General features: G+C 69.3%; 55 protein-coding genes (1 of these 55 only partly in view). 10 read left to right on the top strand and 45 right to left on the bottom strand.

Going from position 1 to position 56,705, the window contains the following annotated elements:
- From LOZ83_RS03025 to LOZ83_RS03060, 8 genes are all read right to left on the bottom strand, one after another.
- Nucleotides 1–685, bottom strand: partial view of a hypothetical protein gene (locus LOZ83_RS03025; RefSeq protein ID WP_236788545.1) — the 5' portion only. 308 nt of this gene lie to the left of the window's left edge; the window shows 685 of its 993 coding nt (coding positions 1–685); its start codon is at nt 683–685; its stop codon lies off the left edge, out of view.
- Nucleotides 682–1,287, bottom strand: a complete 606-nt coding sequence (locus LOZ83_RS03030) for a cupin domain-containing protein (protein WP_236788547.1) — start codon at nt 1,285–1,287, stop codon at nt 682–684. The genes LOZ83_RS03025 and LOZ83_RS03030 overlap by 4 nt, the downstream gene beginning before the upstream one ends.
- Nucleotides 1,288–1,385: 98 nt before the next feature.
- Entirely contained in the window at nt 1,386–2,459 is a 1,074-nt protein-coding gene (locus LOZ83_RS03035) for a DNA polymerase ligase N-terminal domain-containing protein (protein ID WP_236788549.1), read from the bottom strand.
- A 54-nt stretch (nt 2,460–2,513) separates the two neighbouring features.
- Complete coding sequence (locus tag LOZ83_RS03040; protein WP_236788551.1) at nt 2,514–3,011, bottom strand: hypothetical protein; 498 nt, start codon at nt 3,009–3,011, stop codon at nt 2,514–2,516.
- Nucleotides 3,012–3,187: 176 nt separating this feature from the next.
- Nucleotides 3,188–3,577 carry a cold-shock protein gene (locus LOZ83_RS03045; RefSeq protein ID WP_255823236.1) on the bottom strand — a complete coding sequence of 130 codons (390 nt, stop codon included), beginning with the start codon at nt 3,575–3,577 and terminating at the stop codon, nt 3,188–3,190.
- 83 nt (nt 3,578–3,660) lie between these two features.
- Nucleotides 3,661–4,863: a CdaR family transcriptional regulator gene (locus LOZ83_RS03050; protein ID WP_236788553.1), complete on the bottom strand. Its 1,203-nt coding sequence runs from the start codon at nt 4,861–4,863 to the stop codon at nt 3,661–3,663.
- 312 nt (nt 4,864–5,175) lie between these two features.
- Nucleotides 5,176–5,649: a (2Fe-2S)-binding protein gene (locus LOZ83_RS03055; protein ID WP_236788555.1), complete on the bottom strand. Its 474-nt coding sequence runs from the start codon at nt 5,647–5,649 to the stop codon at nt 5,176–5,178.
- Nucleotides 5,650–5,658: 9 nt separating this feature from the next.
- Complete coding sequence (locus LOZ83_RS03060) at nt 5,659–7,959, bottom strand: molybdopterin cofactor-binding domain-containing protein (RefSeq protein ID WP_236788557.1); 2,301 nt, start codon at nt 7,957–7,959, stop codon at nt 5,659–5,661.
- 255 nt (nt 7,960–8,214) lie between these two features.
- Between LOZ83_RS03060 and LOZ83_RS03065 the strand changes: the two genes are divergently transcribed.
- Nucleotides 8,215–9,426, top strand: coding sequence for a hypothetical protein (locus tag LOZ83_RS03065; RefSeq protein WP_236788558.1), 1,212 nt, complete (start codon nt 8,215–8,217; stop codon nt 9,424–9,426).
- 51 nt (nt 9,427–9,477) lie between these two features.
- On the opposite strand, the gene LOZ83_RS03070 is transcribed toward LOZ83_RS03065, so the two are convergent.
- The 13 genes from LOZ83_RS03070 to mftA are packed head-to-tail and all read right to left on the bottom strand — an operon-like array spanning nt 9,478 to nt 22,078.
- Nucleotides 9,478–10,587, bottom strand: a complete 1,110-nt coding sequence (locus LOZ83_RS03070) for an NDMA-dependent alcohol dehydrogenase (RefSeq protein WP_236788559.1) — start codon at nt 10,585–10,587, stop codon at nt 9,478–9,480.
- A gap of 37 nt (nt 10,588–10,624) precedes the next feature.
- Entirely contained in the window at nt 10,625–11,293 is a 669-nt protein-coding gene (gene mftE / locus LOZ83_RS03075; RefSeq protein ID WP_236788560.1) for a mycofactocin biosynthesis peptidyl-dipeptidase MftE, read from the bottom strand.
- Nucleotides 11,290–12,552, bottom strand: coding sequence for a mycofactocin biosynthesis glycosyltransferase MftF (gene mftF / locus LOZ83_RS03080; RefSeq protein WP_236788562.1), 1,263 nt, complete (start codon nt 12,550–12,552; stop codon nt 11,290–11,292). Before mftF ends, mftE begins: the two co-directional genes overlap by 4 nt.
- Entirely contained in the window at nt 12,549–13,331 is a 783-nt protein-coding gene (locus LOZ83_RS03085) for a mycofactocin-coupled SDR family oxidoreductase (RefSeq protein WP_236788565.1), read from the bottom strand. The genes mftF and LOZ83_RS03085 overlap by 4 nt, the downstream gene beginning before the upstream one ends.
- Complete coding sequence (locus LOZ83_RS03090; protein ID WP_236788566.1) at nt 13,328–14,155, bottom strand: mycofactocin-associated electron transfer flavoprotein beta subunit; 828 nt, start codon at nt 14,153–14,155, stop codon at nt 13,328–13,330. Before LOZ83_RS03090 ends, LOZ83_RS03085 begins: the two co-directional genes overlap by 4 nt.
- 3 nt (nt 14,156–14,158) lie before the next feature.
- On the bottom strand, nt 14,159–14,458 hold the full coding sequence (locus tag LOZ83_RS03095; RefSeq protein WP_236788567.1) for a ferredoxin family protein: 300 nt from the start codon (nt 14,456–14,458) through the stop codon (nt 14,159–14,161).
- A complete protein-coding gene (locus LOZ83_RS03100; RefSeq protein ID WP_236788568.1) occupies nt 14,455–15,807 on the bottom strand; it encodes an FAD-dependent oxidoreductase in 1,353 nt (450 codons plus the stop codon). The genes LOZ83_RS03095 and LOZ83_RS03100 overlap by 4 nt, the downstream gene beginning before the upstream one ends.
- Complete coding sequence (locus tag LOZ83_RS03105) at nt 15,804–16,694, bottom strand: mycofactocin-associated electron transfer flavoprotein alpha subunit (RefSeq protein ID WP_236788569.1); 891 nt, start codon at nt 16,692–16,694, stop codon at nt 15,804–15,806. Before LOZ83_RS03105 ends, LOZ83_RS03100 begins: the two co-directional genes overlap by 4 nt.
- A complete protein-coding gene (locus tag LOZ83_RS03110) occupies nt 16,691–18,649 on the bottom strand; it encodes a mycofactocin system FadH/OYE family oxidoreductase 2 (protein ID WP_236788570.1) in 1,959 nt (652 codons plus the stop codon). Before LOZ83_RS03110 ends, LOZ83_RS03105 begins: the two co-directional genes overlap by 4 nt.
- Nucleotides 18,646–20,520, bottom strand: a complete 1,875-nt coding sequence (locus LOZ83_RS03115) for a mycofactocin system FadH/OYE family oxidoreductase 1 (protein ID WP_236788571.1) — start codon at nt 20,518–20,520, stop codon at nt 18,646–18,648. The genes LOZ83_RS03110 and LOZ83_RS03115 overlap by 4 nt, the downstream gene beginning before the upstream one ends.
- Complete coding sequence (gene mftC, locus LOZ83_RS03120) at nt 20,517–21,689, bottom strand: mycofactocin radical SAM maturase (RefSeq protein ID WP_236788572.1); 1,173 nt, start codon at nt 21,687–21,689, stop codon at nt 20,517–20,519. The genes LOZ83_RS03115 and mftC overlap by 4 nt, the downstream gene beginning before the upstream one ends.
- Nucleotides 21,690–21,707: 18 nt before the next feature.
- On the bottom strand, nt 21,708–21,974 hold the full coding sequence (gene mftB, locus LOZ83_RS03125; protein ID WP_236788574.1) for a mycofactocin biosynthesis chaperone MftB: 267 nt from the start codon (nt 21,972–21,974) through the stop codon (nt 21,708–21,710).
- A 5-nt stretch (nt 21,975–21,979) separates the two neighbouring features.
- Entirely contained in the window at nt 21,980–22,078 is a 99-nt protein-coding gene (gene mftA / locus LOZ83_RS03130) for a mycofactocin precursor MftA (RefSeq protein ID WP_236788578.1), read from the bottom strand.
- Nucleotides 22,079–22,160: 82 nt separating this feature from the next.
- Here mftA and mftR point away from each other — a divergent pair, with 82 nt between their 5' ends.
- Complete coding sequence (gene mftR / locus LOZ83_RS03135) at nt 22,161–22,751, top strand: mycofactocin system transcriptional regulator (protein WP_236788584.1); 591 nt, start codon at nt 22,161–22,163, stop codon at nt 22,749–22,751.
- 31 nt (nt 22,752–22,782) lie between these two features.
- Nucleotides 22,783–23,595 (top strand): class I SAM-dependent methyltransferase, encoded by an 813-nt coding sequence (locus LOZ83_RS03140; protein ID WP_236788585.1) that lies wholly within the window; start codon nt 22,783–22,785, stop codon nt 23,593–23,595.
- A gap of 477 nt (nt 23,596–24,072) precedes the next feature.
- Here the strand turns inward: LOZ83_RS03140 and LOZ83_RS03145 are convergent, their stop codons facing one another.
- The 7 genes from LOZ83_RS03145 to LOZ83_RS03175 form a co-directional block, all read right to left on the bottom strand.
- Nucleotides 24,073–24,954 carry an NYN domain-containing protein gene (locus LOZ83_RS03145; RefSeq protein WP_236788586.1) on the bottom strand — a complete coding sequence of 294 codons (882 nt, stop codon included), beginning with the start codon at nt 24,952–24,954 and terminating at the stop codon, nt 24,073–24,075.
- Between the two features lie 11 nt (nt 24,955–24,965).
- Nucleotides 24,966–25,901 (bottom strand): ROK family protein, encoded by a 936-nt coding sequence (locus tag LOZ83_RS03150; protein WP_236789418.1) that lies wholly within the window; start codon nt 25,899–25,901, stop codon nt 24,966–24,968.
- 15 nt (nt 25,902–25,916) lie between these two features.
- A complete protein-coding gene (locus tag LOZ83_RS03155; RefSeq protein WP_236788587.1) occupies nt 25,917–26,300 on the bottom strand; it encodes a hypothetical protein in 384 nt (127 codons plus the stop codon).
- On the bottom strand, nt 26,300–27,442 hold the full coding sequence (locus tag LOZ83_RS03160) for an ArsA family ATPase (RefSeq protein ID WP_236788589.1): 1,143 nt from the start codon (nt 27,440–27,442) through the stop codon (nt 26,300–26,302). The genes LOZ83_RS03155 and LOZ83_RS03160 overlap by 1 nt, the downstream gene beginning before the upstream one ends.
- 1 nt (nt 27,443) lies before the next feature.
- The gene (locus LOZ83_RS03165; protein WP_236788590.1) at nt 27,444–27,899 is read right to left on the bottom strand and encodes an SRPBCC family protein; all 456 of its coding nucleotides are present in this window, start codon (nt 27,897–27,899) and stop codon (nt 27,444–27,446) included.
- A gap of 213 nt (nt 27,900–28,112) precedes the next feature.
- Complete coding sequence (locus LOZ83_RS03170; protein ID WP_236788591.1) at nt 28,113–28,904, bottom strand: metallophosphoesterase; 792 nt, start codon at nt 28,902–28,904, stop codon at nt 28,113–28,115.
- A 65-nt stretch (nt 28,905–28,969) separates the two neighbouring features.
- On the bottom strand, nt 28,970–29,359 hold the full coding sequence (locus tag LOZ83_RS03175) for a polyketide cyclase / dehydrase and lipid transport (RefSeq protein ID WP_236789419.1): 390 nt from the start codon (nt 29,357–29,359) through the stop codon (nt 28,970–28,972).
- Nucleotides 29,360–29,463: 104 nt separating this feature from the next.
- Here LOZ83_RS03175 and LOZ83_RS03180 point away from each other — a divergent pair, with 104 nt between their 5' ends.
- Nucleotides 29,464–31,272 carry a long-chain fatty acid--CoA ligase gene (locus LOZ83_RS03180; protein WP_236788592.1) on the top strand — a complete coding sequence of 603 codons (1,809 nt, stop codon included), beginning with the start codon at nt 29,464–29,466 and terminating at the stop codon, nt 31,270–31,272.
- Nucleotides 31,273–31,275: 3 nt separating this feature from the next.
- Here the strand turns inward: LOZ83_RS03180 and LOZ83_RS03185 are convergent, their stop codons facing one another.
- From LOZ83_RS03185 to LOZ83_RS03255, 15 genes are all read right to left on the bottom strand, one after another.
- On the bottom strand, nt 31,276–31,539 hold the full coding sequence (locus LOZ83_RS03185) for a hypothetical protein (RefSeq protein WP_236788597.1): 264 nt from the start codon (nt 31,537–31,539) through the stop codon (nt 31,276–31,278).
- A gap of 18 nt (nt 31,540–31,557) precedes the next feature.
- On the bottom strand, nt 31,558–32,079 hold the full coding sequence (locus LOZ83_RS03190; protein ID WP_236788599.1) for a hypothetical protein: 522 nt from the start codon (nt 32,077–32,079) through the stop codon (nt 31,558–31,560).
- A 59-nt stretch (nt 32,080–32,138) separates the two neighbouring features.
- Nucleotides 32,139–32,633, bottom strand: a complete 495-nt coding sequence (locus tag LOZ83_RS03195) for a hypothetical protein (protein WP_236788606.1) — start codon at nt 32,631–32,633, stop codon at nt 32,139–32,141.
- Nucleotides 32,633–33,874, bottom strand: a complete 1,242-nt coding sequence (locus LOZ83_RS03200) for an MCE family protein (protein ID WP_236788608.1) — start codon at nt 33,872–33,874, stop codon at nt 32,633–32,635. Before LOZ83_RS03200 ends, LOZ83_RS03195 begins: the two co-directional genes overlap by 1 nt.
- The gene (locus LOZ83_RS03205) at nt 33,874–35,028 is read right to left on the bottom strand and encodes an MCE family protein (protein WP_236788610.1); all 1,155 of its coding nucleotides are present in this window, start codon (nt 35,026–35,028) and stop codon (nt 33,874–33,876) included. Before LOZ83_RS03205 ends, LOZ83_RS03200 begins: the two co-directional genes overlap by 1 nt.
- Nucleotides 35,025–36,212: an MCE family protein gene (locus LOZ83_RS03210; protein ID WP_236788611.1), complete on the bottom strand. Its 1,188-nt coding sequence runs from the start codon at nt 36,210–36,212 to the stop codon at nt 35,025–35,027. The genes LOZ83_RS03205 and LOZ83_RS03210 overlap by 4 nt, the downstream gene beginning before the upstream one ends.
- On the bottom strand, nt 36,209–37,252 hold the full coding sequence (locus tag LOZ83_RS03215; RefSeq protein WP_236788612.1) for an MCE family protein: 1,044 nt from the start codon (nt 37,250–37,252) through the stop codon (nt 36,209–36,211). Before LOZ83_RS03215 ends, LOZ83_RS03210 begins: the two co-directional genes overlap by 4 nt.
- Nucleotides 37,249–38,292 carry an MCE family protein gene (locus LOZ83_RS03220; protein WP_236788613.1) on the bottom strand — a complete coding sequence of 348 codons (1,044 nt, stop codon included), beginning with the start codon at nt 38,290–38,292 and terminating at the stop codon, nt 37,249–37,251. Before LOZ83_RS03220 ends, LOZ83_RS03215 begins: the two co-directional genes overlap by 4 nt.
- Entirely contained in the window at nt 38,289–39,623 is a 1,335-nt protein-coding gene (locus LOZ83_RS03225; protein ID WP_236788614.1) for an MCE family protein, read from the bottom strand. Before LOZ83_RS03225 ends, LOZ83_RS03220 begins: the two co-directional genes overlap by 4 nt.
- Nucleotides 39,620–40,477, bottom strand: a complete 858-nt coding sequence (locus tag LOZ83_RS03230; RefSeq protein ID WP_236788617.1) for an ABC transporter permease — start codon at nt 40,475–40,477, stop codon at nt 39,620–39,622. Before LOZ83_RS03230 ends, LOZ83_RS03225 begins: the two co-directional genes overlap by 4 nt.
- The gene (locus tag LOZ83_RS03235) at nt 40,477–41,271 is read right to left on the bottom strand and encodes an ABC transporter permease (protein WP_236788618.1); all 795 of its coding nucleotides are present in this window, start codon (nt 41,269–41,271) and stop codon (nt 40,477–40,479) included. The genes LOZ83_RS03230 and LOZ83_RS03235 overlap by 1 nt, the downstream gene beginning before the upstream one ends.
- 114 nt (nt 41,272–41,385) lie before the next feature.
- Complete coding sequence (locus tag LOZ83_RS03240) at nt 41,386–42,141, bottom strand: glucose 1-dehydrogenase (protein ID WP_236788620.1); 756 nt, start codon at nt 42,139–42,141, stop codon at nt 41,386–41,388.
- Nucleotides 42,142–43,656 carry an aldehyde dehydrogenase gene (locus tag LOZ83_RS03245; RefSeq protein WP_236788621.1) on the bottom strand — a complete coding sequence of 505 codons (1,515 nt, stop codon included), beginning with the start codon at nt 43,654–43,656 and terminating at the stop codon, nt 42,142–42,144.
- A complete protein-coding gene (locus LOZ83_RS03250; protein WP_236788623.1) occupies nt 43,653–44,480 on the bottom strand; it encodes an SDR family NAD(P)-dependent oxidoreductase in 828 nt (275 codons plus the stop codon). Before LOZ83_RS03250 ends, LOZ83_RS03245 begins: the two co-directional genes overlap by 4 nt.
- Before the next feature lie 43 nt (nt 44,481–44,523).
- On the bottom strand, nt 44,524–44,715 hold the full coding sequence (locus LOZ83_RS03255) for a ferredoxin (protein WP_236788624.1): 192 nt from the start codon (nt 44,713–44,715) through the stop codon (nt 44,524–44,526).
- Between the two features lie 103 nt (nt 44,716–44,818).
- Here LOZ83_RS03255 and LOZ83_RS03260 point away from each other — a divergent pair, with 103 nt between their 5' ends.
- From LOZ83_RS03260 to LOZ83_RS03270, 3 genes are read left to right on the top strand one after another with little or no spacing between them, the layout of a single operon-like run.
- The gene (locus tag LOZ83_RS03260; RefSeq protein WP_236788630.1) at nt 44,819–45,991 is read left to right on the top strand and encodes an acyl-CoA dehydrogenase family protein; all 1,173 of its coding nucleotides are present in this window, start codon (nt 44,819–44,821) and stop codon (nt 45,989–45,991) included.
- Nucleotides 45,992–46,000: 9 nt separating this feature from the next.
- Nucleotides 46,001–47,008: an acyl-CoA dehydrogenase family protein gene (locus LOZ83_RS03265; protein WP_236788633.1), complete on the top strand. Its 1,008-nt coding sequence runs from the start codon at nt 46,001–46,003 to the stop codon at nt 47,006–47,008.
- Nucleotides 47,005–48,495 (top strand): long-chain-fatty-acid--CoA ligase, encoded by a 1,491-nt coding sequence (locus LOZ83_RS03270; protein ID WP_236788634.1) that lies wholly within the window; start codon nt 47,005–47,007, stop codon nt 48,493–48,495. Before LOZ83_RS03265 ends, LOZ83_RS03270 begins: the two co-directional genes overlap by 4 nt.
- On the opposite strand, the gene LOZ83_RS03275 is transcribed toward LOZ83_RS03270, so the two are convergent.
- On the bottom strand, nt 48,479–51,187 hold the full coding sequence (locus LOZ83_RS03275) for a bifunctional GNAT family N-acetyltransferase/acetate--CoA ligase family protein (RefSeq protein WP_236788637.1): 2,709 nt from the start codon (nt 51,185–51,187) through the stop codon (nt 48,479–48,481). The two genes, LOZ83_RS03270 and LOZ83_RS03275, sit on opposite strands and share 17 nt — an antisense overlap.
- Nucleotides 51,188–51,192: 5 nt before the next feature.
- The gene (locus LOZ83_RS03280) at nt 51,193–52,365 is read right to left on the bottom strand and encodes an acetoin utilization protein AcuC (protein ID WP_236788639.1); all 1,173 of its coding nucleotides are present in this window, start codon (nt 52,363–52,365) and stop codon (nt 51,193–51,195) included.
- A gap of 104 nt (nt 52,366–52,469) precedes the next feature.
- Between LOZ83_RS03280 and LOZ83_RS03285 the strand changes: the two genes are divergently transcribed.
- From LOZ83_RS03285 to galE, 3 genes are all read left to right on the top strand, one after another.
- Entirely contained in the window at nt 52,470–53,165 is a 696-nt protein-coding gene (locus LOZ83_RS03285; protein ID WP_236788642.1) for a metal-dependent transcriptional regulator, read from the top strand.
- A 781-nt stretch (nt 53,166–53,946) separates the two neighbouring features.
- Nucleotides 53,947–55,143, top strand: a complete 1,197-nt coding sequence (gene galK, locus LOZ83_RS03290; RefSeq protein ID WP_236788643.1) for a galactokinase — start codon at nt 53,947–53,949, stop codon at nt 55,141–55,143.
- A gap of 106 nt (nt 55,144–55,249) precedes the next feature.
- Nucleotides 55,250–56,218 carry a UDP-glucose 4-epimerase GalE gene (gene galE / locus LOZ83_RS03295; protein ID WP_236788645.1) on the top strand — a complete coding sequence of 323 codons (969 nt, stop codon included), beginning with the start codon at nt 55,250–55,252 and terminating at the stop codon, nt 56,216–56,218.
- The last annotated feature ends 487 nt before the right edge of the window (nt 56,219–56,705 follow it).

A 56,705-nucleotide genomic window follows, 5' to 3' on the forward strand; every position in this document is an offset into this window, starting at 1 on the left:
ACCGGATGCCCGTGGGGTTCGCGTCGTGCACGATCACGACCGGGATGTCCGGCGGCAGCGCTTCGACCGAACCCGCGGTGATCATGTTCCGCGCTTCCAGCACCCCGTTGGCGGCGAGACAGGCCACCACGCTCTCGTCCGCGCACAGCAACGCCAGCTCGGCGCGCTGGGGCCGGGGTATCGCGACCCGTTGCTCGTGGACCAGCAGTCCCGGCGGCAGCCCGGCGTACACCCGCTGCCATTTCCGGCCGACCTCCTCGCGGAACGTCTCCTTGGACATCGGGATGACCGTCTCACCGCGATGCAGCAGCTGCCGCGCGATCACGTAGATCCCGAGCGCGACGAGGACGGCGAGCACGCCGTAGAGAATCCGCGGGTCGATATGTGCCACGACGGTCAGGATCACCGACGCCACGCCCGCGACCACGAGCAGGCAGCCGCACCCGCTGACACTGCTTTCCGGTGACTCCAGTGCCTTCCGGGACGCGGAGTACCAGAGCTGGGTGGTGGTGTAGCGCGCCTTGCCGCCGTCGCTGAGCTTGCCGGCGAGCTTGCGCAGGCGGATGTCGTGCAGGCGCAGCTTGTTCGTCTTCGGGTCGAAGACGAACTGCTTCCGGCAGTACTTGCAGTAGGACCCTCCGCGCTCGCGGCCGAGCAGGTTCTTGCCGCAGTGCGGGCAGATCATCGCGTCTCCAACCGCATGGCCATCCGACGCAGCAGCGTCGCCGTCCGTTCCCGCCAGGTGGTGCCACCCGGCGCGGCGCCGAGCCGGCCCAGCCCTTCGGCGAGCGCCTCGTCACCGCGAGCCCGCGCGTCCTCGGCGGTGATCGCGTAGTCGTCGTGGTCGATGCCGAACCCGGTGTTCGCGGTGAGGATCTGCAGCGGCCGGCCGGCCCGGTTGGCGAAGGAATGGGGCATCAGCTCGGGAATCCGGAGCATCTCGCCCGGGCCCAGCCGGAGCGTGACGGCCCTGTTGACCGAGGCGTCGTACAGCGCGCATTCAGCGTGGCCCAGGCTGAGCACGAAATGCTCGCCGCCGTGCGCGTGCGGGGTGAACGCGCTGTGCGGGGCGACGATCCCCAGTTTGTAGGTGGCGTTGCTGGGCCGTTCCGGTGACGTCTTCGCGTCGCCGATGAAGTACCGAGCGAACTGGCCGTCGTCGATGAACCGCAGGAACTCCGCGTCCGGCCCCAGTTTTCGCGCGCCCGCCCGGTCGGTCAGCGTGACCTCGCCGTCCGGGGCGAACGAGTACAGCTCGACGCCGGCCGGCATGAGCCCGGACCGCATGCCTTCTCCCCTCGACACCCGCGAATCGTAGATCAGGTTCGGGTTCTCGCGGGGCGCTTCCGGGCAACGGTTTCGCGCAGCTCACGTTGGTTTTTCCCTCACCCCGTGATGATCAGCCACGCCTCGCCGCGCGCGCCCGGCTCGTAGACCGAGTCGAGCCGTTTCGCCAGGATGCCGGTGAGTCCGTTGTCCAGCGCCGCTTCGAGCACGTCAGCGCCGCCGCCGGTGTAATGCTGCGGGACGCGCCAGCTGTCACCTTCGAGGCCGAGCTTGCGCAGCCGCTGCCGCCGGCGCGTGTACGGCTGGTCGAGCTGGGACTTGCCGTCCAGGTGCAGGAGGTCGAACGGCAGGTACAGCACGGGAACCGAGGCCAGCAGCCGCTTGGCCTGGCGGTGATCCGCCCCGGCCCGGCGGGCCAGCGCGGCGGCGCTCGGTTTGCCGCCCTCGAGCGCGATCAGGTTGCCGTCGAGCAGGACCTCGGTGGTGCCGAGCTGCTCGCCGAGTTCCTTCAGCTCGGGATACTTCGCGGTGATCTCGTCGCCTTCCGCGTCCCGGATCTCGACCCGGCCGCCTTCCACGCGCACCTGCGCGCGGGCGCCGTCCCAGAGGAACTCGTACGCCCAGCCGGCATCGTCCTCGGGGAGTTTTCCCTTGCGTGGCAGCATCGGCTGGACGAACTTGGGGAGTTCGGCGAACCCGCGCCGCTGCGGCGGGTCCAGTCGCCGCACGATCCAGTCGCGCTCGTCACGGCCGGAATGCCGGTTCACGAACAGGTATTTGCCGCGCACGCGGGAGCCGTGCAGGACGACCTCGACCTTGTGGTCACCCCAGTGCAGCGTCTCGTAGTGGCCGCGGTCCCAGATCTTCATGACGCCGCCGCCGTACTCGCCCGCCGGGATCTCGCCTTCGAACGTCGCGTACTCCAGCGGATGGTCCTCGGTGTGCACGGCGAGCCGGTTGGTCTCCGGCAACGGCGGCAGGCCCTTGGGCACGGCCCACGACACGAGCACGCCGTCGCGCTCGAACCGCACGTCCCAGTGCAACTGGCGGGCGTGGTGCTCCTGGATGACGAACGTGTCGTCGTTCCCGCGCGGCAACGAGTCGTCGGCAGGCACCGGCTCCGGGGTCCGTTCCGGATCCCGTTTCCGCCGGTACTCGCCGAGATCGGGCACGGACGCAGGGTACAGGCCGGGGCCGGCGCTACGTCGTAACCGAGTCGGTGGCGCTCAGTGTCCGGCGCGCTCCCGCACGACGAGTCCCTCGTCGGAACCGGAGTCGACGACACAGAGCGGCACCCCGGCGCGGGTCCGGAGGTAGAGCCGGTCGTTGAGGAACGCTTTCTTCTCCGACACCGCGATGTCCGTCCACCGGTGTGCGCGGGTGCCGTCGGGACCGGTGAACACGAGGCCGCCCTCGTACGCGTGCAGCCGCCGCAGCAGGTGCTCGCGGCTGTTGGCGCGCCGGAACATCACGGCGGGCAGGACCACCGCCGCCACGACGAGGATCCCGCCGAGGACCTGGACGACCGGACTGCCACCGGCAATGGCCAGCCCGATGCCGGGCAGCACCAGGACGAGCCCGACGAGGGTGGCCAGGCAACCGGTGCGGTCGCTGGTGAACGTCCCGAAGGCGAGGAACCCGCCGAACCGGTACTGGGCTGCTACCCGGTCGGCTTCCACCCGGGCAGCCTGTTCGGCGTCCCGCCAACGCGCCCTCTCGGCCACCGGCCCTCCCGTTCGTCCGGGCCAGTATCACGGAGCGAACGGAATCGATCAACGAGCGATTCGGCGCCGAGCCACGTTCGGCACCCGCCTCGGAACGCGACTTCGCGTCAGCCCGGCGGCTCCACTATTCCGGAGATCGCGCTCAGCGGCGGATTCTCCTTGCGCTGCCGCGAAAGCTACTCGTCGAGCCAGCCGTGCTGGTTGACCAAGTCGAGGACGGTCTTGCGTACGCGCACAACCTGTTCGGCGGTCAGGGTCGGCACGCCGGTCAGCAGGGACTCGGTGAGCTCCTCGCGGAAGTCCAGCCCCATCGGCAGGTAATCGTCGTCGCCACCGGATCGGCCGGCGTTGCGCACGATCCGCACATTGGACGCCTTGGGTCCGCGCTCACCATCCTCCATAGTGAACTCGACGATCGCGCCGGGCGCGACCAGTCTCTTGTCCACGTCGAGGTCATTGACATGGACGAAGACATCTTCGCCACCATCGTCGGGAGCTACGAAACCGTACCCGCGCATTTCGTCGAAACGAACGACTTTACCCGTGACCACCAGTGAACCCCGCATTACATGAAGAGCCGAGAGCCGGCCCACGCGATATCGCGTCAAGGTACCGCCTCCCCCGCTCCGGGCACAACGGCGGGTCCTGGCTACCGCACGGGTGGCAGGTACGCGGCGTCGGGGAACATCGTCAGCGCCCGCAACGCGGTGCCCAGCTCCGCGATGTCGGCCGGGTCGGTCAGCGAACGGCCCAGCTCGTCGGTGATGCGTTTCAGCCGGTGCCGCACCGTGTTCGGATGGCAGTACACCCGTTCCGCGATCGCCTTGGTCGAACCGCGGCAGTCGAACCACGCGCGCAACGTCATCAGCAGCACCGCGCGTTCCTCCGCGGGCAGGTCCAGCACGGGCCGCAACACCTGGTGCGCCAGCTGAACCGAAGCCGCGGGATCGCTCGCGACGAGCCCCGCCAGCGGTGACTCGGTGAACTGCACGATGCCCGACGTGCCGGCCATCAGGCTCGACAGCGCGACCCGCGCCAGGTGCAGGGCGCGCGGGGTGTTGCCGAGGCCCGTGAACACCGGGCTCACCCCGACCCGTCCGGTCGCGTTCTCCTTGAGCAGCCCCAGAATCGGGTCCGCGGCAGGCGACTCGCGCAGGGACACCACACCGACCCGCAGGTCGGGCGTGAGCCGCCACGCCGACGCGTGCCGGCGCTCGCGGAGGAGATTTTCCATACGGGGCAACGGTTCCTGGCCCAGGCCTGGGGTCTCCGCCGCCACCACGAGGTAGGTGCCGTCGAGGGACAGGTCGAGCATCCGGGCGATGTCCCACAACGTGCTCTCGGTGAACGTGCCGCCGGTGAACAGCGCTTCCACCAGCGCGAGCCGCTTCTCGTGCCGGGTGCGGGTGATCTCGGCGAGGGTCTCCCGGTATGCCTCGGTGAGGGTCTCGGTGTAGTCGTCGATCAGTGTCCACAGTGCACGGGTCGCCGCGATCAGATCGGCCGGATCGGACCTGGTCAGCTCGACGAACCGCTGCCACACCTCGCTGAACCCGATCCGGAACGCGCGCAGCAGCTCCGGCAGCGGTGCGCCCTGCCTGGCCCGTTCCACCCCGGTCGCGGCCGCCTGCGAGAGATCCGGCGTGCCGGGTTCCTCGAGCGCCCGCAAAAGGAAACGCAGATTCGTGTCGCAGGAGGAGCGCAGCTTTTCGTGCGACACGAACCGGCCTTCGCGGTAGATCGGCATTTCCGCGACGATCTGGGTGAAGGTGTCCTCGACCAATTCCGGCAGCCGGGCCCGCGCGGCCACCGCGAGCCGCGCCACCGCCGGCTCCGCGCCCGTGTACCGCATGCGTCATCACCGTCGCTTCCGGGGCTCTTCGTCGTGCCCCTCGGAGACGGAATCTAACCCGAAAGACCCCATGTTGGCGCGGTGACAACACGGGGCGCCGCAATCGCGGAGTGCGGGCGGTCCCTTCCGCCGCAGATGATGAACAACGGGTCAACAACCGGGCGGCGCGGCGGGCCCAACGGAGCACCCACCGGGCGCCTGGCAGCTCTCTCAGAGCGGTCTCGATCACGTCACGAGCGTAGCCGGATTCGCGCGCCTGTTCGAGTCGAAAAGTGCACGACTGGGCCAGTCGTGCACTTTTCGTCGGCTCGGCTACATCTTGGCCTCTGCGCTCTTGATCGCCTCGCGGATCCGGAAATACGTGCCGCACCGGCAGATGTTGCGGATGTCGTCGAAGTCCGCGTCGGTCAGCTCGCGCCCTTCGGCCTTGGCCGCCTTGACCTTCGCGACCGCAGCCATGATCTGGCCCGGCTGGCAGTAGCCGCACTGCGCGACGTCGTGTTCGAGCCACGCCTCCTGCATCGGGTGCAGCTGCCCGGAGTCGTCGGCCAGCCCTTCGATCGTCGTGATCTCGTCACCGGCCTTGATGTCCGAGACCGGCACCGAGCACGGGTTGAACGCCTTGCCGTTGATATGGCTCGTGCACGCCTTGCAGACGTTGAGCCCGCAGCCGTACTTCGGGCCGGTCACGCCGAGCAGGTCGCGCAGCACCCACAGCAGCCGCACGTTGTCCTCGGTGTCGACGCTGACCTGCTTGCCGTTCAAGGTGAAAGTGTGGTGAGGCACTGGACTTCCTTAGGAAACGTAAGACAGGCCGTCGACGGGCGAGTCCGGAATGGACGGAACGCGCGGCAGGGGCTCGAAGCTCAGCGTGCCGTGGTTGATCGGGAAACTGGTCGGCATCTTCCCCGTCGCGCGGCCGTAGGCACACGCGACCGCGGCCAGCGAGCTGGACACGCCCAGCTCGCCCGCGCCGCCCGGCTCACCGGTGGCCGGCATGACGATGATCCGGGTGTCGGGCGGGGTGTTCCACTGTCGCGTGTAGAAGAAGTTGTCCCAGCTGCCTTCCAGCGGCAGGCCCTTGTCGATGTGCAGGCTCTCGGTGAGCGCCAGCCCGATGCCGTCGTTGATACAGCCGATCATCTGCGCCTCGAGCCCGCGCGGGTTGATCGGCAGCCCGGCGTCCACCGCCATCACGGCCTTGGTGATCCGCGGCCCGGTGACGCCGTCGCGCACCTTGCGGTTGACCGTCTGCGGCCGGCAGTCGATCTCCACCAGCACCGCGCTGCAGCTCTTGTACTCCGAGTGGAACCCGATGCCCTGCGCCATCCCGGCCGGCATCTTGCGGCCCCACTGGCCGACCTCGGCGACCTTGTCCAGCACCGCGCGGAACCGGTCGTCCTTGAAGAAGGACCGGCGGAACGCCAGCGGATCCTGGCCCATCGTCCCGGCCAGCTGGTCGATCACCAGCTCCCGCGCGCACACCACGTTCGGCGAGTACACGTTGCGCATGCTGCCGGTGTGGAACTTCAGCGGCACCTCGTTGAGCAGCTGGGTGGTGACGCCGAAGTTGTAGGGCATCGCCTGGGACAGCTCGAACACCGTCTGCGAGAACCCGATGTCGCCGACCGGGAGCTTCGCCGCGACCGCGGTCAGGATCTCGCCGAGGCCGTGCCCGAAGTCGGTGGTGACGCTGGTGTGCCGCTGCTCGTAGCTGATCACGTTGCCCAGCGCGTAGTTCACCCGCACCCGCGACAGCGACATCGGGTGCGCGCGACCGTGGCGGAAGTCGTCCGTGCGGTGCCACATCAGCTTGACCGGCTTGCCGATCTTCTTCGAGAACTCGGCGGCTTCGAGCGCGGCGTCGGCGAACAGCTTGCGGCCGAACGAGCCGCCGCCCTGCATCACGTGCACCTTCACCGCGGTCACGGGCAGCCCGAGCAGGGCCGCGATCTGCTCCTGCGCGGTGATCGGCGACTTGAGCCCGGCCCAGATCTCCGCGCTGCCGGGCCGCACGTCGGCGACCGCGCAGTTGGTCTCCAGCGCGCTGTTCGAGGCGAACGCGAAGCTGAACTCGGCGTCGATCGAAGCGGTCAGCACCGGCGGCACGGCCATCGGCAGTGTCGCGGCCTTCAGCTTCTTCAGCACGGTCGCGTCCGACTCGGCGTCGACACTGCCGCCGCCCCAGGTGACTTTCAGCGCGCGCACCGCGTCCATGCAGTGCGTGATCGTCCTGCCCCGCACGGCCACCCCGCTGGAGATCACCGCGACGTCGGTGATCCCCGGCATCGCCTTGACCTGCGCCAGGTTCTGCACGGACTTGACGGTGCCGTTGATCGTCGGCGGGCGGCACACCATGGCCGGCAACGCGTTCGGGACCTGCAGGTCCATCGTGAACTGCTTCTTGCCGGTGACGGCGTCGTGCGCGTCGACCCGGTTCTGCGGGGTGCCGACGATCGTGAAAGCGCTTTCCGCCTTGGGCTGGGCGGTGGCCTGCTCGGTGCGGCTGCTCGCGGCGGCCTCGGCGAGCGAGCCGTAGGACGCGCTGTGCCCGGACTTCGAGCTGATGACTCCATTGTGGACGGTCAAACCGGACGCGGGTACACCCCACTGGCCGGCCGCCGTCGCCAGCAGCCGGGCGCGCGCGATCGCGGACGCGGCGCGCACCGGGTGGTACATCGAGCGCACCGAGTTCGACCCGCCGGTGAGCTGGTTGAAGATCAGTTCCGGGCGCGCGTCGGCGAGGGTCACGTGGACCTTGTTCAGCGGCAGGTCCATCTCGTCGGCGATGAGCATCGCGAACGTGGTGGTGATCCCTTGCCCCACCTCGGCGCGCGGCAACGCGAAGGACACCGAGCTGTCGCGGTTGAGCTGCATCGCGATCAGCCCCGACGTGGGGGCGGCGGCGAGCGAGAGCGCGTCGCCGAGGTCGAGCAGGTCGGCGGGCTCGGGTGGGGACGGGATGGCGGCGGACGCGGTCTCCGGGTCCGCCGCGTCGATCCCGATCCGCGCCGCCACGGCGAGCGTCGGGGCGGCGATGAGGTAACCGAGGAACTTGCGGCGTTCGAGACGTGGCGATCGACGTTGATCGTCCATCGAGAGTCCTCTCGACAGTGGTGGGACCGGGACCGCGTCACGATAGGAAGCGCCCGCCCACAGGGTCAACGGTGCGTAGCCGCTCGGGTGAAGATCTGTGACGAGGTGACAGTAATAGGCCACACAACTGTGACGCGGACACAGCCGAACGTCGGATAACGCTCGTCCGAACGGCGGCCGGCGGCGGTCGATTGCCGATCATGAGGACCATGGCACGCACGCTTTGCCGTGGATCGAACGTACTGGGAGTGACCGATGGACCAGCCGAAGAGAGCACCGTCAACCGAGCCCCTGTCGGCGCGAACGATCTGGGTCACGGGAGTTTGTATCCTGACTGTCACCATCGCGGCGGTGGCGCTGCTGCTGTGGCCGCTGCAGCTCGTAGCCACACCTCCCGGTGGCGGGAAGATCGAAGCTCTCAAGGTGGCCTTGAGCATTGGAGCAGGAGCGGGCGCCTACGCGACTCTGGCGCTTGCGGCCCGGAGGCAGAGACATGACGAGCAAGTAGCGCGCATCACCGAGTTCGATGCCTCGGAACGCCGGGTGACCGAACTGTATTCGAGATCCATCGAGCAGCTTGGCTCGGAGAGTGCGACAGTCCGTATCGGTGCCCTCCACGCGTTGAAACGGCTGGGCGACAACAACCCAACTCAACGACAGGCCATAGCCAACGTATTGTGCTCCTACCTGCGCATGCCCTATGAGGTCCCTGGCGTGGCGATAGACGACGAGGACCGGCGAGACCTGAATTCCGCCGGCGCCCAAGACGGCCGGAATCTCGTGCTGAACGGAATACGGGATGCTCGCGACGCCCAGGAATTGCAAGTGCGGATCACCGCCCAGGAGCTTCTCACCCAAAGTGTGTGCCGCACGAGCGATCTTGACCGTTCGGATCGATGGGAGGTCGATATCGATCTGTCCCACGCAACCCTTGTCGACTTCCGGCTGGTCGACGCCTTCATGAAAAGGGTACGATTTGTGGGGTGCAATTTTCTGGGCGACACCGATTTCGGTGGAACGGTTTTCTCCGGCACGGCCGACTTCTCGGGTTCCGCGTGCACGGGAGCACTGGTCGCCACCGGCTGCACCTTCAAGGAAGGTGCGGTTTTTCTCGGCCTGCGAGTACGCGATCTGCTTAGCTTCAGCGGGAGCGTGTTCGACAGGAAATGCGATCTCCATGAAGTGTATGCCACTGAGATATCGCTAACCGAGGCGAATTTTCGTGACACTCTCAGCATACAACAAGGTGAAACCGAAACAATCGAAGCTATTGAAATCACCTGCGATAAGAGGGTGTACTTTTCGATGACGCGTATCGGTCAACTGGATGCGCAAAGGAGCCTGTTCAAGGCCGACCTCCGCCTCGCGCCCTATCAGCTGGATCATCAGGCGAATTTCGAAGACGCCACGATCCGCGGACAACTGGACATCAGCGACCGAGTGGCACCTCAGCAGGTCAAGCTCTGACCCGCGCCGGAATGGGGCCCGGCGCAGGCCGGGCCCCATTCCGGGAAGGACTCAAGCGTGGATCAGTACGCCGCGGATGTTCTTGCCGTCGCGCAGGTCCTGGTAGCCCTCGTTGACCTGGTCCAGCGTGTAGCGGCGGGTGACCAGCTCGTCGAGCTTGATCACGCCGGCGTCGTAGAGCCGCAGCAGGCGGATGATGTCGTACTGCGGGTTGGCCGAGCCGAACAGTGTGCCCTTGATCGTCTTCTCGAACAGGGTCAGCACCCCGCCCGACACGTGCACGGTCAGCTTCTCCGGGTTGGCCAGCCCGGTGATGACGACGGTGCCACCCTTGCCGACCGCGTTGAACGCCGCGCTGACGACGTCCTCGTCGACCGTGCCCACCGTGATCAGCGCCTGGTCGGCGAGCTGGCCCCAGGTCAGTTCGCTGATCTTGGCGAGTGCCTCCTCGGCGGTGGCGAACGCGTGCGTCGCGCCGAGCTTCAGCGCGGTGGTGCGCTTGAACTCCACCGGGTCGACCACCACCACGTGCTGCGCGCCCGCGTGCGCGGCGCCCTGGACGGCGTTGATGCCGATCCCGCCGACGCCGTAGACGACGACGGTGTCCCCGGCGCGAACACCGCCGGCGTAGTTGGCGGTGCCCCAGCCCGTGGGCACGCCGCAGCCGACGAGCACCGCGGTCTCCAGCGGCAGCCAGTCGTCGACCTTCACCACGGAGTGCTGCGAAATGGTGGCGCGCTCGGCGAACGTGCCGAGCAGGCACATGGCGCCGTAGTCGGTCCCGCCGCGGTGGAACCGGAAACTGCCGTCGGGCATGTGGCCCTGCAGGATCGTGGCGCCCATATCGCACAGGTTGGACCGGCCGGTCGCGCAGTAGCGGCAGGTGCCGCAGTTGGGGATGAAGCTGCACACCACGTGGTCACCGGGCTTGACCTTGGTGACCCCCGGGCCGATTTCCTCGATGATCCCGGCACCCTCGTGCCCGCCGATGATCGGGAACCTCGGCACCAGATCGTTGTCGATCAGATGCAGGTCCGAGTGGCAGAGCCCGGCGGCCGTGTACTTGATCAGCACCTCGCCGTCGCGCGGGCCGTCGAGCTCGAGTTCCTCGATCTCGAACGGCTTGTGCGCGTCGTGCAGAACGGCGGCTTTGGTCTTCACGCGCGATCACCTCTTTGTGACGTCGCAGGTTGGACCGTTACAGCATGACATCCGTAGCAAGCGCAGCGACAGCGTTAAGTAGACTTTTGCCCCACCCGTGGAGGATCTCCCGCCCCTCGTCCGCGGTCGCGCCGCGGGGATCGCCGAGCACACCGTTGCCGCTCACCGCCCGGACTCCGCCGTCTCGCAAGGGATTGATCAACTCCGGCAGTGGCCTGGTGTTGCCGGCTTCGAGCCGGTCGAGCCGCACGGATTCCGGGCGCAGCGCGAGCATCACCGACGTCTCGGTGCGGCCGGCGTGGCTGTCGTCGCTCGGCCCACTCGGCATCCAGGCCCGTACTTTCCTTCCCTCGTAACGAAGTTTGGCAACGGCGCGGTACAACGGCTCGCCGTTTCCGCCGTGCGCGCAGACGAGGATCACCCCGGCGAACACGTCCGCCGAACGGACCAGTTCCACCAGGACGGTCTCGGTCGCCTCCTGCCCGATCGACAGCGTGCCGGGGAAACCCGCGTGCTCACCGCTCGACCCATACGGCAGCGGCGGCGCGACCGTGACGTCTTCCCGTTGCCGCGCAAGGCTTTCACACAGTTCGACCGCGATCTCGGTGTCCACAGTGAACGGAAGGTGCGGGCCGTGCTGTTCGGTGGCGCCGAGTGGCACCGCGAGCAGGCGCGGCGTCAACTCGGTCCAGGTGTGGTCCTTCACTTCTTGCGGGGCCAGTTGGAAAAGTCCGGCAGCAGCGGTATGACCGTGCGTTCCTTCCAGCAGCCGTACCAGACTCCGGCGCCGTAGCTGAGATCGTCGGCGATTCGGCGCGGATCCCTGAGGTGACGCGAAAGCGCGAGTGCGAGGATCAGGCGGCCACGCCTCGTGGTCGCCAGCAGCGGTATCGCGACCGGACCCCAGGTGCGGGTGAGCGCGTCGGCGAAGTAGCGGCCCGCACCGACATGCCCGCGCAGGGCGATGGCCAGCGCTTCCCGCGTGGGCACGCCGAGTGGTTCGAGCTTGCGGGGCAGCAGTGCGGCTGTGCCGAGCGCGACGGCCACGCCGAGGCCAGGCCGGCGAGCCGCCACCAATCCCCAGGCCAGGGCCGTCCAGCCGGAAACCCGCAGGGGCGCCATCGCCTGGTGGCCGTGCCGCTTCGCGAGCGGTGCGGCCGACGTGCCGTAGTCGAAACGCTGTTTCGCCCAGGCACGCCACGTCTTCCGGGGCGCGTGCCACACCTCGGACTCCGGTTCGTACCGGACGCGGCCGGGCAACCGCCAGACGAAGTCGACGTCCTCACCGAAGCGCAGCCCCTCGTCGAAACCCGCTTCCTTCGCCGCCGAGGTGCGCACGACGAGCGCGGCGGTGGGCACGTACGTCACTCGCCGCCCAGGCCCGACCACCGCAGCTGCGTCGCCGAGATCGAGCGCGGACCGGGTCCGCTCGTACCGGTCGAGCGCGGATTTTCCCGGTGTGCTGCGGATTCGCGGGGCGACCGCGACCACCGACGGGTCCTCGAAATGCGGCAGCACGGCGGTGAGCCAGCCCGGCTGGGGCTCGGTGTCGGCGTCGAGGAACGCGGTCAGCTCAGTGCTGACCTGCGCCAGCCCGGTGTTGCGCGCGGCGGCCGGGCCGCGGGCGACCGGATGTCGCACGGCGGCGCCGGGGATCGGCGTCCGGGACCCGTCGTCGATCACCACGTCGGCCGGCGGCAGCGATTCGGGGTCCCGGGCGGGGACGACGACGGTCACGTCCGCGGACGTCAGGCGTGCCTTGGGGTACCACGGGTTCGCGATGCCCGCGTCGACGAGCCGGTCCGCGAGCTTGCGCTGTTGTGGCGTGTCGGCGACTTCGGCGCCGTGGCGCCAGTCCTCGACCAGCCGGGCGCCGGTCTTCGACAGTCGCAGGACTCGCAGTGGTGCGCCGCCGATCAGCGTCTGGCCGAGGATCCGGGTGCCCGGATCGATGCGGAGCTTCACGCCGTGAACCCCCCGTCGGCGTGCACCACCGTGCCGGTGATCGCCGAGGACTGCTCGCCGCACAGCCAGCACACCGCGGCCGCGACCTCCTCGGGTTCCAGCAACCGTTCGACGAGCTGGTGCTGCGAAAACTCCTCGACGTCGGCGAGGTCGTAGAGCGCGGCGCTGGCGTCGAGCATCGCCGTGCGCGTCGAACCCGGGGACACGGCCGTCGCGGTGACCCCCGTGCCGCGCAGGTCCGTGGCCAGGCCCTTGATCAGGCCCACGACCGCGTGTTTCGCCGCGTTGTAGCCCGCCAGGTGCCAGAGCCCCTTGTGCGCGGCCGCGGAGGCGAGCGCGACGAACCGGCCCGACCGCGGTTCTGGCCGCCTCAGCAACGCGGGCACGGCTGCCCTGGCGAGGTTGAAGACCCCGCGGACACCGGTGTCGAACAACGTGTCCCACTCGGTGTCCGTGGTCTCCCACAACGGTTTCCCGCCCGCCATGAGCGCGGCCGCGCCGACCGCCGCGTCCAGGCCGCCGAATTCCCGTTCCGCGAGCGCCACGGCTTCGGTCAGCTGGTCCTGCTCCCGGGCATCGGCGACGACGTCGAGCACCTGGCCCGGCCACCGCTTCGCGAGCGCTTCGAGATCTTCCTTGCGCCCCAAGGAATACGGCACACCCGGGAGATCCGCGGCGAGGTCCGCGGCGACGACCTGCCAGCCATCGGCGGCGAGCCGGTCGACCACCGCCGCGCCGATCCCGCGCGCGGCCCCGGTCACGAGCGCGACGCGAGTCATGGCGTGTATCCGTGCCGGCGTAGGTAGTCGAGCAGCTCGCGGGCGGCCTCTTCCACGGTCGCGGGCCGTAGGAGCGCCGGCGGGGTGCGTTCGATGAGCGCGCCGGTGAGCGCGAGCATTCGCTGGTGCGGCTCGGATCCCACCGGCGCGGGCAGCGCGCGCGGCCGTGGCCGGAACGCCTTCGCGGTGCCCGCACGCAGGTAGCGGAGCGATCCCGCGTGCGCGACCGGGATCCGTGCCGTGCGGGCGGCGATCGTCGCCGGCAGCGGCGCGCGGCGCAGCGTGGTGCCGGCCGGTTCGACCGAGCACACCGCGGGCGCGCCGAAGACCAGCCGTTCCCGGCGGCCGCCGTCGAGCCGTCGGACCGCCCGCAGCCCGCCGTCGACCGCTTCGAGTTCGATGAGGCCGAGCGCCTGGCAGGCGCCGAGCCGCTGGGCCAGGAATGCCGGGGTGGCACCGGTTCCGCGGTCGGCCGAATGGTCGCCGCAGACGATGACGTCGGGCCGGTCGGGCAGGCCGTCCAGCAGCAGCCGCGCGGTTTCGCTGCCGTCCTCGGTGACCGTGGCGGCCGGGCCTTCGACGCGGACCACCTCGTGCGCGCCGACGGAAAGCGCTTCCCGGAGCATCTCCTCGGCTTCGACCGGGCCGACGGTCATGGCCAGGCAGCGGCCGTCGAAAGCTTCGGCGATGCGCAACGCGTGTTCGAGCGCGGCACGGTCGGCGGCGCTCGCCCCGCTGGTCCGTGCGTCGGTCCGGACCTCTCCGGTGAGCGGGTCGACGGCGGCGCGCTGATCGCTCCAGCGCAGGGCGGCCACGATCAACATCGGCTATCCCCTCTTGAAGACGACACCGTAGCCTCCGTCGGGATAGCTCCAGCTGATCGCGCCCTCGCCGTCGCAGACCTGGTAACAGGTACCGCATTCGAAGCACTGCTCGTAGTTGAAGAGAATACCGCCTTCGCTCGTCGGAACGAAGAGATCCGCGGGGCAGGCGTGCACGCACGCCTTGGTCGTGCACGAGCGGCAAACATCGGTATCCACGGTGATGTGCGGGCGTTCCGCCACCCGGAACTCCACTGTGGACATGACGTCCTCGAAGGCGGCTTCGGCATACCGCCGATCGGTCATCGCAATCCTCGCATCCCGGTCCAGCCGTCGCGTAGCAGATCGCGCAGGCGTACCCCGTTGTCCCTCGTGGCGCGGCGCAACAGCTTGCGCAGGCCAGGTTTCGGCAGCGGATTGTCCACTTGGAACATTCCCTGCACCAGATCGCACACCAGCCCCGGATACCGCTGCTGCATCCGGTCCGAGAGCACCAGGCCCGGGAAATCGCGCAGTTTCCGGTGGTCGGTGAGCACGAACGACCGTTCCAGCATCGTGCGGTACCCGGCGAGGCCGGTCTTGCTCACGTCGCCGGACTTCACCGCCGCGGCCGCCGCGCGGCCGGCGTACATGCCCGCGCCGATCGCGAAGTTCACGCCCTCCAGCCAGATTCCGGCCGCGAGGCACATCGCCGCCGCGTCGCCCGCGACCAGCATCCCGTCGCCGATCAGCTCGGGCATCGCGTGGTAGCCGCCCTCGGGAATCAGGTGCGCGGAGTACTCGATCTGCTCGCCGCCCTTGATCAGCGGCGCGATCGCGGGATGCCGCTTGAGCTCCGCGATCAGGTCCTCGGGCCGGGTTTTCGCCTTGCTGACCCCGGTGAGCGCGAGCACGACGCCGATGCTGACCGAATCCAGGTTGGTGTACAGGAAACCGCCGCCGGGGATACCGCCTGTGCAGCCCAGCATCTCGATGTCCACGCCGTCGCGGCCGCTGATGGCGAACCGGTCTTCGATGGTCTGGCGCGGCAGGGCGAGGGTCTGCTTCACGCCGAGCGTCAGGTGTTCCGCTTCGTGGCCGGTCTTGTACATCCCGGCTTCCTTGGCCAGGAACGAGTTCACGCCGTCACAGGCGATCACCACGCCTGCGGTGAGGTCGCCGTCGGGGCGGTCGGTACGCACGCCGACGACCGCGCCGGTCCGGTCGCGCAGCAGGCTGGTGACCACAGTGGACGGTACGAGCACCGCGCCCGCTTCGACGGCCTGCTCGGCAAGCCACGAGTCCAGGTCCGCCCGGTGTGCGGTGGCCCCGTTGTACGGCGGCTTCCCCCAGTCCTGGGTGCGGAAGTCGACGGTGAGCGCCTGCGTCGGCGTCATGACCATGGTGGAGCGGCGGGTGACCCAGCGCTGCACCGGCATGTGCTCCCACCAGCGCGGCACCAGCTCGTCGAGGATGCGGCCGTAGACCACACCGCCGTAGACGTTCTTCGCACCGGGGAAAGGACCTCGCTCGACCAGCGCGACCGAATGCCCGGCCCGCGCGACTTCCAGCGCGGCCGCCGACCCGGCCGGGCCGGCGCCCACCACGATGACGTCGAAGGTCTTCGTCGTCTCATCGACCACAGTGGACAGTGATCCGGGTCCCGCGTAGGTCATCGCACCTCCAGGATCCGGGCCAGCTCGGCGAGTACGGCGGGCGCGTCGGCGACGATGCCGAGATCGGCCATCGCGGTCATCGGGCAGGACGGGTCGGTGTTGACGCTGACGATGTGCGCCGGGTCGCCGAGCCCGCCGAGGTGTTGCGCGGCACCGGAAATACCGAACGCGACATACAGTTCGGGATGCACGACGACCCCGGTGGTGCCGATCTGGCGCTGGTAGCCGGTCCAGCCCGCGTCGGTCACCACGCGGGTCGCGCCGAGGGAGGCACCCATCGCGTTCGCGACCTTGCCGAGCAGTTCCACGGCTGCCGCGTCACCGAGCCCGGCGCCGGCGCCGAAGATCCTGGGCGCTTCTGCCAGATCCACCGTGCCGGCCTCCGGGTCGAGCACCTCGACCACGGTCACGTCCGGTGCTTCGACCTCGGGCAGCTCGATCTCCTGCAGGATGGTCTCCTGGGCGGGAGCGCTGCCGCGCACCCCGGGCTGCAGGGTCGCGACGAACGGCCCATCGGCGATGAGGTCGACGCACACCCGGCCGCCCCAGCGCGCGACTTCCGCACCCTGTTCGGTCACCCGGATCGCGCCCGCCAGCAGTGGCCTGCCGAGTTCGGCGGCCAGGCGCGGCGCGAGATCGCGGCCATCCGGCGAGGCGGGCAACAGAATCCGAGCCGCGTCAAGGACTCTTGCCAGCTGGCGGGCCCAGCGCCCGGGCGCGAACGTGCCGTTCTCGGCAAGAGAGCCGGCGCTCAAGGAGGGCAGCTCGCCGGCCGCCTCCTTGACACCGGTGCCGACGAGCACCGCCGCACCGCCGGCTTCGGCGACGGTCTCGTCCGCGCCGAGCGGCAGTACCCCGTCGCGGACGACGATCACCGCGAGCGTCATAGGGCCACCCCCACCCGGTGGCCCTCGATGACCGCGGCGTGCGCGCGGCGCGGTGTGACGCAGTCGCCGGCGCGGTACACCGGGAACGGCGCGCCTTTCAGCTCCTGCCACAGCTCGTCCTCGGGCGCCTGATGGGTCGCGCACACCACCCAGTCGCAGGTTCGCTCGGTGGTCACGCCGGTCGTGTGGGTCAGCACCTGCAACACGATACGACCATCCACTTCGGACGCGCCGAGGATGACTTCGTCCGTGTGCTGGCGGATTCCCTTGGCGTGCGCCCGGACATTGAAGGTCTCCATGTCCAGCGTCACACCGAGGTCCTGGCCGACGACCATGCCCGAGGTGGTGATGCGGACCGAGCAGCCGCGGTCGGCGAGCAGCTCGGCGACCGAAGTCGCCTGGTGGAACCCGAGATCGTCGAGCACGACGACCTCGCCGTCCGGGGTCGCGCGGCCCTCCAGCACGTCCCGCACGTCCACGACACGCTCCAGATCGCCCGCCCAGTAAGGTTTCTTCGGCTTCGCGCCGGTCGCGAGCACGACGGCGTCCGGCGACTCGGACCGCAGCAGCTCGGCCGACGCCTCGGCGCCGGTCTTGATGTCGACGCCGTAGCGCTGGCATTCGGCGAGCAGATTCCGTACCACGTCGAGGAACTCGGCCCGGCTCGGCACGCTCGCGGCGAGCGTGACCTGACCGCCGGTGGTTTCGTTGCGCTCGAACAAGGTCACGTGATGCCCGCGCTGTGCCGCCGTGGACGCCGCCTGCAGGCCGGCGGGTCCGCCGCCGACCACGAGCACTCGCTGCGGTCTGGGTCCCGGCATCGGCAACGGCACGCTTTCCTTGCCGGTGCGCGGGTTTTCGATGCAGCCCAGCCAGCGGTTGAGGCCCATCCGGCCGACGCATTCCTGGTTGCACGACAGGCAGGTCCGGATCTCCGTCGCGTGCCCGGCGCGGGCCTTCGCGACGAAATCGGCGTCCGCGATCTGGCCGCGCACCACGCCGACGAGATCACAGTGCCCTTCGGCGAGGGCGCGTTCGGCCTGCACCGGGTCCTTGATCCGGCCTACGCCGATCACCGGCAGCCGCACCGCGTCACGGATCGCGTTCGCGATGAAGAGCGCGTAACCCGGCGGGATCGCCATCGACGCCTCGATCATGAACAGCGTCGAAGTGGCCACGCCGATCGAGGTGTTGATGTAGTCGACCTTGCCGGTCGCTTCGACCAGCTTCGCGACCTCGACCGCTTCGTCGATCGTGGTTCCGCCCTCGATCAGTTCGTCGCCGCACAACCGCACGCCGAGGGCGCGCTCCGGGCCGATGGCCTCGCGGACGGCGTCGATGATCTCCAGCAGGATCCGGGCCCGGTTATGCAGCGAGCCGCCGTACGCGTCGGTGCGTTTGTTCGTTGCGGGGGAAAGGAACCCGCGCACGATCGACGAGTGCGAGCACTGCAGTTCGACACCGTCGAACCCGCCTTCGGCGCAGTGCCCGGCGACCGTTCCGTAGCCCGCGACCACTTCCGCGATCTCGCGTGCGTCGATCGCCTTCGGGACTTCGCGGAACATCGGGTCGGGCACCGGAGAGGGCGCCCACACCGGCAGCCGTGAGTACATTGAGGACGCTTGGCCGCCGTTGTGGTTGAGCTGCGCCAGAATCGGGGTGCCGTGGGCGTGCACCGCCTCGGTGATGCGCCGGTAGCCGGGGATCACCTCGCGGTGGAAGCCGTGGATGAGCTTCTCGTACGGCCAGTCCGTGACGTGCGTCGAGTGTTCCTCGGTGATGATCAGGCCCGCGCCGCCGGCCGCGCGCGCCGCGTAGTACTCGGCGTGCTGCTCGCTGGGCAGCCCGTCCTGCGCGTAGTTCGTCAGGTGCGCGGAGAACACGATCCTGTTGCGCACCACCAACGGCCCGACCCGCAGGGGCGAGAACAGGTACCGGTAACGTCCGCCGCTCATACCAGCGCTCCTGCCGAGATGGCCATCGCCGCGCGACGGCCTTCGAGAATCGCCTCGTGCACCGTTCGCGGGGCGACGCAGTCACCGGCCCGGTGCGGGCCAGGCAGGGTGTCGGGCAGTCGATGTCCACAGTGGACGACAGCCGCACACTCCAGCTCGCGGCGCTCGGCGGTGAAGACGTCTTCCAGGACCACGTGCCCGGCATAGACTTCCCGGAGCAGTGACCGTTTGGCGAGCGTGACGCCCGCCTGCTGCAGCCGGGTGTTCGCGTCGGCAAGGTCACCGGTCAGCGCGAGCTGGGTGCCGACCACCTGGTCCTGGCTGACGATCGTGGTCGCTTTCCCTTGCGAGGCCAGGAGTTCCGCGATCCCGACGCCGACGAAGTCACCGACCGGGTCGGCTACCACGATCGGTCCGTCCGGCAGCTGCGCCCCGGCCAGCAGGTCGACGACGTCGACGACGGTTCCGCCGTGCACGGCGTAGTTGCGAGGCCCCGCAACGGATCCGGTCGCGACGATGGCGTCGTGCGGCACGTCGGTCACCTCGACGCCGGTCCGCACGGTCACACCCAGGCGGTGGACCTCGCTCTCCAGCCAATCGGCGAGCTTCCCGAGCCGCGCGCGGCCGCCGACGTTCGCCGCGAGCCGCAGCATGCCGCCGAGCCGGTCGGTGCGCTCGCGCAACTCGACCCGGTGCCCGCGCAGCGCGAGCACGCGCGCGGCCTCCAGCCCGGCCGGACCGCCGCCGATCACCAGCACGTCGCGCGGGGCGTCGTGGCCGTCCGCCACGTCCTCGGTTTCGTGGCCACTGTGCGGTTCGCCGATACAGCTGACGATCGGGTTGCGGTTGTCACGCACGCGGCACTTCTGGTTGGACAGCACACAAGGACGCGGTTGCGCGCCCGCCCGCACCTTGGCCACCAGTTCGGGTTCGGCGATCTGCGCGCGGGTCATCTCGACCAGGTTCGCGACGCCGTCGTCCAACGCCTGCCGCGCCTGCGCGGGGTCGACGACGCTGCCCTGCAACGCGGTCAGCGTGCGCCCCTCGACGGCTTCGGTGATGCGGCGGCACAGGTCGAGGTTGAAGCCGGGCTCGGTGTGCAGGTCCGGCCGGGTCGCCGACGCGCTCATCGCCGAGCCACGCACCGGCACGAGGTAGTCCACCAGCTCGGCCAGATCGCGGGCGAGGACCGCGGCCTGTTCCGGGGTCAGCCCGGCCCACGGCGCCAGCTCGTCGCAGGACAGCCGCAGGCCGACAATCCCGCCGGACTCCCGGACCGCGCCCAGCACCTCGCGGAGCAGCCGTGACTTGTCGGTGCCGTACTCGTCGCCCCGCTGGTTGGTCAGCCCGGAGGAGAACTGGCGCAGCAACGAATACTGACCGGCGTCGATCTCGACACCGTCCATTCCGGACTCCGCCGCCAGCGCCGCGGAATCACGGAAACCGGCGACAAGCGCGTTGATCTCGTCGTCTTCCATCTCCATCGGCAGTTCGCGGCTCGCCACGTCCGGTACCCGCGAGGGCGCCCACAGCGCGGACTGCCCGAAGGCCGACGATCCCTGCGAACCGGTGTGCCCGAGCCCGGCCAGGACCAGCGTGCCGTGCGGCCGGCAGGCGTCCACTGTGGACGACCAGCCGGGTCCGCACAGCGCGGCCAACGGTGCGCGCTCGTACGGCCAGTCGGAGTCGTGCACGCTCGCGGTCTCCGTCACTATGACGCCCGCCCCACCCGCGGCCCGCGCGGCGTAGTACGCGACGTGCCGGTCGGACAACACGCGCCCGCGGGCGAGGTTCGTCTCGTGCGGTCCGAAGAGCACGCGGCTCGGCGCGGTCCGGCCCGCGATCTCGATCGGGTCGGTGATCGGGCTCATCGCAGCCCGGCGAGTGGACTCGTGTCGCAGGCGCGGTCGGGACGACTGGGCGGGCCGAAGCCGATGCTCACCGGAACCTTGCGGCTCTTGCGATGCGAATGGTCCACATCGGACCGTGGTGCCGCGCCGACGGTCGCCAGGGCGCGTTCGCCATTGCCCTTGACGCACTCCGGGTCCGGCCCGTCGAGCGGTAGCCCGGTGAAGAACTTCGCCGCCATGCACCCGCCCTGGCACGCGTCGTACGCGGAGCACGACGTGCACGTGCCGCCGGTCTGCGGGCCGCGCAGCCGGGTGAACAGTTCGGAGTCCGTCCACACGGTGGCGAACCCGCCCTCGTCACGGACGTTGCCGGCGAGGAACTCCTGGTGGATCGCGAACGGGCAGGCGTAGACGTCGCCCACCGGATCGATCAGGCACACGACCCGCCCGGCGCCGCACAGGTTCAAGCCCGGCAAGGGATCCGAGCCGAGCGCGTTGAGGTGGAAGAACGAGTCTCCGGTCAGCACCTTCTCGCCACGCGCGACGAGCCAGTCGTACAGCTCCAGCTGCTGCTCCGCGGTGGGGTGCAGCTCGTCCCACACGTCGGCGCCGCGGCCGGACGGGCGCAGCCGGGTGATCCGCAGCTGGGCGCCGTACTCGTCGGCGATGCGCGCGAAGTCGTCGAGCTGCCCGACGTTCTGCCGGGTCATCACGACGCTGAGTTTGAAGTCGCGGAACCCGGCGTCGCGCAGGTTGGTCATGGCGCGGATCGCCGTGTCGTACGAACCCGGTCCGCGGACCACGTCGTTGACCTCGGCGGTCGCTCCGTCGAGGGAAATCTGCACGTCCACGTAGTCGGTCGCGGCGAGCCACCGCGCACGCTCAGGCGTCAGCTTCACGCCGTTCGTGGAGAACTTGACCCCCACCTGGTGCGCGACCGCGTACTCGACCAGTTCCCAGAAGTCGGACCGGACGGTCGGCTCGCCGCCGCCGATGTTCACGTAGAACACCTGCATGCGCTGCAGTTCGTCGATGACCGCCTTGCATTCGGCGGTGCTCAGCTCGCGCGGGTCACGCCGCCCCGACGAGGAAAGGCAGTGCACGCACGAAAGGTTGCAGGCATAGGTCAGTTCCCAGGTCAGGCAGATGGGCGAGTTGAGCCCTTCCTTGAAATGCTCGACGAGCTTCATCGCACGCCTTTCAGTGTCTCAGTCGCGTCGCTCGATGGTTCCGGTGTTCGCCAGCCCTTCGAGGGCCTTGAGGTACGAGGGCCGCTCTCCGTCCGGCACCCCGGCGGCGTCGAGGGTGGTGTGCACGTCGGGCTGTGCCTCGAGCGCGCGCACCACCTCGACCAGCAGCTTCGTCTTGAGGAACGACAGCCGGCGGGTGCTGAAGTCGTAGGCCAGCGCGCCGAAGGGTTCCGGCCGGAGCGAGACCCGTGGCGAGCACCGGTACGGCTGGTCGGGCTCGAACATGACGGTCAGTAGACGCCGCACATACCGTCGATGGAGACCTCTTCGACGAGCAGCTCTTCTTCCACCAAAGCCTCGTCCTGCGCGACCTGCTGAGTCTCGGACATGGGATGCTCCCTTCGTCGTGGCCGCCCCACTGCGACCCACTCCAGGGACAATAATGGCACCGAGTGCCGAATGGAAGAGCCGATGACCGATCAGGGCAGTCCGCGCGCCGGGCGCAAGCCGATCACCTCGCGTTCGGAGGTGGAACACGCCGCGTTCGAACTGTTCGCGCGCCAGGGTTTCGAGCGCACCACGGTCGACGACATCGCGGCCGCGGCCGGGATCGGGCGCCGGACGTTCTTCCGGTACTTCCCGTCGAAGAACGACGTCGCGTGGGGCGATTTCGATGCCGAACTGCGGCGGATGCGTAAGCAGCTGGCCGAGTACCCGGCGGACGTGCCCTTGATCGATGCGATCCGCGAGGCGCTGGTCGACTTCAACCGGATCGACCCGGATGAGGCGCCGTGGCACCGTCGGCGGATGGAGCTGATCCTGACCACCCCGGCGCTGCAGGCACACTCGACGTTGCGCTACACCGCCTGGCGCCAGGTCTTGGCGGAGTTCGTCGCGACGCGACTCGGGGTGTCCGCGGATTCCCTTGCTCCGCAAGCGATTGCGTATGCGACGCTCGGTGTCGCACTGGCCGCCTACGAGCAGTGGCTGCGCAGCCCGGGCACCGAACTGCGGGAGTTGCTGAGCGCGGGTGTCCGGGAGTTGAGCGCCGCGGTCGGCTGAGGGCGGTTGCGCTCCTGCGTACGATCCCGGTGTGTTGCTCCCGCGCGGTTCCGAGGCCATCAGCCCGACGGGCCACTACACCGGGTACGTCTGGGTCCGGAACGGGCTCGCACCGCAGGAGCTGGCGACGCCGGAGGGGCGGGTGCTGTTCCATGCCCTGGAACCGGCGATGCGCGTCAGCCGTCTGCTGGGCCGGCCCACGTTCGAGGGCCTGCTCGTCGCCCGGCACCGGATGCTGGACCAGCTGCTCAGCGGCGCGATCGAACGGGGCGAGGTCGGCCAGGTCATCGAGATCGCGGCCGGTTTGTCAGCCCGAGGCTGGCGTTTCACGAGGCGGTACGACGGCCTGACCTACGTCGAAGCAGACCTGCCGCGGATGGCCGAGCGTAAAGAGCGCCTGCTGGACCGGTTGACCGGACCGGCACCCCGGGTCACCACAGTGGACGCCCTGGCCATCGACGGGCCGTCCAGCGTCGCCGCCCTCGCGGACACGCTGGACCCCGACGTCGGCACCGCGATCGTCACGGAAGGGTTGCTGAACTACTTCGACCTGGACACGGTGACCGGCATGTGGCAGCGTTTCGCGGCTGTCCTGCGGCGCTTCCCCACCGGCGCCTATTTCGCGGACGTCGTCCTACGCACCCACAGTGATTCGCTGCCCCAGCGCCTAGGCGCCGGCCTACTGGCAGCCACCGTCCGCAGCCGGGTCCACGTACATTTCGACGCCCCAGCAGACGCCGCGGAAACCCTGAGAAAAGCGGGATTCCCAGCAGCAGACCTAATACCACCAGAAACAACCGACCCCAGCGCAAGACTCATACGAATCATCGACGCCTGGACATAAAACCCAGAAACCGGCACCCAGCAACAAAACCGAACCCCCAACACCGCCCACCCCCTCCCCCACCCCGATCCCAAGCCGCCCTTGCGGATGGGGGAGTTCGTCAAGGTACTCTTTCCCGCCTTGACGAACTCCCCCATCCGCGAACACTCAAAAATCGGGGCGGGGGAGGGCCCGCGCTGGGCCGAGGGCGCCTTGCGCCCGGTTCCCGTGGTGGTGAGCCGAAAGATCAAAGGACCAAAGACAAAAGATCAAAAGAATGCCTCGCCGGCGGGCAGGCTCCAGGATGGCCGGGCCCAAAGGGATCTCACCTTGAGTGGGTGGTTGAGTTGGGTGGTCATCCCGTCGCCTGCGGTTTGCGAATATCACTTTTCCTCAGCGCCGCAAGCTTTGTGTTCTCGGCCGCGCGCCGGGCACGCAGGTTGCGGCCCTGACGAAAAGTGATCGTTCCTGTGTCAGGCGACGGGATGACCACCCAACTCAGCCGTTGTTGTTGCTGCTGCCGCCTTGGTGCTGTTCCAGTGCGCCCAGCAGTGTGTTTGGGCCTAGATGTGTCGCGCCTTCGGCTGTCACTCGTTCTCGTAGTTCCCTGTCTGCGGTTACCACGGTTATCCGGTCTTGTGGGCGTTTTGTCCGCAGGCTCCGGACGGTGTCCACAATGGTCGAATCGCCGTCTCGGGTCGCTGATATCACTTCGACATCCGCGACCGGTTCGGTTTCCCGTGCCTGGCCTTCAACAACCAGAACTACCCGGGGCCACCACGACCATTCTCCGGTCAGCGCAAGACCTTGCCGTGGCAAACCGGCCAGCTGGTCCCGTAAGCGCCGTGCCGCACCGGGACGGTCACGCCACCAGCCGTCCGGGCGCGAGCCGACGACGTTCGCGCCGTCGACGACCAGGATCAGCTCGCGGCCCAATTCTGGCAGCAGTTCAGGCCACGCCAAGGCGAAATCCTGATGCAGTTTGTAGTCCGCGACCTCATCGACCGGCACCCACCGTAGCTCGTCGCTTTCGGCGTTCATCACGGTTGCTTCCACCGGCCGCACGGTTTGGGCGAGCAGCGTCGTGTACGTCCAGCCACCATGGTCAACGGTCCACGAAGACAAGGGTCGCACCGCGTCGCCGGGGATGTCCGCTTCCTCATCGGCTTCGCGGGTCGCGGCGGCCCAAGCGGTCTCGTCGCTGTTCACGGCACCACCCGGCAATGCCCACGTACCACCGTGGTGCGTCCACCAGGCCCGGTGCTGCAGCAACACGCCCCGCTCCGGGTCGGACAGCAGCAAACCTGCCGCCCCGAACCGTCCCCAGTGCCGATGCCCGTCCAGGCATTCGACGAACCCATCCCCGTCCGGCCTCAGCATGAGGCCCAGCTTCACACAGAAGTGGCTTCGAGAGCGAGTGCCGCAGCCCCGACCACGGCCGCATCGTCGCCGAGATGCGCGGTCCGGATCCGGGCGAGCGGCCGGTGCCGGGCACCGGTGATGGCGGCCGTGTAGTGCTCACGGGCCTCGTCCAGGAACAAAGTCGCCGAACCGGACACGCCGCCGGCGATCACCACGATCTCCGGATCGAACACGTCCGCGACCAGCGCGAGCCCCTCCCCGAGCCATTTCGCCAGCTCGGCGACCGCACGCTGGGCGATCGGATCACCATCGCGCGCCGCACCGGCGACCCGGCGGCCGGTGATCGAACCGGGATCCGCCGACATCTGGCCCGCCAGCACGGTCGACTGCCCGGGATACCGCGCGAGCAGTTCGATGGCCGTCGCCGCGAGCGCGGTGCCACTGCAGTACCGCTCCCAGCACCCGTACTTCCCGCACGGGCAGGCCCGCCCGCCCGGCACGACCGTCAAATGCCCCAGCTCCGGCGCCACCCCGTACGCGCCACGGTAGATCTCGCCGTCCAGCAACAAGCCCGCGCCGATCCCGGTGCCGATCGCGACCAGCGCGGCGACCCGCGCACCACGCGCCGCACCGAAGCGGTGCTCGCCGAGCGCGGCGGCGTTCGCATCGTGCTCCAGGGTCACCGGCAGGTCGACCCGCTTCGCGATCCGGTCCGCGACCGGCGCGGCCCGCCACGCCAGATGCGGCGCGAACATCACCGTGCGCCGGTCGTTCGCGACGAAACCCGCGACCGACAGGCCCACCGCCATCACGTCGTCATGCCGGTTGTGCAACTCGTCGATCACACCGGAAATGGCGTCCTCGAGCGCGCCCTCGTCACTCGGGGTACCGACCCTCGCGGTGTCCAAAATGGACCCCCGCGTGTCGATCACCGCCGCGCGGACGCTCGTGCCCCCGACGTCCAGGCCGATCGCACGCACTCAGGACTCCTCGCCGCGCCACTGCACCGGAATGTGCTGCACCCGCGCCGACGACGGCTCCGGCTTGGGCTGCGGCTGGAAACCCGGCATGTGAAAACCGTGCTCGGGATCCCACCGGTCGGCCAGCACCGCGCGCAGCAGCGCGACGAGCTGCCCCAGCTGCTCGACCAGCCGCGCGGCGAACTCCGGCCGTTCCCCGCGCACCACGGAAACGACCGCACACAACGGACACCAGCCGCAGTCGGGCGCGGCACGATCGGCGGAACCGTGCCCGGCGGCGACGATCCCCTCCAGCCACGGCGCGGCACGCTCGACGACCATCTCCACCAGCAGCCGGATCTCCTCGGCCAGGCTCGTGGCAGCACCGTCCGCGGTTTCCGTCATCAGGGCCTCCCGGCGTGGGTCAGGGACACGACCAGGCCGCGCGCGTCCGACGCGGCACCGGTGATGTGGTACGGCCGCAGCGCCTCCGGCAACGCGACGAGCCGGCGGAAACCGTCGACGGTGATCGCCAGGTCATCGTCCACTCTGGCCAGATCCACCGCGGCCTGCGGCCCCAGCGGCAACGCGACGCGCAGTTCGAACCCATCGTCCACTTCGGACACGGTCAGCAGCGGGGCGATGCTTTCTCCGTTGGCGGCCAACGGATCCCCCTCGCCGTACAGCTCGCGCGAGATCTCCAGCAACGCGGGCAGGCCGACCGGCTCGATGGCCCGGTGCTCCACCCGCGCGAAGTCCGCCAGACCCGAACCGGCGAGTTCCGTGAGCACCGCGTCCTGCTGGCGCCGCCGCGTCCGCAACCACGAAGCCGCCGCGCCGCGCCACACCCCGGGCGCCGGCATCAACCGGTTCACGATCACGCGATCGACCCGGATCCCGCGCAACGCGAGGGAGCTCAGCGTGCGGCGGGCCTCCGCGACGACCACCCGTTCCGGCGTCAGCACCAGCCGGACCCCGGTCGCCGCCGGGTCCGTCAGCACGCCCCGCAACGAGTCCAGATGCGAGCCCAGCCGCCGCACCGCCTCCACGGTGCCGCGCCCGCCCGCGAGCTTCAGCTGCCACATCCTGTTCAGGTACCCCGAAACGGCCTCGGGAAGCGCGAGCAGCCGCAAAGTTTCCGCGGTCGGGCCACAGTCGACGACGACGACGTCCCAGCGGCCGGACTCGGCGAGCCGCTGCACCTCGGTCAGCGCGAGCAACTCGTCCACCCCCGGGAGCACGGTCAGCTCCTCGGCATCCAGCGCGTCGATACCCGCGCCGGCCAGCGCGGACTTGAGCTTGCCGCGCAACTCCTGCCACATGCTGTCGACCAGCCCGCGCGAGTCCACCTGAGCGCCGTGCAGGCAGTGGTCCACCTCGGCGGGCTCGGCGGCCAGCCGCTTCGCGAAGGCGTCGCCGAGGGAATGCGCGGGGTCCGTCGAGACCACCAGCGTCTTGTGCCCGCGCGCGGCGAGCCCGGCCGCGGTCGCCGCCGCGAGGGTCGTCTTCCCGACGCCACCCTTGCCGGTGAACAGCAGCAGCCGCATGTCAGGCCGTGCTCTCTCCGGAGCTTTCGACCCTGCGCTTGAGCTCCTTGAGCGCCGTGTCCATCACCATCTTCTCCGCCTTGCGCCGCAGCAGGCCGATCATCGGGAGCACCAGCTCGACCGAAAGGGTGTACGTCACCTTCGTACCGCCCGACGGCGTGTCGGCCAGCGTGTAGCGGCCGTCCTGGGCCTTCTGCATCTGGCCCTTGACCAGGTGCCAGCTGACCGCGCGGCCGTCGGCGGCCCAGTCGTACTCCAGGGTGTAGACGTCCTTGATCGGGCCGGCGTCCAGGGTCAGCCGGACCTGCTTGGGGTTGCCCGCGTCGTCGCTGGCGAGCACCTCGGTCGCCTGCACCTGCTTCGCCCACTCCGGATACGACTCGAAGTCCGCGATCACCGCCATCACCCGCTCCGGCGGCGCGTCGACCTCAATGGACTGTGTGGACTCCTCGGCCATGGCGCAGAGATTACAGGGCCATCCAGGTTCTGCTCATAAGCGGCGGAGCCGCTTGCTGTGGGCCGTCCACTGGCGCCGCTGGGGGTTCTGAGGTGGCTCCTCGCGAGGACAGCGCCGACGTGGTGACTTGGCAGTCATGAGGAGGCGATCCCGGAGCGAGGGGCCGCCTCAGGTTCCGCCACCTGCACCGCCACGCAAGCCGCTCGGCACGCTTCACCAGCGCAGGATGTACGGACGCTCGGTGACCTTGAAGTGTCCCACGTTGCGGCATTCGGTCCGCCCGGCCCGCAACCGTGCCGAGAGCGGCTGGTGCACGTGGCCGAACAGCGACCACCGCGGCTGCTGGGCGGCGATCAGCCCGGCCAGCGCCGACGAGCCCATCTCGTGCCGGCGCGCGATCACGTCGTAGGTCAGCTCCGGGAACGCCGGGGGCATGTGCGAGCACAGCACCTCGACATCGGTGAGCTTGCCGACCGCTTCGTCGAACTCGTCGCGCAGGCGCAGATAAGGCCGCCACACGGGGTTCGTGCGGCGGAGTGTCGCGCCCTCCGGGAGGGTGACGCCGCCGATGAAGCCGAACCGCAGGCCACCGATCTCGACGACGTCGCCGTCCACCATCGTCACCCCGTCACCGGCGAAGGACTTCCACAGGTGCGGGGAGTCGACGTTGCCCGGCGTCGCGTAGGTCGGGGCGCTCATCGCGCCGAACAGCTTGGCGTACTGCTCGCGGATCGCCTCCTCCACCGCCGCGCCCGGGTCGTCGAGGCTGGCCCACAGGGAACGGGAGAAGGCGATGGTCTCGTCGCGGGTTCCTTCGCGGCGCAGCCGGGCGAAGGCCGAAACCTTCTCCGGGCCGAACAGCATGCCGAGGATGCCCTTGTCGTGTTCCTGGTAGTCGACGAAGTCGAGGAGGTCCCCCAGCACGACCAGCGCATCGGCACCATCCCCAGCCCGGGCCAGCGCGTCGGCGTTGCCATGCACGTCGGAGACGACATGAACCCGCATATTCCCGAGCTTATCGGCGAGTCCGGCACTGAAGACGCCGAGTTCGACACACCCGAGGCCGAGTGCTACGTCCGGGGCGGGATCCCCGGTTCGCGGCCGTCTTCCAGGATCTCCTTGAGCTCCAGCGCGATCACCTTCGCCGCGCGGGCCCGCCGGTCGAGCTCCCGGCGCAGGTCCCGGGGCCGGACCGGGCCGGCCGGAGCAGCCCGCAGGAAGTAGTGGAGCAGGGTGCCGTCGAGCATCGGCTCGAGCCACACCTCCATGGTGCCGACCAACGCGCCCTTGACCGTCCACCGGAGACCCTCGTCCCCCCGGTCGGTGTAGAGGTCGAGCCGCAGGTCAGGCCAGTATCGCCGCCACGCGGCCGGGTCGGCGAAGGCCGCCTTGACCGTGCCCGCCGGTACCGCGAGGAACGTTTCGTCGACCAGGTCGATCGCGGGCGGGGCGCCGTTCAGCGTGCTCACGGGGTCCAGAATGTCATGGTGGGACGGCCTTGGTCGTAAGGTGGTAGTGCCGCTAGGTTGACTGGCGAGTAACACGCAGACCGCGGAGGTTCACCGTGCGCGAGTACAGCGCCCCGGCCGTCAAGCCGGTAGCCGATGACGAGAACCTGAGCGACATCATGTGGGCGAACGCCGAGCGCTTCCCCGAGTCGGTCAGCTTCCGCCGCCAGTCCGGCGGGTCATGGCTCGACGTCACCGCGCGCGAGTTCGCCGGCCAGGTGCTCGCCGTGGCGAAGGGCCTGGTCGAGGCCGGTGTCGAGCGCGGCGACCGGATCGGGCTGATGTCCAAGACCCGCTACGAGTGGACGCTGATCGACTTCGCGATCTGGGCGGCCGGCGCGGTCACGGTGCCCGTCTACGAGACGTCCTCGCCGGAGCAGGTGCAGTGGATCCTGTCGGACTCCGAAGCCAAGGGCGTCTTCGTCGAGACCGACGAGCACCTGGCATCGGTGGACCAGGTCCGGAACCGGCTGGGCGCGTTGCAGTACGTCTGGCAGATCGAGGGCACACACGCGGGCGGCGCCGTCGCCGAACTGGTCGCGCTCGGGCAGCTCGTCTCGGACGACGTGGTGCACCAGCGGCGCCGCGAGGTGTCCGCCGGTGACCTGGCGTCCATCGTGTACACCTCGGGCACCACCGGCCGGCCCAAGGGTGTCGAGCTGACCCACCGCAACCTGCTGGCCGAGATCCGGTCCAACATCAACGCGTTCCCGCAGCTGATGGACTCCGGCAACTCGCTGCTGTGCTTCCTGCCGCTCGCGCACGTGTTCGCGCGCGCCATCGCCGTCACCGCCATCGCCGCGCGAGTCACCCTCGGCCACACGCCGGACGTCAAGAACCTGGTCCCCGACCTCGGCACGTTCCGGCCGACGTTCGTGGTGGCCGTGCCGCGCGTGTTCGAGAAGGTCTACAACTCGGCGAAGCAGAGGGCGCACAGCGAGGGCAAGGGCAAGATCTTCGACCTCGCCGAGTCGGTCGCTGTGCAGTACAGCGAGGCCACGGACACCGGCGGCGCGGGGCTCTTGCTCAAGGCACAGCACTTCGTGTTCGACAAGCTCGTGTACTCGAAGCTGCGCGCCGCACTGGGCGGCCGGTGTATCGCCGCGGTGTCCGGCGGCGCGCCGCTCGGGCCGCGGCTGGCGCATTTCTTCCGCGGCATCGGGGTTCCGGTGTTCGAGGGCTACGGGCTGACCGAGACCACCGCCGCGTCGAACGTGAACACGCAGACGGCGTTCCGGGTGGGCACGGTCGGGCGGCCCATCGCGGGCACGTCGGTGCGCATCGCGGACGACGGCGAGGTCCTACTCAAGGGCGACGTGGTGTTCCGCCAGTACTTCAACAACGAGCAGGCGACGAAGGAGGCGCTGGACGAGGGCTGGTTCCACACCGGCGACGTCGGCCAGCTCGACGCGGACGGGTTCCTCAAGATCACCGGGCGCAAGAAGGAAATCATCGTGACGGCGGGCGGCAAGAACGTCGCCCCGTCCGGCCTCGAAGACACGATCCGGGCGAACCCGCTGGTCAGCCAGGCGATGGTGGTCGGCGACCGGCGGCCGTTCATCGGTGCGCTGGTCACGATCGACGAGGAGTTCTTCCCGGCGTGGAAGGCCCAGCACGGCAAGCCCGAATCGGCGACGGTGGCCGACCTGCGGGCCGACGCGGACCTGCAGGCCGAGATCCAGGCGGCGGTCGACGAGGCGAACAAGCAGGTCTCACACGCGGAGTCGATCAAGAAGTTCGTGGTGCTGACAAAGGACTTCACCGAGGCAACAGGCGAGATCACCCCGAGCCTGAAGCTGAAGCGCAACGTGGTGACCAAGAACTACGCGGACACCATCGAATCCCTGTACCAAACCCAACGCTGAGCCTCACTCGGCGTCGGCGCGCTTCCGCACGGCGATCGGTGCGCGCCCGCGCGCCGACGCCGAGAACCGCCGGACCTGCAGGATGCTGAGGCGCTCGAGTTCGTCGCGCAGCCCGGCGAGCAACTCGTCGGCGTCCTCCTGACTGAGCGTCCCGGCGAGCACCAGTTCGCGGGCGTGCAGGCGCACTTCGTGCAGGCTGAACGGCCGCTCGTCCCGCTGCGCGAGCCGCTCGGCAATGGCCTGCCGCAGGTGGGTTCTCCCGTCCATGACGCCTAGTGTGGCGCCTCAGAGCGCGGTCATGCTCGCGATTTTCCAGGTCCCGTCGACCTTTCGCGCCGTCACTGACAGCGCGGCCGAGGCGGATGACTGCTGGTTCGACGTCGTGGTCAGGGTTTGCTGGTCGACGAACACGAGGAGCTTCGCGGAGTCGCCGTCGAGGTTCGCTACCGCGATCGAGTTGATCGTCGTGGTGCGGACGAGTTTCTGGTCCACCGCCTGCTGTTTCGCTGAAGCGTAGCCCGCCTCGTACTGGCCGACCGCTTCATCCACCAGCATGCTCGCCGCGGCGCGCTCGGTGCGGGCCAGGTTGTCGTAGTCGTACGAAAAGATCGCCTTCAGGTCCCCGCCGACCTGGTCCGCGACCTGCGTGGTCGCCGCGGTGTCGGCGACCGCCCGGTTCCCGCCGTGCACAGCGCCCGCCCGCAGGCCCGCGAACACCGCGAAACCCGCCATCAGCACGACCACCGCCATCAACGCCGCCATCACCGTCGCGCGCCGGTCGAGCCGGGAAGCAGCGGGCTCCTCCACACGCGGCCGTGGCGAAGGACGCGGCGAGGGCGAAGGACGGACGATGCCGTGCCGCCCGGTCACGACGCCGCCTGCACGGAGTCGACCTTCCAGCCGCCATCGGTCCGCGTCAGCGAGGCGTTGAGCCGCGTCCGTGACGGCACCGACGGCGCGCCGTTCGTGCTCAGCTGCACATCCAGCACCGCGAGCACCCGCGCCGTCCCGGCGGCCGGGTCCAGCTCGGCCACCGCGGCCTGGTTCACCTCCGCCGCCGCGACCGTCTTGCTGGCCGTCGTGCGGTCGAGCTGCAACTGCCGGTCACCGCTGAGCGTCTTGCCCAGCTCCCCGGTCGTCACCTGGATCCACCGGTCCACCGCCGGCCCGGGATCGTGGTAGTCGACCGTGTTCAACGTCGTCAGCGCGTCATCGGCGGCCGACAGCACGGCATCCCGGTCGTGCGCGCGCATCGCGGCCTCGTCGTGCGCGGCACTCCACCACGACCAGCCGGACCACGCCGCGACCAGCACAGACACGGCGGCCAAGGCACCCAGGGCCACCATTCCCGGAGACTTCATCACGGCAATCCCAGCAGCTGCCCGATTCCCGTCGCATCCGGCCCCCGCACAAAGCCGAGCAGACCGGGCAACTGCGACTGCTGTGGTTGCTGCGACGACGACGGTGCGGGCTGGGACTGCGCGGGCGTGACGGGCTTGCCGCCGTAGGGCGAGTTCTGCGCGCCACGCACGTCGGTCGGGCTGCCGGGCGGTTCGGCGCAGTACGCCTGCGTGTTCGCGGGCTGGTCGCTCGTGTCGTTCGCCGGGCGCTGCTTGGTCGTCTCGTAGCCCTTGGTGCACGAGTGCGGGTCGAAGAAGTTGAGCACCAGCCCCAGATGCCCCTCACCGTTCGACGTGACCGACCGCGTGAACGCCGAAACCACCGGCAGCGCGACCAACTCCTCCTCGATCGCGTCGGTGCGCACCGCGGTGATCTGCACCGTCGTCAGCAGGTTCGCGATCAGCACCCCGAGATCGGTACCCGACACCGCCAGGATGTTGTCCACGTCGTTCGCCAGCTGCGGGGTTTCGTCGATCACCTTGCGCAGATCCGGGTCCGAGGTCTTGAGCTGGTCCGCGATCCGGCGCAGCCCCGTCGCGAGCGACGTGATGTTCTGCGCCTGGCGTTCCTGCGTGGCCAGCACGGTGTGCCCGTCGGAGAGCAGTTTCGTCGTCTGCGGCAGGTTTTCGGTCGCGGTCGAGGTGAACGAGCCCGCCGTGTCGAGCAGCTGTTGAAGGTCTGGACCAGTACCGGCGAACGCGTTGTACGTCTCGTCGACGACCGTCCGCAGCGACGAAGGGTCCACACTGGACGCGAACTTGTCCAGGTTCGCCAGCACGGTGTCCGGCGAGATCGGCAGCGCGGTCTTGTCCCGCTGGATGACCGACCCGTTGTGCAGGTACGGCCCGGAATCGTGGCTGGGCCGCAGGTCCACGTACTGCTCGCCGACGGCGGACCGGTCCGCGACGACGGCCTGCGTGTCGGCCGGAATGTCCGGCGAGCCCGAGTCGATGTCCAGGTCCACCGCGACGCCCTGCGCGTCGACCCGCATCCCGGTGACCCGGCCGACCGCCACGCCGCGGTAGGTGACCTCGGCGCCCGAGAAGATGCCACCCGAGTCGGCCAGTTCGGCCGTCACGACGTACCCGCGTGGTCCGAACAACCGGTCGAGCCCCGCGTACTTCACGCCCGCGTAGCCGACCGAAAGTACCGCGATGAGGCCGAAAGCCAGCAGTTTGACCCAGTGCCGCCGGGTGAACATCAGTGCCCACCTCCCAGCAACGTGCCCAGCAAATCGCCCAAGACGCCGCCGTTCGGCTGCGGGGGCGCCGCGGGCTGCTGTGGCAACGGAAGCGGCGGCGCGGACCCACCGCCCAGCTGGATGGTCCCGGCCGGCGTGGAAACCTGTACCCGGCCGGCATTGGTGACGTTCTGGAAGATCTCGCTGAGGTCCAGGTCGAGCCGCGCCCGCACGTTCGCGTAGTCGCCCTTGACCACGTCACCGGCGACGTCCGGCAGCGGATAGGTGGGCAGGATCTTCAGTGCGGTGGGCAGGTTGTTGCCTGCCTCGGCAAGCTTCTGCAAGGTGGGAGTAAGCGCTTTCAGGTTGTCGATCAGCTGGTCCCTGCTCTTGTTCACGGTGTCGACCGCGACCCCCGACAGCCTGTCGAGCGACTGCAGCATGCCGACCAGCTCGTCCCGCTGCTCGTTGACGACCTGCAGCCCGGGCGCCAGGTTGTCGAGCGCGTTGGTCAGGTTCGCGGTCTGGTCGTTCAGCGTGCTGGACAACCGGTTCAGCCCGTCGATGGCGCGGATGATGTCGCTCTTCTGGCCGTCCAGTTCGGTCGCCAGCTGGTCCACTCTGGACAGTAGCGCGCGGATCTCCGCCTCGTTGCCGGTCAGCGCCTTGTTCAGCTCACGCGTGATGTCGGCGAGCTGGTTGATGCCACCACCGTTGAGCAGCAGCGAAAGCGCGCCCAGGACCTCTTCGACCTCCGGGTTGCGGTTGGTGCGGGACAACGGGATCGTCGCGCCGTTGGTGAGCGTGCCGGTGGCGCCCTCGTTCGGCTGACGCAGCTCGACGAACTTCTCCCCCAGCAGGCTCGACTGCCGCAGATCCGCGTAGGAATTAGCGGGCAGATGCACGTCTCCGTTGACCCGCATGGTCACCAGCGCCGAACGCGTGTCCGGCGCCAGTTCGATCTTGTCCACCCGGCCGACCGCCACGTCATTGACCTTCACACTCGCCTGCGGCACCAGGTCGAGCACGTCCGAGAACTGCCCGACGACCTGGTACGGATGATCGCCGAGGTCCGCACCACCGGGCAGCGGCGTGCTGTAGAGGCCCGAAAATCCCCCGGTGCCACAGCCACTGAGCAGCAACAGCACGACCAGGACAGGCAGAAAACGCTTCACGAGCCACCGTCCGGGACCGAGACGAGCGGCAGCAACGGCAGTGGCGGGATCTTGCCCGCGTTCATCTCCTCCATCAGCTGCGGGATCGACGGCAGCTTCGCGATGCCGTCGACCACCGGCTGGAGCACGTTGCAGAGATTTCCGACCACGTCGGGCAGCCTGACCGGGGTCGACGCCTTGAGCACCCGGCACAGCGTGACCACCAGCGGGTTGGTGAACTCGTTGGCGTTGTAGCGGATCGCGATGCTGCCGGACGCAGCGTCGTAGGAGTTGATGAAGTTCGTCAAGCCCGTCGGTCCGACGTCGAGCACCTCGGCGAGCGCCGACCGCTGGTCCACCAGGACCTTGCTCACACTGGCCAGCTTGTCCACATTGGACGTCAGCAGATCGCGGTTCTCCTCGACGAACTGCTGCACTTCGCCGAGCGACGTGGCGAGCGAAGAAAGCGCTTTCCCGACGTCATCGGAGTCGTCGGCGAGGAAGCCGGTCACGTCCGCCACGCGCGTGTAGAACTGGTTGAGCTCGTTGTCGCTGTCGGCCAGTGCCGTGGTGAACGACTGGAGATTCCGCACCGTGGCGAACAGATCGCCTTTCGAATTGTCGAGCGTGCGGGAAAGGTCGGCCAGCTGCGTGACGGTGTCGTTGATGTTCTTGCCGTTGCCGTCGAGATTCTTTGCGGCGGTATCGAGCAGATCGGACAGTGCGCCGTTGGCGTTGGCGCCGTTCGGGCCGAGGCTCGTGGACAACTTGTCGAGGCTGCCGTACAGGTCGTCGATCTCCATCGGCGTCGCCGTGTGGTCCTTCGGGATCACCGTGCCCGAGGCGAGCACCGGCCCGCTGTCATACGCCGGGGTCAGCTGCACGTACCGGTCGCTGACCAGCGACGGTGCGACCACGACGGCACCGGCGTCGGCGGGGATCTGGACGCCCGGATCGACCCGCATGTCCACGCGGACCGCGTCGCCCTGCGGCGTCACGTCGGTGATCTCGCCGACCTGGATGCCCAGCACCCGCACCGAGGATCCCGCATACAGCCCGACGGTCTTGTCGAACATCGCGGAAACCCTGGTGCCGCCGGTGTCGCGGAACACCAGCCACACCCCGGCGACCAGCAGGAGCGCGACGACGCAGCCGGTCGCGATGTACCGATACGCCGACCGGCCCGCCTGCGTGTCAACCGTCATCGTCCGCTCACCCCCTGATCCGGCGCGGAAATCGGCGGGGTGCAGCCCTCCGGGTTGACCGACAGCCCGCCGGCCTTGATCACCGGCGGGAACAGGCCGCAGATATAGCCCTCGAACCAGCGCCCGTTACCGGTCGCGTTGGCGCCGATCCGGGAGAACGGTGCGAGCAGCGCGAGGCTCCGGCCGAGGTTGTCCTGATTACGCTGCAGGATGTCCGTGACGTCGCCGAGCTTCTGCAGCGTCGGCCGCAGCTGGGCCCGGTTGTCCGCGACCAATCCGCTGAGCTGAGCCGAAAGATCCTGGGTTCCCTTGAGCAGCGCGCTGATCGCGTCCCGGCGTTGCTGCAGTTCGGTCAGCAGCAGGTTCCCGTCGTTGATCACGGCCTGCAGCTGGGCGTTGCGGTCGGAAAGCGTTTTCGACACCTGACTCGTGTTGCTCAGCAGGTTCGCCAGTTCCTGGTCCCGTGAGGACACCGTTTTCGACAGCGCGGACAACCCGTTCAGCGTGTCCTGCAAGGGTTTCGGGGTGTCCTTCAGCGCTTGTGACACCGAGTCGAAGCTCTGTGCCAGTTGCTGGGTGTTGATGTCGCCCACCGTCTGCGACAGCTGCTGGAACGCGTCCTGCAGCTGGAACGGCGTCGTGGTGCGCTCGACGGGGATCGGCTCGTCCGGGTCCTGCGCCCGGCCGCCTTTCGGTTGCAGCGCAAGGTACTTGTCGCCGAGCAGGGTCTTGATCTCGATGGACGCGGTGGTGGCGTCGCCGACCTTCGTGTCCGAGATCTTGAACTTCACCAGCACCTTCTTGCCGGCCAGCGACACCGAGCTGACCTGCCCGACCTTGACGCCCGCGACCTGCACCTCGTTGTCCGGCACCAGCCCGCCGGACTCCGCGAAGTACGCCTCGTACGTGGTTCCCGTGCTGAGTAAGGGAAGTTCGTCGGAGAAATAGGAGACGACGGTGACCAGCACGATGAGCACGAGCGCGACCGCGCCGACGGCGGCCTGGTTGCGATCGCGGAGACGTTTCCCGGTGCCGTTCACGATGGCTTGCACCTCTCCGGCGTCTCGGTGCCCGGAATGGGCAGCAGCGGCAGGGTGATGTTGAGCTGGGAGATGCCGATCGTGCCGGACAGGCCGCAGAGGTAGTAGTTGTACCAGCCGCCGTAGCTCAGTGTCCGGGTGAACTTGTCGAGGTTGCCCGGCAGCTTCTTCAGCAGTTCGTCCAGTAGCGACCCGGAATCCGACAGGGTGTTCGACAGCACGCCCAGGTTCGCGATGTCGTCCTTGAGCGGCGGCCGCGCGTCCTGCAGCAGGCCCGCGGTGACATCCGTGAGGCTCGCCAGCGCGGACACCGCGTCACCGATCGGTTTTCGTTGCTGGGCAAGGCCGGTGACGAGCTGCTGGGTCTGGTCGATGAGGTTCCCGAGCGCGGGCCCGCGCTGGTTGACCGTCGCCAGCACGGTGTTGAGGTTGTCGATGACCTGGCCGATCACCTTGTCCTTGTCGGCGATCGCCGAGGTGACCGACGCGGTGTGGGTCAGCAGGCTCTCGATCGTGCCGCCCTCGCCCTGGAACACCTGGATGATCTCGTAGGACAGCTGGTTGACCTGCTGCGGGTCCAGCGCCTGGAACAGTGGCTTGAACCCGTTGAACAGCACGGTCAGGTTCAGCGCGGGCTGGGTCCGGTCCGGCGGGATGAGGCCGCCGGACGGCAGTTCGCCACCACCGTCCACTGTGGTCCCGAGCGACAGGTAGCGCTGGCCGACCAGGTTGCGGTACTTGACTATCGCGGTCACGGCGGCGGGCAGCTTGTACGCGGAAGAGATCGAGAAGTGCACGTCGGCGAGATTGCGGCCGTCTTCCTCGACCACGTTGATCTTGTCGACCTGACCGACCTTGACGCCGACGATGCGCACATCGTCGCCCTCGTGCAGGCCGGACGCGTCGGTGAACCGGGCGGTGTAGCCGGACGTGACACCGAAGTTGGTGTTGGCGATGGTGGCGCCCAAGATCCCGGTGAGCAGCACGGTGACCACGGCGAAGATCACGATCTTGATCAGAGGTGCGACGAAATTCCTCACTGGACATCCACCTCCGCCCCACGGTAGAGCGGACCGACGAGCAGGCTCGCCCAGTCCGGTACCTGGTCGGGCGTGGTGTCGAGTTCCTGCGAGACAAGCGCCCCGATCAGACTCTGCTCGGCGGGCGAGTTCGCGACCGAACCGGCTGTGGTGCCGGAGCCGCCGGCGATGATCCCGTTGCTGGGCAACGGAGTGTTCTCTCCGGGCGGCACCGCCGGATGAGACGAGCCGTCCTGGACCGGACCGCCCGGCGGGTATTGCGGCCACCGGCCCGGCGGCACGACCTGCGGGTAGCAGCGCGGACCGCGCTTGTCGGTGTACTTCGGCTCGTCCACACCGGGCAGGTACTTGGTGCGGTCGGCGATGAACCGGATCGTCACGTGGTTCATCTGGTCCGTGCCGTAGCCGAAAGCTTCGTACGCGCGCGGTACCGAGTCGGCGAACTGCTGCAGCATGCACGGGTACTCGGGCGCGTACTTCGCGAGCACATCCAAAGTGGACTGAGAGGTCGCGGTCAGCCGGATGATGTTATTTTCGTTGACCTTCAGGAAGCTCGTCAGGTCGGTCGACACGTTCGTCACCGACGAGAACACCTGCGCGAGCTGCTGTTGCTTGTCCACCAGCGTCTTGCTCGTGGTGGTCAGGTCGGAAAGCGCTTGCAGGAAGTCCGGCGCGGCCCGGTTGTAGACGTCGGTGACATTGGCGAAGCTCGTGATGTCCGCCTTGATGTCGGGCAACGAAGGATTGAGCCGCGCGAGGTAATCCGAAAGCTGATCGAGCGTCTGGCCGAGCTGCTGCCCCCGGCCGTCCAGTGCGGTCGAAACAGCACTCAGCGTCGCCGAAAGCTTCTGTGGCTGGACGGCCTGCAGCAACGGCATCACGTCGTCGAGCACCCGCTCCAGCTCGATCGCGGAGCTCGACCGGTCCTGCGGGATCACGTCACCGGCCGCGATATGCCGCGGCGACGGGCTGGCAGGTATCTGCAGCGCGACATACCGTTCGCCGAACAGGGTTTTCGGCAGCAGCCGCGCGGAGACGTTGGCCGGGATCTGGCCAATCTTCGACGGGTCCAGCGCCAGCTCGATCGCCGCGTGGTCGCCGAGCGCGCTGACCGACCGGACCTCGCCGACCGGCACCCCGCGGATCTTGACGTCCGACCCGGTGCCGAGCTGGTTGCCGACATGGTCGGTTTCCAGCCGTACCAGGGAAACCGGGGTGAACTCCTTCTTGTAGATCGCGACCGTGGTGACGAAGAACAGCGCGCACACCACGATGAAGATCAGGCCCAGCACCTGATGCCACAACCGGCGGCGCAGGATCGAGGAGTTCATCCCGAGATCCTGACCGTCGTGGTGGCGCCCCAGATCGCGAGGCTCAGGAAGAAGTCGAGCAGCGAGATCAGCACGATCGACGTGCGCACCGCCCGGCCCACCGCGACACCGACCCCGGCCGGCCCGCCTTTCGCCGTATAGCCGTAATAACAATGGGAGAGGATCACGATCACACTGAAGAAGATCACCTTCATGAACGACCAGAGCACGTCTTCCGGTGGCAGGAACAGATTGAAGTAATGGTCGTACGTGCCCGCGGACTGCCCGTACAGCCACACCGTGATCTGCCGGGCCGCCAAATAGGACGAAAGCAATCCCACCGCGTACAACGGGATCACCGCGGCGATCCCCGCGAGCACCCGGGTCGTCACGAGATACGGCATGCTCGGCACGGCCATCACCTCGAGCGCGTCGATCTCCTCCGAGATCCGCATCGCGCCCAGCTGCGCGGTGAAACCGCAGCCGACCGTCGCCGAGAGCGCGAGCCCCGCCGCGAGCGGCGCCACCTCGCGAGTGTTGAAGTAGGCGGAGATGAACCCGGTCAGCGCGGCGGTACCCAGCTGGTTCAGCGCGGCGTAGCCCTGCATACCGACGATCAGGCCGGTGAACATCGTCATGCCGATCATCACACCGAGGGTCCCGCCGATCACCGCGAGACCGCCGGTGCCGAAGCACACCTCGGTCAGCAGCCGCAGCGTTTCCTTGGTGTAGCGGCGAAGCGTGCGCGGCGACCAGGCCAGCGCCCGGGCATAGAAGGAAAGCTGCTCACCGAAGCCCTCGAAGATCGCGCCGGGCCGGGCGATCAGCTCCAGCCGCCGCTCCGACCGGTCGTCGACCTCGATCTGGACCGCCATCACAGCGCCTTCGGCGGGATGACCCGCAGGTAGATCGCGGTCAGCACCACGTTGATCAGGAACAGCAGCAGGAAGGTGATCACGACGGCCTGGTTCACCGCGTCGCCGACGCCTTTCGGCCCGCCGGCCGGGTTCAGCCCGCGGTACGCGGCGACCACGCCGGCGACGAACCCGTACAGCACCGCCTTGATCTCGCTGATGTAGAGGTCCGGCAGTTGCGCGAGCGCGTTGAAGCTCGCCAGGTACGCGCCCGGGGTGCCGCCCTGCATGATGACGTTGAAGAAGTACCCGCCGAGCACGCCGACCACGCTGACCAGGCCGTTGAGCAGCACCGACACAACCATCGCGGCAAGCACCCGCGGCACGATCAACCGCTGGATCGGGTTGACGCCGAGCACCTCCATGGCGTCGATCTCTTCGCGGATCTTGCGCGCCCCGATGTCCGCGCAGACCGCGCTGCCGCCCGCGCCGGCCACGAGCAGCGCGGTGATCAGCGGGGAGGCCTGCTGCACGATCGCGAGCGCGCTCGCCGCCCCGGTGAACGACTGGGCGCCGATCTGCTCGGTGAGCGAGCCGAGCTGCAACGCGATCACCGCGCCGAACGGGATCGCGACGAGCGCGGTCGGCAGGATCGTGACGCTGGCGAAGAACCAGCACTGCTGGATCCACTCGCGGAACTGGAACGGCCGGCGCGGGATCGCGAGGAGGACCTCCCAGGCGAGCGTGGACAGCTTGCCGACCTGCGCGAGCGCGGCGGTTCCCGGAACGTTCACCGTGCCACTGCGCGAACCCATCACACCTCCGCCGACCCGTGCCTCGTTGCCTGAGTCTTGCTCACCATGTGTGCCCGCTGTTTGTTAGCGGTGTTCACATGATCCTGTCGACGGCCTCCCGGTGTGCTTGATCACTCAGACCTTCAGCGCGTGTGTAGCCGTCGCGCCACCGTCCGCCACGAACTCGGCGCCCGTACTGTACGAGCTTTCGTCACTGGCGAGGAAAACGGCGAGGTTCGCGATTTCCGACGGTTGCCCGGCACGGCCCAGCGCCACTTTTTTCGCCACCCACGACGTGTCGATTTCGACGCCCCCGGCGGCTTCGGAGACCATCTTCGTGTCGATCATGCCCGGATGGATGGAATTGACCCGGATCCCTTTCGGCCCCAGCTCGAGCGCGGCCACCTTGGTCATCCCGCGAATGGCGAACTTGCTCGCGGTGTAGGCGACCAGGAAAGGCATTCCGGCCAGTCCTTCCACTGAGGACACGTTGATGATCGAACCGTTCTGCGCATTCGACATCGGTTCAACGACCGAGCGCATGCCGAGAAACGCACCGATCTGGTTCACCCTGATCACGCGCTCGTAGTCGGCCAGCTTCGTCTTGCCCAGCTCGGAGAAGTGCAGGATGCCGGCGTTGTTGAGCAGCACCGTGAGCCCACCGAACTCGGTCACCGCGCGGTCCACCGCCGCGGTCCAGTCCTCCTCCGACGACACGTCGAGATGCTGGTAGAGCGCGCCCAGTTCGTCGGCGAGTGCCTTGCCCTCGTCATCGAGGATGTCCGCGATCAGCACCTTCGCGCCTTCTTCGGCGAACCGCCGGGCGGCCGCCGCGCCCTGCCCGCGTGCCGCGCCGGTGATCAGCGCGGTCTTCCCGTCCAGCCGGCCCATCTACATCAGCTCGTCGGTCAGCGGCAGGTACACGGACTTGAGCTCGGTGAACGCCTCGATCGACGACAACCCGCCCTCGCGGCCGAGCCCGGACTGCTTGAACCCGCCGAACGGCAGGTGCGGTTCGATCTGGAAGCCGTTCACGCCGATCGTGCCCGCGCGCAGTTTCCGCGAGACCCGGAACGCGCGCTGGGCGTCGGCGCTGAACACGCTCGCGCCGAGGCCGTACTCGGTGTCGTTCGCGAGCCGCACCGCTTCTTCTTCCTCGGTGAACGGGACGACCGCGAGCACCGGCCCGAAGATCTCCTCCTGCGCCACGGTCGCGTCGTTGGAGACGTCGGCGAAGATCGTCGGGGCGACGAAGTTGCCCGCCGCGAGGTCGCCGCCGAGCCGTTCGCCGCCGGTGACCAGCCGCGCGCCCTCCTCCTTGCCCTTCTCGATGTACCCGAGCACGCGGCCCAGCTGCCGCTCGTTGATCAACGGGGCGGAGATCACGCCGGGGTCGAACGGGTCGCCGTAGGTGATCGCGGCGGCCATGCCGTGCGCGGCGGCGATGAACTCGTCGTACACGTCGCGGTGCACGAGCGCCCGCGTGTTCGCGACACAGGCCTGACCGGACAGACCCATCGTGACCGCACCGATCGTTGTCGCGGCGGCGAGGCCGACGTTCGGCGCATCCGCGAAAACGAGGGCCGGGCTCTTGCCGCCGAGTTCCAGCGACACGCGCTTGAGCGTGCCCGCCGAAGCTTCGACGATGCGCTTGCCGACCGCGCGGCTGCCGGTGAAGCTGATCTTGTCGATGTCCTGGTGCGTGATCAGCGCCTCGCCGACCGGATCGCCCGGCCCGGTCACGACGTTGAGCGTGCCCGGCGGCAGCCCGGCGTCGGCCAGCAGCTCGACCATCCGCAGCACGGTGAACGTGCAGTACTCGGACGGTTTGAGCACGACCGTGCACCCCGCGGCGAGCGCCGGCGCGACCTTCTGCGCGAACAGCAGGAACGGTGCGTTCCACGGCAGGATCGCGGCCACCACACCGATCGGCTCGCGGAACGTCATCGCGAGATGGTCGCCGCCCTGGTACGGCGGCAGTGTCTGGCCGCCGAGCTTGTCGACCCAGCCGGCGTGGTGGTCGAACACGTCCGCGGCGGCTTCGACCGACGTCGCGTAGATGGTGCTGCTGAACGAGAGCGGCACCGAATTGTCCAGCGCCTGCAGGGCACGCAGCTGTTCGGCGTTCTCGCGCAGTAGTTCGCCGTAGCGGTGCAGGACCTTGATCCGCTTGCCGGCCCGCGCGTTCGACCAGGCGCCCGACTCGAAGGCACCGCGCGCGGCGGTGACGGCCGCGTCCACGTCGCCGGCGGTGGCGATCGCGAACTCGCCGACCGCCTCGCCCGTCGCGGGATGGTGGTGGGTCCAGGTCGCACCGCCCGTCCCCGGTCCCCACTGCCCATCGATGAGCAGCTGACCCGCCTTGAGACCGACGGATTCGCGGTGCGGTTGCACGGTGAGCGTCATAGCAACTCCTGACTGGCGAACATCTGGTCGCGGCCGGTGAAGTAGCCGGGCAGGCCGGAAAGCTCGGTGAGGTCCCAGGTCCGTTCGAGCGCGGGCGCCCGCACGAGCGCGACTTTTCCGCCGTGCACCACGAAGACCTGGCCGGTGATGTCCGCGGCCTCGGGCGAAGCGAGGAACTCGACGAACGGGGCCACGTGGTCGACCGACAACGGGTCGTCCCCCACGGGTGCTTCGCCGAAGGTGTCCTTGGTCATCGCGGTCCGCGCCCGGGGGCAGATCGCGTTGGCGCGCACGCCGTAGCGGGCGCAGCCGCGGGCGATTGAGACGGTGAGCGCCGCGATCCCGGCCTTCGCGGCGGCGTAGTTGGGCTGGCCCGGCGAGCCCATCAGGAACGCCTCGGACGCGGTGTTCACGATCCGCGCGTACACCGGCCGACCGTCCGCTTTGGACTGTTGCCGCCAGTGCGCGGTGGCGTTGCGGGACAGCAGGAAATGCCCGCGCAGGTGCACGCGGAGCACGAGGTCCCACTCGTCGTCGGACATCGAGAAGATCATCCGGTCGCGCAGCACACCGGCGTTGTTGACCACCACGTGCAGCCCGCCGAAGTGCTCCAGCGCGGCCTCGATCAGCGCGTCAGCCGTGTCCCGCTCGCCGACATCGCCCTTGACCAGCAGCGCCTTGCCGCCCGCGGCCTCGATCTCGTCGACGACGTCCGTCTCGGCGACGTCGTTGACCACGACCGAGGCGCCGCCGCGGGCCAGCGCCAGTGCCTCCGCGCGCCCCAGTCCCGCACCGGCACCTGTGACGATGGCAACTCTGTTCACAGGGCACAGACTAGAATCTGTTCTCGCTTAGAGCAAGCTCCCGTCAGTCGCGGATGAGCAGTGCATTCCTGGGGCACGACGCGACGGCTTGAGTAACACGTTCTACTTCGTCTTCGGGAACCTCGGGATGCTTGACGACCAGTTCGTCCTCGTCGTCCAACTCGAAGACCGCGGGCGCGAACCCGGCGCACACCTCGTTCGCCTCGCACAGGTCGCGGTCGACGTCGACGCGCATGACTTCCTCCCGTCCGGCACAGCTGGTAGAACTAGAACCTGTTCTAGACTAGCGCCGCGCCCGGTTCGCCACCAAGAACGAGCGGGGCAGGTGGAGGTGACGCATGCGGATCGACTACACGGCGGAACAGCGGGCGGTGCGCGACGAGCTGCGCGCGTACTTCGCCGAGCTGATGACGCCCGAACGGCGCGAATCCCTCGCAGCCGGTGGCGGAGAATACGGCGACGGCTTGGCGTACCAGGAAATCGTGCGCGACCTCGGCCGGGACGGCTGGCTCGCGATCGGCTGGCCGGCGGAGTACGGCGGTCAGGCCCGGCCGATGATGGACCAGCTCATCTTCACCGACGAGGCCGCCGTCGCCGGGGTGCCGGTGCCGTTCCTGACGGTCAACACCATCGGCCCGACGATCATGCGGTTCGGCACCGAAGACCAGAAGGCGTTCTACCTGCCGAAGATCGCCGCGGGCGAGCTGCACTTCTCGATCGGCTACTCCGAGCCCGAGGCCGGCACCGACCTCGCCTCCCTGAAGACACGGGCCGTGCGCGACGGCGACGACTACGTCATCAACGGCCAGAAGATGTGGACGAGCCTGATCGAGTACGCCGACTACGTGTGGCTCGCCGTGCGCACGGATCCGGAGGCCCGCAAGCACAAGGGCGTGAGCATCGTGATCGTGCCGACCAGCGCGGCGGGCTTCTCGTGGACGAAGGTTCGCACCGTCGCCGGGCCGGGCACCAGCGCCACCTACTACGACGACGTGCGGGTGCCGGTCGGCGCCCGGGTCGCCGACGAGAACGCCGGCTGGCCGCTGATCACCAACCAGCTCAACCACGAACGCGTCGCGTTGACGTCCGCCGCGCCCGTCCAGTCCGCGCTGGCCGAGGTCCGGCGGTGGGCGCAGGAGACCAAACAGCCCGACGGCAGCCGCGTGATCGACGCCGAGTGGGTGCGCCTGCACCTCGCCCGCGTGCACGCCCACGCGGAGTACCTGAAGCTGCGGAACTGGCGGATCGCCACGACGTCCGGGCTGAGCCCCGCGGAGGCGTCGGCCACCAAGGTGTTCGGCACGGAACTGGCGATCGAGGCCTACCGGTTGCTCATGGAGATCCTCGGCGCCGGTGCGGTCGTCCGCGAAGGCTCGCCCGGGGCCATGCTGCGCGGGCGGATCGAGCGCGCGCACCGCTCCGCGCTGATCCTGACCTTCGGCGGCGGCACCAACGAGATTCAGCGCGATCTCGTCGCCGCGACCGCACTCGGCCTGCCCGTCACGCGCTAGGAGGTCACGATGGATTTCACGCTGAGTGAGGCGCAGGAGGAGCTCGCCGGGCTGACCCGCCGCATCCTGGCCGACCGCCTTCAGCCGGGGACACACGGCGAGGGCGGGTTCGATGCCGCGCTGTGGAAGGAACTCGTCGCGGCGGGCGTCGCCGACGCGGACTTCGGGCTGCTCGAACAGTGCACGGTGCTGACCGAGATCGGCCGCGCGGTCGCCCCGGTGCCGTACCTGCCGACGCGCACCATGGCCGCGGCCGCGATCCTCACGTTCGGCACGCCCGAACAGATCGAGCGGTGGGCCATGCCCGCGGTCCGGGGTTCGCTGGTGCTCGCGGTCGCGCTGCCCGACGTCGGTGCGCCCAGCGGGTTCACGGCGGAGAACGGGCGCCTCACCGGCGTCCAGACCGCGGTGCCGTTCGGTGCGTTCGCGGACGCGTTCCTCATCCCGGCCGGCGACGGGGTTTACGTCGTCGAACAGGCGGAAGTCGAGGCGCAGAGCGTGATCGACACCGCCGACGCCGCGCTGGTGCGGCTGAACGACGCGCCGGGTGAGCTGCTGGGCAGCGGGATCGAGGAATGGCTGCGGCAGCACGGGACAGTCGGACTGTGCGCGCTGCAGCTGGGGGTGCTGGAGAGCGCCCTGCACCGGACGGCCGAGTATGCCAAGGAACGCAAGCAGTTCGACCATCCGCTGGCCGGGTTCCAGGCGGTGCGCCAACGGCTCGCCGACGCGTACATCGACGTCGAGGCCGTGCGCCTGTCGATGTGGCAGGCGGCGTGGCGGCTGTCCGAAGGCCTGCCCGCGGCGGAGGAGGTCGCGACGGCGAAGTACTGGGCCGCGGAGGCCGGGCATCGCGTCGCGCACACCGCCGTGCACCTGCACGGCGGGGTCGGGATCGACGTCGAGCATCCGGTGCACCGCTACTTCGCCGCGGCCAAACGGAACGAGTTCGCGCTCGGCGGCGCGACCGCGCAGCTGCGCGCGCTGGGTGAGCTGCTGGCCGCCGAACCGGCATGACCGTCACCGACCTGCTGCTCGCGCGCGCTCACGATCCACGACCGGGTCTGCGGTTCTCCGGCGAGTGCTACACCTGGGCCGAGCACGTGCGGGAGGCGGGCGCGTATGCCGCGCTGCTGCGGCGGATGCTGCGGCCGGACGCGCCGCCGCATGTCGGGATCCTCGCGGACAACGTGCCCGCGTTTTCGTTCCTGCTCGGCGGTTGCGCGCTGTCTGGGTCGGTGCTGGCCGGGTTGAACCCGGCGCGCCGAGGGGAGGCGCTGGCCCGCGACGTGCGGCTGGCGGACTGCCAGTTCGTGTTCGCCGAGCGACGGTATTTTCCGTTGCTCGAGGGGCTCGACGTGCCGGTCCACGAGCTCGCGCCTGCCGAACCCGCTCCGCTGGAAGCGGTTTCCGCCAGGCCGGACGATCTGCTGATGCTGATCTTCACGTCCGGTACGAGCGGCGAGCCGAAGGCGGTTCGCTGTACCCAGGACAAGATCGCGTTTCCCGGCCGGATGCTGGCCGAGCGGTTCGGACTGTCCTCTTCGGACACCGTGTACGTGTCGATGCCGATGTTCCACTCCAACGCGATCATGGCGGGCTGGGCCGTCGGGCTCGCGGCGGGCGCGACCATCGCGCTGCGACGCCGGTTCTCGGCATCCGGGTTCCTGCCCGAGGTCCGCGAGTTCGGTGCCACGTATGCGAACTACGTGGGCAAGCCACTGTCCTATGTGGTGAGTACGCCGGAGAAGCCGGACGACGCGGACAATCCACTGCGGCTCGTGTACGGAAACGAAGGCGCCGAAGCGGATCTCGCCGAGTTCGGCCGCCGCTTCGGCTGCCGTGTGGTCGATGCGTTCGGCTCGACGGAGGGCGGGATCGGGTTCTCGCGAACCCCGGACTCGCCGCCCGGTTCGCTCGGCCGCCCCACGGACGGGGTGCTGATCGTCGACCCGGAGACCGGAAAACCCTGTCCACCCCACGTCGTCGGGGAGCTGGTCAACACGGCGGGCGCGGGCGCGTTCGCGGGCTACTACCGCAACCCGGAGGCGGACGCAGAACGCCTGCGCGGCGGCTGGTACCACACCGGTGACCTGGCTTATGCCGACGAGAACGGGTTCTGCTACTTCGCCGGGCGGCTCGGCGACTGGCTGCGCGTCGACGGCGAAAACCTTGGTACGGCACCGATCGAGCGCATCCTGCTCCGTCACCCGAGCATCGCCGAGGCGGCCGTGTACGCGGTGCCTGATCCCGTGACCGGTGATCAGGTGATGGCGGCGCTGGTGCTGCGTGGTCCGCTCTCCGCGCCGGAGTTCGGTGATTTCCTTTCCGTGCAAGAAGATCTCGGCCCCAAGCAATGGCCGCGGTACGTACGCGTCGTCAAGGAACTGCCGCGGACGGCCACCTACAAGGTGATCAAACGGCATCTGGCAGGCGAGGGTACGCAACACGCGGACTGGTCACGCGCAGGATCCGGCTACCGGCCCGCTAGTCCACTGCGTTGATCGGCCGCAACCGCCGCGGCCCGGTGTCCGGCCGCGCCGGCGGCGGGCCGAGCACGATCCGCGCGTTGGCCACGAACGCGCCCTCGGGCGAGGCCATCACCGGGTCGAGGGTCAGCGCGCGCACCTCCGGGTTGTCCTCGGCGAGCGCCGCGACCCGCAGCACCATGTCCTGCAGCGCGGCCAGATCCGCGGGCTCGTCACCGCGATAGCCGGTCAGCAGCGGCGCGCTCTTCGGCTCGCGGATCAGCGTCGCGGCGTCGACGTCGGTCAGCGGCACCGCCCGGTACGCCCGGTCCCCCAGCAGAGTGCTGACCAGCCCGGACAGCCCGAACGACACGAGCGTGCCGAACGACGGATCGTCCTGCAGGCCGATCGAGCACGAAACCCCCTTCGGGGCCATCTTCTGCACGTACATCTCGTCCTCGTGGGACACCGTGCGCAGGTCCTCGTACCCACGCCGGACCGCGTCGGCGTAACCGAGATCCAGCCGCACCCCGGCGAGATCCGGGCGGCCGCGCAGCCGCTCGTCGACCGCCTTCACGGTGACCGGGTACCCGATCTCCTCGGCGGCCGCGACCGCGCCGTCGGCGCTGTCCACGACCCGGAACCGCACCACATCGATGCCGTAGCAGCCCACCAGCCGCACGACCTCGTCGTCTTCGAGCACGATGTTCTTGTCACCACCGGCCAGCAGCTCGCGCACGATCTCCTGGGCCGCTTCGGCGTGCACACCGGACGGACGCACGAGATTCCCTTGTGGACGCTGGCGCCACGCGGCATAGCGGATGACCTTCGCCAGCGCGGCGACGGCCCGTTCCGGGCTCGCGAACGACGGGATCGAACCGTGGCCGGGCGACCCGTCCGGGCCGATGACGGCCAGTTCCGCCGGGACACCCTCGGCCGCCAGGAACGTGGACACGATGGGCTTGCGCTGGTCCAGACCATGCACGACTTCGCGCAGCGCCCTGGCGTAGGCGGTCCCGGGCACCGCGAGCGGCGGCACGAACACGACGACGAGCGCGTCGGTGTCCGGCGAGACGAGGGCCTCGCGCACGGCGGCGGCGAACTCCTCCGGACCGGCCTGCGCCCCGACGTCCACTGGTTCGAACGCCACCCGCAGTCCCTGCGCCCGCGCGGTGTCCGCGGCCAGCAGCCCGATCGCGCTGGAGTTGCCGACGATGCCGACCCGGGAGCCGGCGGGCAGCGGCTGGTGCGCGAACACGAGCGCGGTGTCGAACAGCTGCGCCAGGTTCTCCACCCGCACCACACCGGCCTGCTCGAACAGTGCCTGCACGCTCGCCTCGTCGACCTCCGTGGAGTTCGCGGCCAGCTGCGGGCGCACCGCGTGGCGACCGGACTTCACCGCGACGATCGGCTTGGTGCGGCCGAGCCTCCTCGCGAGCCGCGCGAACTTGCGCGGGTTGCCGAACGACTCCAGATACAGCAGCACGAGATCGGTGGCCGGGTCGGTTTCCCAGTACTGCAGCAGATCGTTGCCGGACACGTCGGCCCGGTTCCCGGCCGACACGAACGTCGACAGGCCGAGCCCGCGCTGCCCGGCGTCGGCGAGGATCGCGCTGCCCAGCGCACCGGACTGGCAGAAGAACCCGGCGCGGCCGCGGGCGGGCAGGCGCGGCGCGAGGGTCGCGTTGAGCCGGACCGCGGGATCGGTGTTGAGCACGCCGAGCGCGTTCGGCCCGACGACGCGCATCCCGTGCGCGCGGGCCTCGCCGACGAGCCGCAGCTCGGCATGCAGGCCGTGCGGCCCGGCCTCGGCGAACCCGGCGCTGACGATGAGCAGTGTCTTGACACCTTTGACCAGCGCACCGTCCAAAACGGACTCGACCTGGTCGGCGGGCACCGCGACGACGGCGAGGTCCACCGGGTCGGGGATCTCCAGCACGGACTTGTAGGCACGCACGCCGCGCACCGAATGGTGTTCGGGATTGACCGGGTAGATGGTGCCGGCGAAGTCGGCGGCCAGCAGGTTCGACAGCACCGCGTAGCCGACCTTGGTGGGATCCTTGCTGGCCCCGATGACCGCGACCGAGCTGGGATGCAGCAGGTTGTGCACGCTGCGCGCCTCGGCGGCCTGCTCGCGGGCGCGCGCGACAGCGAGGGACTCCTCGGTGGACTCGATGTCGAACTCCAGGTGCAGCACGCCTTCCTCGATGGCGCGGCTCACCTGGTAGCCGGCGTCGCGGAAGACGCGCACCATGGCGGAGTTCTCGGCGAGCACCTCGGCGACGAAACGGCGCAACCCGCATTCGGACGCGGCGGCGGCCAAGTGCTCCAAAAGGATCGAGCCGAGTCCGCGGCCCTGGTGGGCGTCGTCCACGACGAACGCCACCTCGGCGGACGGCCCGTGGTTGAGCCGCTCGTACCGCCCGACGGCGACGATGTCGTCACCCAGCAACGCGATGAACGCGACCCGGTCGTGGTGATCGACGGTGGTGAACCGTTCGAGGTCTCGCTGCGGGATGCGCGGGTACGCCCCGAAGTAGCGCAGGTAGCGGGTGCGTTCGGAGAGCCTGCCGTGGAAGGCGACGAGCCGTTCGGCGTCGCTGGGCACGATCGGTCGCAAGTGGACCACGCCGCCGTCGGAGAGCACGACGTCGGCCTCCCACTTGCGCGGGTAGTCGTAGGGATCGCGCGGGCCGTGCCCGGTTGTGCCGTCGTCGCCGGTGCTCATGTCGTTCAGTCTCTCGGATCGTCCGGGTCCAGGCCGTGCAGCGGGAAGACGGCTCGCCGGGTGTCGCGGATCGCGATGTCCACCGGGTCGTCGTCCCCGTCGCCCCAGGGCCGGTACGTGGTGTCGGCGCCGTCGGACATCACCGTGGGCAGCTCGGCCCTCGGCGCGGCCTGGCGCACCATGTCCATCCAGCCCGGCGGGATCGGGGTCGACGGCTCGACGTCGCGGTTGAGCACCGTCGCCAGCAGATGTGTCCACGACCGCGGCACGACCCGGATCAGCTGGTACCCGCCGCCACCGATCGCGAGCCACTTCCCGCCCGCGTAGCGCTCGGCGAGCTCACGCAGGGTCGCGTAGATCGTGCGGTGCCCGTCGACCGAGAGGGACAGGTCGGCGAGCGGGTCCTCCTCGTGCGAGTCGACCCCGCACTGGGTGACCAGCAGCTGCGGCTGGAACTCCTGCAGGAGGGAGGGCACCACCGCGTGGAAGGCGCGCAGCCAGCCCGGGTCGTGGGTGCGCGGGGGCAGCGGGATGTTCACCGCCGTGCCGTCTGCCTTGCCCTTTCCGGTCTCCGCGGAGTAGCCGGTACCGGGCCAGAGTGTGAAGGGATGCTGGTGCAGGGAGACGGTGAGCACCCGCGGGTCCTCGTAGAACGCGGCCTGCACCCCGTCGCCGTGGTGGACGTCGGTGTCGATGTACGCGATCCGGTCGAAGCCGTGGTCGAGCAGCCAGGAGATGGCGATGGCGCAGTCGTTGTAGACGCAGAACCCGGCGGCGTGGTCGCGCATGGCGTGGTGCAGGCCGCCGGCGACGTTCACCGCGCGGCGCGCCTCGCCCTCGGCGATCTTGCGGGCGGCGAGCAACGTCGAGCCCACCACCAGCGCGGTCGAGTCGTGCATGCCGCTGAACACCGGGTTGTCCGCGGTGCCCAGCCCGTGGCCGACGTCCCAGCCGGCCATCGGTGCCTGCTTGACCGCCTCGAGGTACTCGGCCGAGTGGACCCGCAGGAGTTCGGTGTCGCTCGCGGCCTCGGGGACGAGCAGCGGGACGTCGTCGAGTACACCCAGCTCGGTGGCGAGCCGGATGGTCAGCTGGAGCCGCACGGGATTGAACGGATGCTCGCCGCCGAGGTCGTAGCCGAGCAACGCGGGGTCCCAGACGACGGCGGGCGGCTCCATGCGGTCCGATGGTACCGGGGTGAGGCGGGTTTTCCGGCCCGGTCACCCCGGCTCTGTGTCGGTGCCAGCGACTACGATGAATACCTGCGGACGAAGGGGACATCGTGAACGATCTCATCGACACCACAGAGATGTACTTGAAAACCATCTTCGAGCTCGAAGAGGAGGGTGTCGTGCCGCTCCGCGCCCGCATCGCCGAGCGGCTGGAGCAGAGTGGTCCCACGGTGAGCCAGACCGTGGCGCGGATGGAGCGGGACGGCCTGGTGCGCGTCGCCGACGACAGGCATCTGCAGCTGACCGACCACGGGCGGGAGCTGGCCACCGCCGTCATGCGCAAGCACCGGCTCGCCGAGCGGCTGCTGCTGGACGTCATCGGGCTGGAGTGGGAGCAGGTGCACGCCGAGGCGTGCCACTGGGAGCACGTGATGAGCGAGGCGGTGGAGCGGAAGCTGATCAGCCTGCTCGACCACCCGACCACGTCGCCCTACGGCAACCCGATCCCAGGTTTGGACAAGCTGGACCGCGCGGCCCGGCCCGCGCCGCCCGCGGAGGCGGACCTGATCCGGCTGGACGAGTTCGCCCGGGCCGGGGGTGGCTCGGCGGAGATCCGCCGGATCGCGGAGCACGTGCAGCTGGACGAGAAGCTGATGGTCGACCTCAAGCAGGTCGGCGTCGTGCCGGGCACCACGGTCAAGGTCGGCCGCGCCACCGGCGGCGGCACGGTCGAGGTCACCGGCCACACCGCCTCGGTGCAGGTACCCATGGCGGTGCTGCACGCGGTACTGGCCCAGGCCCGCTGACCGGCGCCGGCCCGGAGGTCCGCGCACAAGGCGCCGCCTCGGCGGTCCGCGTACAAGGCGTCGCCCTGGGCGCTCGGCGTACAAGGCGTCGCTGCGGGCGCTCGGCGTACGAGGCGTTCCCCGGAAGCTCCGCGCACGAGTGGGCGTGACCGTGCGCGGTCCGGTGTGGCTGGCATCGGCGCCGTGAGCCGTAGGTCCGCGCGGCTGTTTCCGCGGCGTCGCCGGGCACACGATGGCGGCGCCCTGAGCGAGCTCTCGCCTATGCCTGCCCCCTGAGCCCCCGCTCTGCAGAACCCTGAGCTCCCGCTTATCCCAGCACCCTGAGTTCGCACCTATGCCGACCCCCTGAGCGCCCGCGATGCCAGCGCCTTGAGCTCTCGCTGTGCCGACACCCTGAGTTCTCGCTGCGCTGGCACCTTGCGCTCCCGCTATGCCAGCACCTGCGCTCGCGCTTATCCCAGCACCTGCGCTCCCGTTGTGCCGGGCACCCTGAGCCCCGCTATGCCGAACCCTGCGCTCCTGACACGCCGGCACCCTGAGCTGAGGGGCGTTCGGCTGGTCGTCCCAGCGGTCGCACGGCCTCGGGCGGGCGGCATGGTCACGTCCTGGGGTTTCGTTCTGTCCGCACTCGTCCCGGTGTGCACCGCCTGGCGCCGGACCGGGGATCTTCCGGCACACTGGGACGACGGTCCCGGCAGGACGGGACCGCGGAGCCCCGGGTCACGAGCCCGGATTCCGGTCGCGGTGGTGGGGACGGGTCCCCGGGCGAAATGAGTGAGGGTTGAACGAGAACCAGAGCCGGTTCCAGGCGCACGAAGCAGCCACGGAGGCGTTCCGCTCGGTACACGGCACGGCACCCCAGGGGGTGTGGTCCGCACCAGGGCGGGTCAACCTGATCGGCGAGCACACCGATTACAACGACGGCTTCGTCCTGCCTTTCGCCCTGCCCCACCGGATCGCCGCTGCCGCGTCGCCGCGCGAGGACCAGGTGCTGAGGGTCGCGACGCTCGGCTCCGACGGGCGGATCCAGCAAGCCGACCCGATCGACATCACCTCCCTGCGGCCCGGCACCGTCGACGGGTGGGCCGCCTACCCCGCCGGGGTCGCCTGGGTGCTACGTGACCATGGTCTCGACCGCGGCGCCGACCTCGTGCTGGCCGGTGACGTGCCCACGGGCGCTGGTCTGTCCTCCTCTCATGCGCTCGAATGCGCGGTTTCGCTCGCTTTGCTCGGTCTCGACGGGCAGGAGCTTGACCAGCCCGGTACACCGGAACGGATGAAGATCGCCCGCTGGGTGCAGCGCGCGGAGAACGACTTCGTCGGCGCGCCGACCGGCCTACTCGATCAGACCGCGTCCCTGTGCTGCACCGCGTCGAACGTGTTGTTCCTCGACGTGCGCTCCGGCGAGACCGAGCAGGTGCCGTTCGACACCGCGGCCGTCGGGCTGCGGATCGTCGTGATCGACACGCGCACGAAACACTCGCACAGCGAGTCCGGCTACGGCGAGCGCCGCCGCGGCACTGAGCGCGCCGCCGACCTGCTCGGTATCAAGGCGCTGCGCGACGTCGCGATGGCCGACCTGGACGCCACGCTCGGTCGCCTGCCCGCCGAGCTGGTGCCACTGGTCCGGCACGTCGTGACCGAGAACCAGCGGGTGCTCGACGTGGTCGGCCTGCTGCACGCCGGGCGGCTCGAGGACATCGGCCCGTTCCTGGACGCCTCGCACGTGAGCATGCGGGACGACTACCGGATCTCCACCGTCGAGCTGGACACCGCGGTCGAGGCCGCCAAGGCAGCGGGTGCCCTGGGCGCACGCATGACGGGTGGCGGTTTCGGCGGTTCGGCGATCGCGCTGGTGCCCGAGTCGAAGATCGGCGACGTCGAGGCGGGTGTCACGGCGGCTTACGAGGCCGAGGGCTGGCGTCCCCCGCGCACGTTCGTCGCGGTGCCGTCCGCCGGGGCGGGACGCGACGCGTGACGGACTGTCCTCGGGCGAGCGCGTCCTGTGCGGGGCTCACAGCGGGATGGTCCACACTGGGCGCCACCAGCTCTATCCAGTCTCCGAGAAAGGCTCCCGAGCACTCATGGCCCTCAAACTGATCGTCACCGGCGGCGCCGGGTACGTCGGCAGCGTCTGCGCGGCCAAGCTCCTCGAAGCCGGGCACCAGGTCGTCGTGGTGGACGACCTGTCGACCGGGCACGCCGACGCCGTGCCTGAGGGCGCCCGGTTCGTCGAGGGCGACGCCGCCGACACGACCGCTTCGCTGCTGGGCGAAGGCTTCGACGGCGTGCTGCATTTCGCCGCCAAGTCGCTGGTCGGCGAGTCCATGAGCGACCCGGGGAAGTACTGGCGCGGCAACGTGTTCACCGCGATCCGGCTGCTCGACGCGATGCGTGAGCACGGCACCCCCCGGCTGGTGTTCTCCTCGACCGCCGCGACCTATGGCGAGCCGGAAAGCTCGCCGATCCCCGAGACGGCGCCCACCCGGCCGACCAACACCTACGGCGCGACCAAGCTGGCGATCGACCACGCCATCACCAGTTACGCCCGCGCGCACGGGCTCGCCGCGGTGAGCCTGCGGTATTTCAATGTCGCGGGCGCATACGGCCGGTTCGGCGAGCGGCACGCCACCGAGACCCACCTGATCCCGCTCGTGCTGCAGGTCGCCACCGGGGACCGGGAGCGGGTGCAGATCTTCGGCGAGGACTACCCCACCGACGACGGCACTGCGGTCCGCGACTACATCCACGTCGCCGACCTGGCCGACGCGCACCTGCTGGCGGTGCAGCACGCCGCCGCCGGTGAGCACCGCATCTACAACCTGGGCAACGGCACCGGGTTCTCGGTGCGGCAGGTGATCGAGACCTGCCGGACGGTCACCGGGCACGAGATCCCCGCCGCCGCCGCGCCGCGCCGCGCCGGTGACCCGGCCGTCCTCGTCGCCGCCAGCGACCGGGCCCGCGAGGAGCTCGGCTGGAAGCCCGAGCGCGCCGATCTGCACGGCATCGTCAGTGACGCCTGGCGCTTCACCCAGGAACGACGCGAAGCCTGACGCGGCGCTCCGGCGCGCGAGCAGGGCGATATCGGGTGTAGTGGTGTGGGCTAGGCCATGCTCGCCGTCGGGAACTGCGCCTACGAGGGGTTTGGGCGGAAGCCTGAACTCGCGCATCTGCAGGACACCGTGACTGACGCCTGGTGGTTCACGCAGGAACGGCGCATAGCCTGAGGCGGCACTCCGACGCGCGAGCCGGGCGGTAACCGGGTCCGCAGCGCGGGCAAGGCCGTGCTCGCCACCGCCAACTGGGTCCGCCAGAGGTCCGGGTGGAACCGCGAACGCACGGATCTTTGCCCAAGAACCGCACGAAGCCGAGGCAGCACTCCATTGCACGAGCCGGGCGATGACGGGGTCCGCCAGGGGCTCGGGTGGAAGCGCGAACGCGCGCCTCGGCGCGACATCGTGAGTGGCGCCTCGTGCTTCACCCGGGAACGGCGCGAAGTGTGAGGCGACGGTTCGGCGCGCGAGCCGGGCGGGAGCGGGC

It is taken from the genome of Amycolatopsis sp. GM8 (assembly GCF_021653975.1).
Taxonomy (GTDB): Bacteria; Actinomycetota; Actinomycetes; order Mycobacteriales; family Pseudonocardiaceae; genus Amycolatopsis_E.

Excerpts from the sequence above, each read along its gene's own strand:
- LOZ83_RS03030 (WP_236788547.1), bottom strand. The coding sequence starts at position 1,287 with ATGCGGTCCGGGCTCATGCCGGCCGGCGTCGAGCTGTACTCGTTCGCC.
- LOZ83_RS03045 (WP_255823236.1), bottom strand. The coding sequence starts at position 3,577 with ATGCGGGGTTCACTGGTGGTCACGGGTAAAGTCGTTCGTTTCGACGAA.
- LOZ83_RS03050 (WP_236788553.1), bottom strand. The coding sequence starts at position 4,863 with ATGCGGTACACGGGCGCGGAGCCGGCGGTGGCGCGGCTCGCGGTGGCC.
- LOZ83_RS03060 (WP_236788557.1), bottom strand. The coding sequence starts at position 7,959 with ATGGACGATCAACGTCGATCGCCACGTCTCGAACGCCGCAAGTTCCTC.
- LOZ83_RS03065 (WP_236788558.1), top strand. The coding sequence starts at position 8,215 with ATGGACCAGCCGAAGAGAGCACCGTCAACCGAGCCCCTGTCGGCGCGA.
- LOZ83_RS03085 (WP_236788565.1), bottom strand. The coding sequence starts at position 13,331 with ATGACTCGCGTCGCGCTCGTGACCGGGGCCGCGCGCGGGATCGGCGCG.
- LOZ83_RS03090 (WP_236788566.1), bottom strand. The coding sequence starts at position 14,155 with ATGTTGATCGTGGCCGCCCTGCGCTGGAGCGATCAGCGCGCCGCCGTC.
- LOZ83_RS03095 (WP_236788567.1), bottom strand. The coding sequence starts at position 14,458 with ATGACCGATCGGCGGTATGCCGAAGCCGCCTTCGAGGACGTCATGTCC.
- LOZ83_RS03100 (WP_236788568.1), bottom strand. The coding sequence starts at position 15,807 with ATGACCTACGCGGGACCCGGATCACTGTCCACTGTGGTCGATGAGACG.
- LOZ83_RS03105 (WP_236788569.1), bottom strand. The coding sequence starts at position 16,694 with ATGACGCTCGCGGTGATCGTCGTCCGCGACGGGGTACTGCCGCTCGGC.
- LOZ83_RS03110 (WP_236788570.1), bottom strand. The coding sequence starts at position 18,649 with ATGAGCGGCGGACGTTACCGGTACCTGTTCTCGCCCCTGCGGGTCGGG.
- LOZ83_RS03115 (WP_236788571.1), bottom strand. The coding sequence starts at position 20,520 with ATGAGCCCGATCACCGACCCGATCGAGATCGCGGGCCGGACCGCGCCG.
- mftC (WP_236788572.1), bottom strand. The coding sequence starts at position 21,689 with ATGAAGCTCGTCGAGCATTTCAAGGAAGGGCTCAACTCGCCCATCTGC.
- mftB (WP_236788574.1), bottom strand. The coding sequence starts at position 21,974 with ATGTTCGAGCCCGACCAGCCGTACCGGTGCTCGCCACGGGTCTCGCTC.
- mftA (WP_236788578.1), bottom strand. The coding sequence starts at position 22,078 with ATGTCCGAGACTCAGCAGGTCGCGCAGGACGAGGCTTTGGTGGAAGAA.
- mftR (WP_236788584.1), top strand. The coding sequence starts at position 22,161 with ATGACCGATCAGGGCAGTCCGCGCGCCGGGCGCAAGCCGATCACCTCG.
- LOZ83_RS03145 (WP_236788586.1), bottom strand. The coding sequence starts at position 24,954 with ATGCTGAGGCCGGACGGGGATGGGTTCGTCGAATGCCTGGACGGGCAT.
- LOZ83_RS03155 (WP_236788587.1), bottom strand. The coding sequence starts at position 26,300 with ATGACGGAAACCGCGGACGGTGCTGCCACGAGCCTGGCCGAGGAGATC.
- LOZ83_RS03160 (WP_236788589.1), bottom strand. The coding sequence starts at position 27,442 with ATGCGGCTGCTGCTGTTCACCGGCAAGGGTGGCGTCGGGAAGACGACC.
- LOZ83_RS03165 (WP_236788590.1), bottom strand. The coding sequence starts at position 27,899 with ATGGCCGAGGAGTCCACACAGTCCATTGAGGTCGACGCGCCGCCGGAG.
- LOZ83_RS03170 (WP_236788591.1), bottom strand. The coding sequence starts at position 28,904 with ATGCGGGTTCATGTCGTCTCCGACGTGCATGGCAACGCCGACGCGCTG.
- LOZ83_RS03185 (WP_236788597.1), bottom strand. The coding sequence starts at position 31,539 with ATGGACGGGAGAACCCACCTGCGGCAGGCCATTGCCGAGCGGCTCGCG.
- LOZ83_RS03195 (WP_236788606.1), bottom strand. The coding sequence starts at position 32,633 with ATGAAGTCTCCGGGAATGGTGGCCCTGGGTGCCTTGGCCGCCGTGTCT.
- LOZ83_RS03200 (WP_236788608.1), bottom strand. The coding sequence starts at position 33,874 with ATGTTCACCCGGCGGCACTGGGTCAAACTGCTGGCTTTCGGCCTCATC.
- LOZ83_RS03210 (WP_236788611.1), bottom strand. The coding sequence starts at position 36,212 with ATGACGGTTGACACGCAGGCGGGCCGGTCGGCGTATCGGTACATCGCG.
- LOZ83_RS03225 (WP_236788614.1), bottom strand. The coding sequence starts at position 39,623 with ATGAACTCCTCGATCCTGCGCCGCCGGTTGTGGCATCAGGTGCTGGGC.
- LOZ83_RS03230 (WP_236788617.1), bottom strand. The coding sequence starts at position 40,477 with ATGGCGGTCCAGATCGAGGTCGACGACCGGTCGGAGCGGCGGCTGGAG.
- LOZ83_RS03235 (WP_236788618.1), bottom strand. The coding sequence starts at position 41,271 with ATGGGTTCGCGCAGTGGCACGGTGAACGTTCCGGGAACCGCCGCGCTC.
- LOZ83_RS03240 (WP_236788620.1), bottom strand. The coding sequence starts at position 42,141 with ATGGGCCGGCTGGACGGGAAGACCGCGCTGATCACCGGCGCGGCACGC.
- LOZ83_RS03245 (WP_236788621.1), bottom strand. The coding sequence starts at position 43,656 with ATGACGCTCACCGTGCAACCGCACCGCGAATCCGTCGGTCTCAAGGCG.
- LOZ83_RS03255 (WP_236788624.1), bottom strand. The coding sequence starts at position 44,715 with ATGCGCGTCGACGTCGACCGCGACCTGTGCGAGGCGAACGAGGTGTGC.
- LOZ83_RS03260 (WP_236788630.1), top strand. The coding sequence starts at position 44,819 with ATGCGGATCGACTACACGGCGGAACAGCGGGCGGTGCGCGACGAGCTG.
- LOZ83_RS03265 (WP_236788633.1), top strand. The coding sequence starts at position 46,001 with ATGGATTTCACGCTGAGTGAGGCGCAGGAGGAGCTCGCCGGGCTGACC.
- LOZ83_RS03270 (WP_236788634.1), top strand. The coding sequence starts at position 47,005 with ATGACCGTCACCGACCTGCTGCTCGCGCGCGCTCACGATCCACGACCG.
- LOZ83_RS03275 (WP_236788637.1), bottom strand. The coding sequence starts at position 51,187 with ATGAGCACCGGCGACGACGGCACAACCGGGCACGGCCCGCGCGATCCC.
- LOZ83_RS03280 (WP_236788639.1), bottom strand. The coding sequence starts at position 52,365 with ATGGAGCCGCCCGCCGTCGTCTGGGACCCCGCGTTGCTCGGCTACGAC.
- galE (WP_236788645.1), top strand. The coding sequence starts at position 55,250 with ATGGCCCTCAAACTGATCGTCACCGGCGGCGCCGGGTACGTCGGCAGC.